Annotated in this window: 57 protein-coding genes (1 of these 57 cut by a window edge); 27 read left to right on the top strand and 30 right to left on the bottom strand. The window is 62.8% G+C overall.

Annotated elements, in window-relative coordinates:
- Both NKJ67_RS33300 and NKJ67_RS33295 read right to left on the bottom strand, forming a co-directional pair.
- Window positions 1-431, bottom strand: the 5' portion of a protein-coding gene (locus NKJ67_RS33300; protein ID WP_127381719.1) for an EAL domain-containing protein. 418 nt of this gene lie to the left of the window's left edge; the window shows 431 of its 849 coding nt (coding positions 1-431); its start codon is at window positions 429-431; its stop codon lies off the left edge, out of view.
- Window positions 428-1,321, bottom strand: a complete 894-nt coding sequence (locus tag NKJ67_RS33295; RefSeq protein ID WP_127321442.1) for an EAL domain-containing protein — start codon at window positions 1,319-1,321, stop codon at window positions 428-430. The genes NKJ67_RS33300 and NKJ67_RS33295 overlap by 4 nt, the downstream gene beginning before the upstream one ends.
- 208 nt (window positions 1,322-1,529) lie before the next feature.
- Here NKJ67_RS33295 and NKJ67_RS33290 point away from each other — a divergent pair, with 208 nt between their 5' ends.
- Entirely contained in the window at window positions 1,530-2,732 is a 1,203-nt protein-coding gene (locus NKJ67_RS33290; protein ID WP_352585573.1) for a pyridoxal phosphate-dependent aminotransferase, read from the top strand.
- 62 nt (window positions 2,733-2,794) lie between these two features.
- On the opposite strand, the gene NKJ67_RS33285 is transcribed toward NKJ67_RS33290, so the two are convergent.
- Window positions 2,795-4,312 carry an MFS transporter gene (locus NKJ67_RS33285; protein WP_352585571.1) on the bottom strand — a complete coding sequence of 506 codons (1,518 nt, stop codon included), beginning with the start codon at window positions 4,310-4,312 and terminating at the stop codon, window positions 2,795-2,797.
- 220 nt (window positions 4,313-4,532) lie between these two features.
- Here NKJ67_RS33285 and NKJ67_RS33280 point away from each other — a divergent pair, with 220 nt between their 5' ends.
- The gene (locus NKJ67_RS33280) at window positions 4,533-5,576 is read left to right on the top strand and encodes a hypothetical protein (protein WP_256747529.1); all 1,044 of its coding nucleotides are present in this window, start codon (window positions 4,533-4,535) and stop codon (window positions 5,574-5,576) included.
- Window positions 5,577-5,643: 67 nt separating this feature from the next.
- On the opposite strand, the gene NKJ67_RS33275 is transcribed toward NKJ67_RS33280, so the two are convergent.
- Window positions 5,644-6,048 carry a (R)-mandelonitrile lyase gene (locus tag NKJ67_RS33275; protein WP_352585569.1) on the bottom strand — a complete coding sequence of 135 codons (405 nt, stop codon included), beginning with the start codon at window positions 6,046-6,048 and terminating at the stop codon, window positions 5,644-5,646.
- A gap of 308 nt (window positions 6,049-6,356) precedes the next feature.
- On the opposite strand from NKJ67_RS33275, the gene NKJ67_RS33270 reads away from it, so the two are divergent.
- Window positions 6,357-8,408 (top strand): elongation factor G, encoded by a 2,052-nt coding sequence (locus tag NKJ67_RS33270; RefSeq protein ID WP_352585567.1) that lies wholly within the window; start codon window positions 6,357-6,359, stop codon window positions 8,406-8,408.
- Window positions 8,409-9,128: 720 nt separating this feature from the next.
- A complete protein-coding gene (locus NKJ67_RS33265) occupies window positions 9,129-9,626 on the top strand; it encodes a methyltransferase family protein (protein WP_352585565.1) in 498 nt (165 codons plus the stop codon).
- 24 nt (window positions 9,627-9,650) lie between these two features.
- Here NKJ67_RS33265 and NKJ67_RS33260 read toward each other — a convergent pair whose 3' ends face one another.
- On the bottom strand, window positions 9,651-10,547 hold the full coding sequence (locus NKJ67_RS33260; RefSeq protein ID WP_023809733.1) for a LysR family transcriptional regulator: 897 nt from the start codon (window positions 10,545-10,547) through the stop codon (window positions 9,651-9,653).
- Between the two features lie 79 nt (window positions 10,548-10,626).
- Window positions 10,627-11,601, bottom strand: coding sequence for a thioredoxin-disulfide reductase (gene trxB / locus NKJ67_RS33255; protein ID WP_127267436.1), 975 nt, complete (start codon window positions 11,599-11,601; stop codon window positions 10,627-10,629).
- Window positions 11,602-11,849: 248 nt separating this feature from the next.
- On the opposite strand from trxB, the gene NKJ67_RS33250 reads away from it, so the two are divergent.
- Window positions 11,850-12,329, top strand: a complete 480-nt coding sequence (locus NKJ67_RS33250; protein WP_013530077.1) for an Lrp/AsnC family transcriptional regulator — start codon at window positions 11,850-11,852, stop codon at window positions 12,327-12,329.
- A gap of 250 nt (window positions 12,330-12,579) precedes the next feature.
- Window positions 12,580-13,374 carry a glycosyltransferase family 2 protein gene (locus NKJ67_RS33245; protein ID WP_352585563.1) on the top strand — a complete coding sequence of 265 codons (795 nt, stop codon included), beginning with the start codon at window positions 12,580-12,582 and terminating at the stop codon, window positions 13,372-13,374.
- A gap of 4 nt (window positions 13,375-13,378) precedes the next feature.
- On the opposite strand, the gene NKJ67_RS33240 is transcribed toward NKJ67_RS33245, so the two are convergent.
- From NKJ67_RS33240 to NKJ67_RS33215, 6 genes are all read right to left on the bottom strand, one after another.
- Entirely contained in the window at window positions 13,379-14,038 is a 660-nt protein-coding gene (locus tag NKJ67_RS33240) for an HAD-IIIA family hydrolase (RefSeq protein WP_352585561.1), read from the bottom strand.
- Window positions 14,031-14,603 (bottom strand): D-sedoheptulose-7-phosphate isomerase, encoded by a 573-nt coding sequence (locus tag NKJ67_RS33235; RefSeq protein ID WP_352585559.1) that lies wholly within the window; start codon window positions 14,601-14,603, stop codon window positions 14,031-14,033. Before NKJ67_RS33235 ends, NKJ67_RS33240 begins: the two co-directional genes overlap by 8 nt.
- A gap of 7 nt (window positions 14,604-14,610) precedes the next feature.
- Window positions 14,611-16,104 (bottom strand): D-glycero-beta-D-manno-heptose-7-phosphate kinase, encoded by a 1,494-nt coding sequence (gene rfaE1 / locus NKJ67_RS33230; RefSeq protein ID WP_352585557.1) that lies wholly within the window; start codon window positions 16,102-16,104, stop codon window positions 14,611-14,613.
- 143 nt (window positions 16,105-16,247) lie between these two features.
- Window positions 16,248-16,880 (bottom strand): LysE family translocator, encoded by a 633-nt coding sequence (locus tag NKJ67_RS33225; RefSeq protein WP_127270423.1) that lies wholly within the window; start codon window positions 16,878-16,880, stop codon window positions 16,248-16,250.
- Window positions 16,881-16,916: 36 nt separating this feature from the next.
- Window positions 16,917-17,330, bottom strand: a complete 414-nt coding sequence (locus NKJ67_RS33220) for a hypothetical protein (RefSeq protein WP_306462371.1) — start codon at window positions 17,328-17,330, stop codon at window positions 16,917-16,919.
- The gene (locus NKJ67_RS33215) at window positions 17,323-17,559 is read right to left on the bottom strand and encodes a type II toxin-antitoxin system Phd/YefM family antitoxin (protein WP_023809741.1); all 237 of its coding nucleotides are present in this window, start codon (window positions 17,557-17,559) and stop codon (window positions 17,323-17,325) included. Before NKJ67_RS33215 ends, NKJ67_RS33220 begins: the two co-directional genes overlap by 8 nt.
- A 149-nt stretch (window positions 17,560-17,708) precedes the next feature.
- Here NKJ67_RS33215 and rfaD point away from each other — a divergent pair, with 149 nt between their 5' ends.
- The 3 genes from rfaD to waaC are packed head-to-tail and all read left to right on the top strand — an operon-like array spanning window position 17,709 to window position 20,643.
- Window positions 17,709-18,677, top strand: a complete 969-nt coding sequence (gene rfaD, locus NKJ67_RS33210) for an ADP-glyceromanno-heptose 6-epimerase (RefSeq protein WP_127381713.1) — start codon at window positions 17,709-17,711, stop codon at window positions 18,675-18,677.
- Window positions 18,650-19,657, top strand: coding sequence for a lipopolysaccharide heptosyltransferase II (gene waaF, locus NKJ67_RS33205; protein WP_352585554.1), 1,008 nt, complete (start codon window positions 18,650-18,652; stop codon window positions 19,655-19,657). The genes rfaD and waaF overlap by 28 nt, the downstream gene beginning before the upstream one ends.
- Window positions 19,654-20,643 carry a lipopolysaccharide heptosyltransferase I gene (gene waaC, locus NKJ67_RS33200; RefSeq protein ID WP_352585552.1) on the top strand — a complete coding sequence of 330 codons (990 nt, stop codon included), beginning with the start codon at window positions 19,654-19,656 and terminating at the stop codon, window positions 20,641-20,643. The genes waaF and waaC overlap by 4 nt, the downstream gene beginning before the upstream one ends.
- 242 nt (window positions 20,644-20,885) lie before the next feature.
- Here waaC and greA read toward each other — a convergent pair whose 3' ends face one another.
- Both greA and NKJ67_RS33190 read right to left on the bottom strand, forming a co-directional pair.
- Entirely contained in the window at window positions 20,886-21,359 is a 474-nt protein-coding gene (greA, locus tag NKJ67_RS33195; RefSeq protein ID WP_013530066.1) for a transcription elongation factor GreA, read from the bottom strand.
- A 270-nt stretch (window positions 21,360-21,629) separates the two neighbouring features.
- Window positions 21,630-22,169, bottom strand: coding sequence for a tetratricopeptide repeat protein (locus tag NKJ67_RS33190; RefSeq protein WP_127270421.1), 540 nt, complete (start codon window positions 22,167-22,169; stop codon window positions 21,630-21,632).
- A gap of 141 nt (window positions 22,170-22,310) precedes the next feature.
- On the opposite strand from NKJ67_RS33190, the gene NKJ67_RS33185 reads away from it, so the two are divergent.
- Complete coding sequence (locus NKJ67_RS33185; RefSeq protein ID WP_013530064.1) at window positions 22,311-22,736, top strand: DUF3775 domain-containing protein; 426 nt, start codon at window positions 22,311-22,313, stop codon at window positions 22,734-22,736.
- 186 nt (window positions 22,737-22,922) lie between these two features.
- Window positions 22,923-24,005 (top strand): extensin-like domain-containing protein, encoded by a 1,083-nt coding sequence (locus NKJ67_RS33180; protein ID WP_352585579.1) that lies wholly within the window; start codon window positions 22,923-22,925, stop codon window positions 24,003-24,005.
- A 30-nt stretch (window positions 24,006-24,035) separates the two neighbouring features.
- On the opposite strand, the gene NKJ67_RS33175 is transcribed toward NKJ67_RS33180, so the two are convergent.
- Entirely contained in the window at window positions 24,036-24,305 is a 270-nt protein-coding gene (locus NKJ67_RS33175) for a hypothetical protein (RefSeq protein WP_352585550.1), read from the bottom strand.
- 172 nt (window positions 24,306-24,477) lie between these two features.
- Between NKJ67_RS33175 and NKJ67_RS33170 the strand changes: the two genes are divergently transcribed.
- Window positions 24,478-25,284 carry an extensin-like domain-containing protein gene (locus NKJ67_RS33170; protein ID WP_352585548.1) on the top strand — a complete coding sequence of 269 codons (807 nt, stop codon included), beginning with the start codon at window positions 24,478-24,480 and terminating at the stop codon, window positions 25,282-25,284.
- A 12-nt stretch (window positions 25,285-25,296) separates the two neighbouring features.
- Here NKJ67_RS33170 and NKJ67_RS33165 read toward each other — a convergent pair whose 3' ends face one another.
- The gene (locus NKJ67_RS33165; protein ID WP_127270448.1) at window positions 25,297-26,010 is read right to left on the bottom strand and encodes a gamma-glutamylcyclotransferase; all 714 of its coding nucleotides are present in this window, start codon (window positions 26,008-26,010) and stop codon (window positions 25,297-25,299) included.
- A gap of 109 nt (window positions 26,011-26,119) precedes the next feature.
- On the opposite strand from NKJ67_RS33165, the gene NKJ67_RS33160 reads away from it, so the two are divergent.
- The 3 genes from NKJ67_RS33160 to NKJ67_RS33150 all read left to right on the top strand — a co-directional run bounded on the left by NKJ67_RS33160 (window position 26,120) and on the right by NKJ67_RS33150 (window position 28,666).
- Window positions 26,120-26,821 carry an LssY C-terminal domain-containing protein gene (locus tag NKJ67_RS33160; RefSeq protein WP_352585546.1) on the top strand — a complete coding sequence of 234 codons (702 nt, stop codon included), beginning with the start codon at window positions 26,120-26,122 and terminating at the stop codon, window positions 26,819-26,821.
- Window positions 26,822-26,875: 54 nt separating this feature from the next.
- The gene (locus NKJ67_RS33155) at window positions 26,876-27,250 is read left to right on the top strand and encodes a hypothetical protein (RefSeq protein ID WP_352585544.1); all 375 of its coding nucleotides are present in this window, start codon (window positions 26,876-26,878) and stop codon (window positions 27,248-27,250) included.
- A 105-nt stretch (window positions 27,251-27,355) separates the two neighbouring features.
- Complete coding sequence (locus NKJ67_RS33150; RefSeq protein WP_127272177.1) at window positions 27,356-28,666, top strand: hemolysin family protein; 1,311 nt, start codon at window positions 27,356-27,358, stop codon at window positions 28,664-28,666.
- A gap of 19 nt (window positions 28,667-28,685) precedes the next feature.
- Here the strand turns inward: NKJ67_RS33150 and NKJ67_RS33145 are convergent, their stop codons facing one another.
- Window positions 28,686-28,940: a DUF1127 domain-containing protein gene (locus tag NKJ67_RS33145; RefSeq protein ID WP_127270483.1), complete on the bottom strand. Its 255-nt coding sequence runs from the start codon at window positions 28,938-28,940 to the stop codon at window positions 28,686-28,688.
- Between the two features lie 230 nt (window positions 28,941-29,170).
- Here NKJ67_RS33145 and NKJ67_RS33140 point away from each other — a divergent pair, with 230 nt between their 5' ends.
- The gene (locus tag NKJ67_RS33140) at window positions 29,171-30,679 is read left to right on the top strand and encodes a winged helix-turn-helix domain-containing tetratricopeptide repeat protein (RefSeq protein ID WP_352585541.1); all 1,509 of its coding nucleotides are present in this window, start codon (window positions 29,171-29,173) and stop codon (window positions 30,677-30,679) included.
- A gap of 50 nt (window positions 30,680-30,729) precedes the next feature.
- Here the strand turns inward: NKJ67_RS33140 and NKJ67_RS33135 are convergent, their stop codons facing one another.
- A complete protein-coding gene (locus NKJ67_RS33135; protein ID WP_352585539.1) occupies window positions 30,730-31,302 on the bottom strand; it encodes a CGNR zinc finger domain-containing protein in 573 nt (190 codons plus the stop codon).
- Between the two features lie 142 nt (window positions 31,303-31,444).
- On the opposite strand from NKJ67_RS33135, the gene NKJ67_RS33130 reads away from it, so the two are divergent.
- Window positions 31,445-32,353: an alpha/beta fold hydrolase gene (locus NKJ67_RS33130; RefSeq protein ID WP_352585537.1), complete on the top strand. Its 909-nt coding sequence runs from the start codon at window positions 31,445-31,447 to the stop codon at window positions 32,351-32,353.
- Window positions 32,354-32,363: 10 nt separating this feature from the next.
- Here NKJ67_RS33130 and NKJ67_RS33125 read toward each other — a convergent pair whose 3' ends face one another.
- Window positions 32,364-33,290, bottom strand: a complete 927-nt coding sequence (locus NKJ67_RS33125; RefSeq protein ID WP_352585535.1) for a DMT family transporter — start codon at window positions 33,288-33,290, stop codon at window positions 32,364-32,366.
- A 285-nt stretch (window positions 33,291-33,575) separates the two neighbouring features.
- Here NKJ67_RS33125 and NKJ67_RS33120 point away from each other — a divergent pair, with 285 nt between their 5' ends.
- Window positions 33,576-34,385 (top strand): MBL fold metallo-hydrolase, encoded by an 810-nt coding sequence (locus NKJ67_RS33120; RefSeq protein ID WP_352585533.1) that lies wholly within the window; start codon window positions 33,576-33,578, stop codon window positions 34,383-34,385.
- A 60-nt stretch (window positions 34,386-34,445) separates the two neighbouring features.
- Here NKJ67_RS33120 and NKJ67_RS33115 read toward each other — a convergent pair whose 3' ends face one another.
- Window positions 34,446-35,051: an NADPH-dependent FMN reductase gene (locus NKJ67_RS33115; RefSeq protein ID WP_352585531.1), complete on the bottom strand. Its 606-nt coding sequence runs from the start codon at window positions 35,049-35,051 to the stop codon at window positions 34,446-34,448.
- Window positions 35,052-35,141: 90 nt separating this feature from the next.
- Here NKJ67_RS33115 and NKJ67_RS33110 point away from each other — a divergent pair, with 90 nt between their 5' ends.
- A complete protein-coding gene (locus tag NKJ67_RS33110) occupies window positions 35,142-35,510 on the top strand; it encodes a winged helix-turn-helix transcriptional regulator (RefSeq protein ID WP_164748987.1) in 369 nt (122 codons plus the stop codon).
- Window positions 35,511-35,659: 149 nt separating this feature from the next.
- Here the strand turns inward: NKJ67_RS33110 and NKJ67_RS33105 are convergent, their stop codons facing one another.
- The 3 genes from NKJ67_RS33105 to NKJ67_RS33095 all read right to left on the bottom strand — a co-directional run bounded on the left by NKJ67_RS33105 (window position 35,660) and on the right by NKJ67_RS33095 (window position 37,679).
- The gene (locus NKJ67_RS33105) at window positions 35,660-35,863 is read right to left on the bottom strand and encodes a hypothetical protein (protein WP_352585529.1); all 204 of its coding nucleotides are present in this window, start codon (window positions 35,861-35,863) and stop codon (window positions 35,660-35,662) included.
- Window positions 35,864-35,980: 117 nt separating this feature from the next.
- Window positions 35,981-36,376, bottom strand: coding sequence for an acyl-CoA thioesterase (locus NKJ67_RS33100; protein ID WP_013530049.1), 396 nt, complete (start codon window positions 36,374-36,376; stop codon window positions 35,981-35,983).
- Window positions 36,377-36,737: 361 nt separating this feature from the next.
- On the bottom strand, window positions 36,738-37,679 hold the full coding sequence (locus tag NKJ67_RS33095) for a phosphoribosylaminoimidazolesuccinocarboxamide synthase (protein WP_352585527.1): 942 nt from the start codon (window positions 37,677-37,679) through the stop codon (window positions 36,738-36,740).
- Between the two features lie 204 nt (window positions 37,680-37,883).
- Between NKJ67_RS33095 and NKJ67_RS33090 the strand changes: the two genes are divergently transcribed.
- Genes NKJ67_RS33090 through NKJ67_RS33080 form a run of 3 tightly spaced genes read left to right on the top strand, consistent with a single transcriptional unit; the run spans window position 37,884 to window position 41,621 of the window.
- Complete coding sequence (locus NKJ67_RS33090; protein ID WP_352585525.1) at window positions 37,884-39,500, top strand: GMC family oxidoreductase; 1,617 nt, start codon at window positions 37,884-37,886, stop codon at window positions 39,498-39,500.
- Entirely contained in the window at window positions 39,497-40,708 is a 1,212-nt protein-coding gene (locus tag NKJ67_RS33085) for a mandelate racemase/muconate lactonizing enzyme family protein (RefSeq protein WP_128288183.1), read from the top strand. Before NKJ67_RS33090 ends, NKJ67_RS33085 begins: the two co-directional genes overlap by 4 nt.
- Window positions 40,709-40,724: 16 nt before the next feature.
- Complete coding sequence (locus tag NKJ67_RS33080) at window positions 40,725-41,621, top strand: NAD(P)-dependent oxidoreductase (RefSeq protein ID WP_352585577.1); 897 nt, start codon at window positions 40,725-40,727, stop codon at window positions 41,619-41,621.
- A gap of 79 nt (window positions 41,622-41,700) precedes the next feature.
- On the opposite strand, the gene NKJ67_RS33075 is transcribed toward NKJ67_RS33080, so the two are convergent.
- The gene (locus tag NKJ67_RS33075) at window positions 41,701-42,639 is read right to left on the bottom strand and encodes a diacylglycerol/lipid kinase family protein (RefSeq protein WP_352585523.1); all 939 of its coding nucleotides are present in this window, start codon (window positions 42,637-42,639) and stop codon (window positions 41,701-41,703) included.
- 723 nt (window positions 42,640-43,362) lie between these two features.
- Between NKJ67_RS33075 and NKJ67_RS33070 the strand changes: the two genes are divergently transcribed.
- The 3 genes from NKJ67_RS33070 to NKJ67_RS33060 all read left to right on the top strand — a co-directional run bounded on the left by NKJ67_RS33070 (window position 43,363) and on the right by NKJ67_RS33060 (window position 45,607).
- Window positions 43,363-43,797, top strand: coding sequence for a hypothetical protein (locus NKJ67_RS33070; protein ID WP_027039352.1), 435 nt, complete (start codon window positions 43,363-43,365; stop codon window positions 43,795-43,797).
- A gap of 6 nt (window positions 43,798-43,803) precedes the next feature.
- The gene (locus NKJ67_RS33065) at window positions 43,804-44,934 is read left to right on the top strand and encodes a hypothetical protein (RefSeq protein WP_352585521.1); all 1,131 of its coding nucleotides are present in this window, start codon (window positions 43,804-43,806) and stop codon (window positions 44,932-44,934) included.
- Window positions 44,935-45,085: 151 nt separating this feature from the next.
- Window positions 45,086-45,607, top strand: a complete 522-nt coding sequence (locus tag NKJ67_RS33060) for a hypothetical protein (protein ID WP_352585519.1) — start codon at window positions 45,086-45,088, stop codon at window positions 45,605-45,607.
- 28 nt (window positions 45,608-45,635) lie between these two features.
- On the opposite strand, the gene NKJ67_RS33055 is transcribed toward NKJ67_RS33060, so the two are convergent.
- From NKJ67_RS33055 to NKJ67_RS33030, 6 genes are all read right to left on the bottom strand, one after another.
- Window positions 45,636-46,166: a dihydrofolate reductase family protein gene (locus NKJ67_RS33055; RefSeq protein WP_127809552.1), complete on the bottom strand. Its 531-nt coding sequence runs from the start codon at window positions 46,164-46,166 to the stop codon at window positions 45,636-45,638.
- A gap of 93 nt (window positions 46,167-46,259) precedes the next feature.
- Window positions 46,260-46,892, bottom strand: a complete 633-nt coding sequence (locus tag NKJ67_RS33050; RefSeq protein ID WP_352585517.1) for a hypothetical protein — start codon at window positions 46,890-46,892, stop codon at window positions 46,260-46,262.
- Window positions 46,893-46,907: 15 nt separating this feature from the next.
- Complete coding sequence (locus NKJ67_RS33045; RefSeq protein WP_352585515.1) at window positions 46,908-48,530, bottom strand: FAD-binding oxidoreductase; 1,623 nt, start codon at window positions 48,528-48,530, stop codon at window positions 46,908-46,910.
- 232 nt (window positions 48,531-48,762) lie between these two features.
- Window positions 48,763-49,005, bottom strand: a complete 243-nt coding sequence (locus tag NKJ67_RS33040) for a DUF1344 domain-containing protein (protein ID WP_013530037.1) — start codon at window positions 49,003-49,005, stop codon at window positions 48,763-48,765.
- A 387-nt stretch (window positions 49,006-49,392) separates the two neighbouring features.
- Entirely contained in the window at window positions 49,393-50,343 is a 951-nt protein-coding gene (locus NKJ67_RS33035; protein WP_352585513.1) for a hypothetical protein, read from the bottom strand.
- Between the two features lie 354 nt (window positions 50,344-50,697).
- Window positions 50,698-51,726 (bottom strand): CapA family protein, encoded by a 1,029-nt coding sequence (locus NKJ67_RS33030; protein ID WP_352585511.1) that lies wholly within the window; start codon window positions 51,724-51,726, stop codon window positions 50,698-50,700.
- Window positions 51,727-51,832: 106 nt separating this feature from the next.
- Between NKJ67_RS33030 and NKJ67_RS33025 the strand changes: the two genes are divergently transcribed.
- Window positions 51,833-53,098 carry a hypothetical protein gene (locus NKJ67_RS33025; protein WP_352585509.1) on the top strand — a complete coding sequence of 422 codons (1,266 nt, stop codon included), beginning with the start codon at window positions 51,833-51,835 and terminating at the stop codon, window positions 53,096-53,098.
- 436 nt (window positions 53,099-53,534) lie between these two features.
- Window positions 53,535-55,157: a DUF2778 domain-containing protein gene (locus tag NKJ67_RS33020; RefSeq protein WP_352585507.1), complete on the top strand. Its 1,623-nt coding sequence runs from the start codon at window positions 53,535-53,537 to the stop codon at window positions 55,155-55,157.
- Window positions 55,158-55,306: the final 149 nt, after the last annotated feature.

Raw genomic sequence — 55,306 nt, 5'->3', positions numbered from 1 at the left:
TCGGTGATTTCGCAGACCAGCATGGCCGGCGCCAGGCCGAACTCGCCGAGATGCCTGGTCATCAGGCGAATCTCGGCCAGTGCCCGCCCGGCATGGTCGTTGATCAACGGGTTGTAGTTGAAGAACAGGTCGAGCCCGTCGACGCCGATGTTGCGGAAATTCCTGAGATGCAGCGCCCGGCACATGGTTTCCACAAACAGCCGGTCCGAGACCGCAACGCTTTCAAAGAACACCTTCGGCGCGCCGGGGCGGCCGGCACGGTGCGGCTCGATCAGGGCTTCGGCCGCCACCGCGTGAAGCGACCGGCCGCGCGGCGCGAAAATCGGCTGATAGGCGCTACGCAGGCGGAACTCGCCATAGATGCCGTATTCGATGCCGACTTCGTCGACTTGGATCGCATCGCCGACATTGCGCCGCCGATCGTCTCTCATGTCGCCACCCGGCGCCCGAAGGCCTTGACCGGCCGCGCCGAAGGCATTGCCGCGGCAGGAGCAGCCGTGTCGACGGCAGCAGCGGCAGGCGCCTGCCTGGCCTTGTCGAAGACGCCAAAGCTGGTCGGCGCCAATTCGGGCCGCGCCAGCACGAAACCCTGCACCATCGACGCACCCGATTTCTCGGCGAGCTCCAGTTGCCAGCCCTCCTCGATGCCTTCGAACACCGTATGGATACCTTGCTCCTCGAAGTTCTTCACCATGGTGGTCAGCAACGCAAAGCCGGCGCCGGACTCCATCAGCTGCGTGATCCAGTAGGCATCGAACTTGACGATATCCGGCTTCAATTCCTTGACCCGATTGATGTCGGAATCGTCGGCGCCATAATCGTCGACGGCGATGCGAAAACCGTTGGCCCTCAGTGCCGCGACGAAGCCGTGCAAGGCTTCCTGCGACGCCGACCGCTGCTCGGTCACCTCGCAGACGACGCGACGCGGGTCGATGCCGGCCTCGTGCAGCACGAGCCGCATTTCGCGCAAGGCAGCGTCGGCAACGGCGCGTTCGGTGAACACTGACGGGTCGAAATTGACGAAGATCGATGCTTCCCGCGGCAGGCAGGCACCGGCGTTGAGAAGATGCAGCGTCCTGGTCAGCGCCTCGATATGCAGCCGGTCGGCGGCCGGGCAGGTCGAGAAGAAATTCATCGGCGATTGCGGCTCGCCGTCGCGGAACGGCCGGATCAGCCCTTCGAACGCGACCACCGACAGCTTGCCTTCCTTGAAAGCGAAGATCGGCTGGAAGGCGCTTTGCAGCGTGTAGATACCCCAGACACCGGTGGAGGTGCCGTCGTCCTGACGGATGATGTGGGCAAGCCCGACGCTGCGCGACACGGTTCCTCGCTCCGCAATTGGTCTGCCATCCTGCCACTCAAGCCTCTACCGCTCGTTAATGAATTTATTGTTGCCGACCCCGGGTCCCGATCACAGCTCCTTGAGACCTGGATCAGCCGACAATGCTTGCGTTGCGCGAAATCATGCGACATGAGAAGCGCCGCGGTCGCTCCTGGCCGCGCCGATCTTCCATGGAGACGTCAAGCTCATGGCCTTTCTTGCCGACACCCTTTCCCGCGTGAAGCCTTCCGCCACCATCGCGGTCACGCAGAAAGCGCGCGAGCTGAAAAATGCCGGCCGTGACATTATCGGGCTTGGCGCCGGCGAACCGGATTTCGACACGCCCGACAACATCAAGAATGCGGCAATCGAGGCGATCCGCCGTGGCGAAACCAAGTATCCGCCGGTTTCGGGCATCGTGCCGCTGCGCGAGGCGATCGCAAAAAAGTTCAAGCGCGAGAACAATCTCGACTACAAGCCCGAGCAGACCATAGTCGGCACCGGCGGCAAGCAGATCCTGTTCAACGCCTTCATGGCGACGCTGAACCCCGGCGACGAGGTCATCATTCCTCGCCCCTATTGGGTCAGCTACCCCGAGATGGTGGCCATCTGCGGCGGCACCTCCGTGTTTGCCGACACCTCGATCGACAATGGCTTCAAGCTGACCGCTTCCGTGCTGGAAAAGGCGATCACGCCGAAGACCAAATGGCTGCTGATGAACTCGCCGTCGAACCCGTCGGGTGCCGCCTATACCGAAGCCGAACTGCGCGCGCTGGCCGACGTGCTGTTGAGGCATCCGCATGTCTGGACGCTGACCGACGACATGTACGAGCACCTGACCTATGGCGATTTTGTCTTCAAGACCATCGCCGAGGTCGAGCCTAAGCTCTACGAGCGCACGCTGACCATGAACGGCGTGTCGAAAGCCTATGCAATGACCGGCTGGCGCATCGGTTATGCGGCGGGTCCGGTTCAACTGATCAAGGCGATGGACATGATCCAGGGTCAGCAGACATCGGGCGCCTGCACCATTGCGCAATGGGCATCCGTCGAGGCGCTGAATGGCCCGCAGGATTTCATCGCCAAAAACAAGGCGATCTTTCAAGGCAGGCGCGACCTTGTCGTGTCGATGCTCAACCAGGCACGCGGCATCACCTGTCCGTCGCCGGAAGGCGCCTTCTATGTCTATCCTTCCTGCGCCCAGCTGATCGGCAAGAAGACCAAGGCCGGCAGGCTGATCGACACCGACGAGACCTTCTGCTCGGAACTGCTCGAAGCCGAGGGCGTCGCGGTGGTGTTCGGCTCGGCCTTCGGCCTCGGGCCCAACTTCCGCATCTCCTACGCGACCTCGGAGACGCTTCTGGAAGAAGCCTGCACACGCATCCAGCGTTTTACGGCTTCGCTGACCTGACCGACGCACTATGAATGCAAAAACCCGGCTTCACCGCCGGGTTTTTTAATGGGCCGTCAGCCTCACGCCTCGTGCTTGGTCTCTTTGGCCGAGCGCGCCTCGGCCGGCGCCAGCACGGCAACCAGCAATGCGGCGGTGAGGAACGCGCCGATCGCTGCCGTCAGCATCGCGGCGTGGAAGCCGCCGGCATAGGCGGCAGCATAGAGTTCATGCACGCCGCTTTCGCCCATCGCCGCATCGGTTGCGAAATCATGCCGTGAAATCGCAGCACGAGCCACCGCTTCCGCGTTGGCGACACCGGCATCGCCGAGATACCCGGTCAAAAGGTTGGTTGCCCGCATGCTCATCAAGGCGCCGAGCAAGGCGATGCCGATGGCAAGGCCGCTCTGGCGGGTGGCATTGATGACCGCCGACACCATGCCCGAGCGTTCGCGCGGCGCATAGGACATGGCGGCAGCGCTGCCGGTCGGGATTGCAAGCGCATTGCCGAGGCCGCCAATGGCGAAAAGAAGGCACAGCATCGCGTAGGACGTCGAAGGGCCGGCCCAGCACATGCCGAGCATGGACAGGCCGATAGCAACATAGCCGATGGTCATCAACGCAGAGTGACCATAGCGGGCGCTCAGCCTGCCGATCCATGGCGACACCACGATCTGGACGATGAAGGCCGGCGCCATGCGCAGGCCGGTCTGCGTCGGCGACCAGCCCTGCACCTGCTGCAGGAACATCGAGAAGAAGAAGACGCTGGAATAGGAGGTGAAGCCGAGCGCGAACGAAGCGACATTGGCGACGGCAAAGCGGACATCGCGGAACAGGCCAAGCGGCAGCATCGGGCGTGCAGTGCGCGCCTCGAAGCCGAGGAAAGCAGCCAGGCCGACGACGCCGGCGACCAGCGCCGCGACCGTCCTTGGCTCGCCCCAGCCATTCTCGCCGGCCGAGATCAGGCCGAAGGTCAGCGCCCCCAGCCACAGGATGCTGAGAGCCAGGCCGACGAGGTCGAGATGGGCATGTTCGGGATGCGCCGTCTCGTTGATCGAAGCAGCACCGAGCGCGATCGTGATCAAGCCCAGCGGCAGGTTGATCAGGAAGATGCTTTGCCAGCCGACGGTCTCGACCAGGATGCCACCGAGGACGGGACCAACGAGCAGAGAGATGGCGGCGAACGACGCCCAGCCGCCAATGACGCCGGCGCGCTGGCGCGCATCGGGAAAGGCCTGCGTCAGGATCGACAGCGCGCCTGGAATGAGCAGCGAGCCGGCGATGCCCTGCACCACCCGGCCGGCCAGCAGCACCGGCAGATTGGGCGCGACGGCGCAGATCAGCGAACCGGCCACGAAGATGCCGACGCCGGCCAGCCACGAGCGCTTGCGGCCATAGCGATCGCCGATCAGGCCGGACGACAGCATGAAGGCGGACAGGCACAGCGTGTAGGAGTCGACCACCCATTGCAGGCCGCCGAAATCGGTTTGCAACGCCTGCTGGATGGTCGGCAGCGCGACATTGACGATGCTGACGTCGAGCAGAGCCACGAACGAACCAAGATAGATAGCGGCGACCAGGGGCAGACGGTGCTTTGACATGGCTATATCCAGACGTGAGTTAGAGGCCATGCAGGTGCTACAGTCAAAGCCGAAGTGGCTCCGAGGGACGTTGCCGGCCGGCATGGCGTGCGAGCCAGACGCGCGAAATCAGCTTGCAATCCGGGAAACGTGCGCAGCGAACCCGCGGACCATCGTCATATGACGACTAGGAAGCCGGCCGCATTCGATCAACCATGAAGCCTCAGAAGGGAGATGCATCATGGCCAAAGGCGGCAATCCATCAAACAATCACGACGGCGAATTCATAGTGTCCGGGCCGGGCACTGAAAATACCGAGCGGTTCAAGCAGGCGCTCAGTGTTTCATTTGCCGAGCAGACAGCCACATCAATGAACTATTTCAAGCAGTCGGACCCTAACGACGAGGGCCAGATCTCCGCTCTTGGCGAGGCAAAAATTGATTACCTGAAAGCACAGTCGGGCTGTTACTGGACCGAGGAAACTGAAAAATGGACCAGGGCAAAACTGAAACGCTTTGCCGATCGCAACGATCGAAAGCGAATTCTAGGCAACAGTTTCGATCGCTCCGAAATGGTTGTCTTGCCGCGCCGCAAAGATGGGGCGATGCCGATGGAAACGCGGCAACTGCAAGGCGATCCCTATGAGTATTTCCATTTTTGGCCTGGCACCTTCGGTAACTACAAATACAGCTGGTTCAACCGGACCGGGGACGGACGCATTCTGCGAGACGAATCTTACGAGTGGGATGGGGCGCCGGATTTGGGCGGCTTGGTATTTTTCGAAAACAACAGCGCCGGCGATAGAGATTACCTGCACGCCATGCTCGAAAGCGGCATCTGGTTTACCTACACTCCCAAGAAGACCGGCCGGCTCGACTTGTTTGCGGAATTCGTCTCCACCTACGACACAAGGTACAGGTGGATGCGTGACGAAATCGGCTACAGCCACACCAGGGTCCTTCAGGCGACCGATGTCGTTTTTGGCACCTTTTCAGGCGATCAAGCCGTGGGACGAGATTACCGAAGCAACAGCACCCTTGTCGATTTTCAGCGTTGGTTTGAAGGGGACGTAGGGGATTTCGCCAATTTCGGAGAAAATGGCTTTGCCGACGGAACAATACACAATTTTTTTGGGCGGCCGGGCGCAATGGTTTTTGCTGGACAACCGGTCGAGATCTTGGTCGGCTGCAGGGTCTTGATGGACTGCTATCTCAACGATGTCAGCATCAGGGCGTGGGAAGGCGCCCGGCGGAGGCTGAATTTTCTGGGCGTCCGAGTGGTTTAAATGCCAGCGGTCTTGCAGCTTGCGCGACGATCGTCATCGCTGCGGCAGAAGCCTGCCCTCCGCCGGCTTAGGTGTCTCGACCGCCAAACTGCTCGTCGGTGACCCCCTCCAGCCAATCGACATGGACATCGTCGAGCGCCTCCTGCATCGCGATATGCGTAATCGCCGATTTCGGCGCCGCGCCATGCCAGTGTTTTTCGCCAGGCGCGAACGAGATGACGTCGCCGGCCCTGATCTCCTGGATCGGGCCGCCCCACGTCTGGGCAAGCCCGGCGCCCTCCGTCACGTACAGCGTCTGGCCAAGCGGATGCGTATGCCAGTGGGTGCGCGCGCCCGGCTCGAAGCTGACCAGCGTGGCCCGCAGCCGCGCCGGCGCCTCTTTCTCGATGATCGGCGTCTGCAGCACCCGGCCGGTGAAGTATTTTTCCGGCGCGATGACGGTCGGCACGCTGCCGCAGGCAATGATCTTCATGGGTCGATGGTCCTTCAAACAGCGGGCGATGGGTCGCCTGTTTCAGTTTCGGCCGATATCGGGCGACGTGCAACAGCTTCCCGCTGCCAGCCCAGCATATGATCCGCACGGTCCACTGCCGAGCAAAGGGTTTCTATTTTTCTTGCCCTGCCGGCAAACAAGTGGGACGATGGCTTTGGGCAGGTGGCACTTGAAAAGAACCCGCCCGCGACGGTCGAACAGGCCGGCCGCCGCTCAGGACCGATTGACCAAGCCTGAACCATACATGCCAGTCGGTCCTACGGGAAACGCCTGAGTGGAGGTCAGTCATGGGTACTCGCGCCGGAGGACGACGCACGGGACCGAAATGCATTGCCATAGTCGGTCCCTTCGCAAGCGGTAAGACGACACTTCTCGAAGCCATATTGGCCCGTACGGGCTCAATTCCCCGACAAAATCCCGTTTCATCAGGTAACACCGTTTCAGATCATTCGCCCGAGGCGCGCGCCCACGCCATGAGCGTCGAGGCGACGGTCGCCACGACCGAATTCATGGGCGAGCAGATCACCTTCGTCGACTGTCCCGGTTCCATCGAATTCTCTTTCGAGGCCGAACCGGTGCTGGCCGCCTGCGACCTCGCGGTCGTCGTAGCCGAGGCCGATGAAAAGAAGATCCCTGCCCTGCAACTGATCATGCGCAAGCTCGACGATCTCGGAGTGCCGCGCATTCTGTTCCTCAACAAGGTCGACAAGGCAATCACCGGCGTGCGCGACACGCTGAAGATGCTGCAGCCGGCCAGTGCCGTGCCGTTGCTGCTGCGCCAGATTCCGCTGCGCAAGGACGGCGTCGTCATTGGTTCGATCGACCTGGCGCTGGAGCGCGCCTACATCTATCGCGAATATGCCGAAAGCGAGGTGGCGCAGATTCCCGGCGACGACAAGGCGCGCGAGCTCGAAGCGCGTTTCTCGATGCTGGAGACGCTGGCCGACCATGATGACCAGTTGATGGAACAACTGCTCGAGGAGATCGAGCCGCCCAAGGATGCGATCTTCGACGACCTCGCCGCCGACCTGCGTGACGGTGCGGTGATCCCGGTGCTGATCGGCACCGCCGAGAAAGGCAACGGCGTGCTGCGCCTCCTGAAGGCGATCCGCCACGACGCGCCCGACATCGAGGCGACCCGCAAACGGCTCGGTGCACCCGACGGCGCGGCTACCCTGGTCCAGGTGATGAAAACCATCCACACCTCGCATGGCGGCAAGCTGTCGGTGTCGCGCATCCTCTCCGGTCAGGTCGTCGACGGTTCCGAACTCTGGCTGCCCGGCGGCGACACCGCCAAGGTTTCCGGCATCTACCGGATGCTCGGCAAGGACCAGTCCAAGCTCTCCATCGCCAAGGCCGGCGACACGGTGGCACTGGGCAAGCTGGACGAGGTCAAGACCGGCCAGACGCTGAGCTCGGCCAAGGGCGGCATCAAGCCCCTCGTCCAGTTCGAGCCGCCGCAGCCGGTCTTCGCCTTCGCGCTCCGCCCCAAGGAGCGCAAGGACGAAGTGAAGATGTCGGCTGCCATCCAGCGGCTGGCCGAGGAGGACCCATCGCTCAGCCTGCGCCACAATCAGGACTCGGCCGAAACCGTGCTGTCGGGCCATGGCGAGATGCATCTGCGCGTGGTGCGCGAGCGGCTGGAAGGCAAGAACCAGATACCGGTCGAAGGTCATCCGCCGGCGGTGCCCTATCGCGAGACGATCCGCAAATCGGCGCAGCAGCGCGGCCGTCACAAGAAACAGTCCGGCGGCCATGGCCAGTTCGGCGACGTGGTGATCGAGATCAAGCCGCTGCCGCGCGGTTCCGGCTTCCAGTTCACCGACACCATCACCGGCGGCGTCGTGCCGAAGACCTACATCCAGTCGGTCGAGACCGGGGTCCGCGACTATCTGAAATCCGGGCCGCTGGGCTTTCCGGTCGTGGATGTCGCAGTCAACCTGTCGGACGGCTCCTATCATGCGGTCGATTCCTCCGACATGGCCTTCCAGATGGCGGCCAGGCTGGCGATGAAGGAAGGCATGGCCGCGTGCTTGCCGGTGCTCCTGGAGCCCGTGATGAAGCTCGAGATCGTCACCCCCTCCGACGCCACCTCGAAGATCATCGCTCTCATCCCGCAGCGGCGCGGCCAGATCCTCGGCTACGACGCGCGACCCGACTGGCCGGGATGGGATGTCGTCGAGGCAACCATGCCGCAAGCCGAAATCGGCGACCTGATCATCGAGTTGCGCTCGGCGACCGCGGGCGTTGCCAGCTATCGTGCCGTCTTCGACCACATGGCCGAACTCACCGGCCGTCTGGCCGACGACGCCATGAACACCAACGGCAAGGCCGCCTGATGGCGTGGCGTTCCTCTCGAACCTGATTCGGGGGAACAAAAGAAAACGACGTCCGGCGGGGACCGGACGTCGTTTTGTTCGCGGACCGTTTCCTTGGGAGGTAAAACGTCAGGTCCGCCGCATTTGGTACCGCCGAGTTCGGCGGAAAAACGGTTCGGACGCGGTAGCCGCCTGAGCCCGGGCCGTACGAGTGATGCCCCCATCTCCCGTCCGAACCACACCGCGTCCTATGATCTACATAGCAGGTCGCGGGCGTCCGGGATATGTTACCAGAGGTTACATGTCACCGTTACGTGGCAATTGTGATGGAATTTTTGGCCGGCCCAGCAGGGTACAGGCAACAAAAAAGCCGGATCAATGAAGATCCGGCTGAGTTTGATTGGAGTGCCTGTTAAGGCTAACCTCCAGAGGGGAACACTCGAGGGCGCTAATGGGAGGAGAACGCGCCCAGGAGATGATCTATATATGTGCTCATCATGCCCAAGAAACAAGCATCTATTTTGCAACACACACATGCAAAAAGACGCAGGCTGTGGTCTAACCCATTCCAGAAGCCAATAGGACCAGCAAAATCGTCGAAATGGAGCGCTGAATCGGGCAATTGCAACTACAGAATCGCTAATCTCGGCTGGCTTTCGGCTCGAAATGCCAAAACTGGGCAATGATGTGGAAGCGGGCAGCAGGCGTGCATTTCTAAGGCAATCGCGGAGCAAGCAGCCAATGCGGAGGTTTTCGGCGATCGCCGGCAGTGCGGCCTTCTTCATCGCGGCGCCGTGCGTGGTTGCCGGGCTGGTGCCCTGGTTGTTGACCGATCGCTGGGGCTTGCCCTGGTCGGGCCTGCCGGGCTTTGCCCCTGTTGGCGGGCTTCTGATCGTTGCCGCGGGCGCGGCACTCCTGCATGCCTTCGGCCGTTTTTCGCTTGAGGGCCTGGGCACACCCGCACCGGTCGCCCCGACCGAGAGGCTGGTGATAGGCGGCATCTACCGCCATGTCCGCAACCCGATGTATGTCGCCGTGCTGTCGATCATCCTCGGCCAGGCGCTGCTGTTTTCGAGCTGGGCGCTGGTCGCCTATGCCGCCGTCAGCGCTGTCTCCATGGGCGCCTTCGTCAGGCTCTATGAAGAGCCGACACTTAGCCGCCGCTATGGCGCCGAATACGAGACCTACCGCCGCAACGTGCCCGGCTGGCTGCCTCGGCTGATGCCCTGGCGGGGATAATCCCGTAGGGCGTGAAAACGAAAATCAGAAGGACCAGCTTCGGGCCTTGGCGATGATGAAGTCCCGGAACACATGCAGCTTGGCCTGGTTCTTCATCGCGTCGGGATAGGCGAAATAGGTGTCGAAAGACGGCACCTCGGTCTCCGGCAGCAGCTGCACCAGATCGGAGTCCTTGCTGATCACGTAGTCGGGCAGCATGGCGATGCCGGCACCGCCCTGCACCGCACGCTTGATCGACAATATGTCGTTGATCTGCAGCGTCGGCACCCTTTGTCCGCCTTCGAAATCACCGACCGTTTCCAGCCAGTTCAGCTCCGACAGATGCGACGGCACCGGCACGCCGAAGGTGACGATGCGATGGGCCTTCAGCTCGGCGACGGAAGACGGCTTGCCGTGCTTGGCGACATAGGATGGGGCCGCGTAGAGGTGGAAATGCACGGTGAACAGGCGGCGCTGGATCAGGTCCGGCTGCTGCGGCTGGCGCAGCCGGATGGCGCAATCGGCCTGGCGCATGGTGAGATCCAGCTCCTCGTTGGCGAGGATCAACTGCAGGCTGATTTCGGGATAGAGTTCGATGAATTCCTGCACCCGCTCGGTCAGCCAGCCGGCGCCCAGCCCCACCGTCGTCGTCACCCGCAGCACGCCCGACGGGCGATCCTTGGTCTCGGTCAGCCGGGACTTGATGGTCTCCAGCTTCATCAGCACGTCATGCGCCGTGCGAAACAGCATCTCACCTTGCTCGGTCAGCACCAGCCCGCGGGCGTGGCGGTTGAACAGCGGCACGCCGACATCATGCTCGAGCGCGCTGACCTGCCGCGAGATCGCCGATTGCGACAGATGCAATGTCTCGGCCGCATGGGTAAACGACCCCGCCTCCGCCGCAGCGTGAAACACGCGTAGCTTGTCCCAGTCCAACGCCATGATTCCCCTCGTTCTGTTTTGGCGTCTGAATGAAAAATCAGGCTTTTACACGGCGTTTCTAAGCCGCTCTCTGAACTCTCTACTCGGCCGCTTCGCGATGCACTTCGATGCCGGCCAGATACTTCTCCGCCTCGAGCGCGGCCATGCAGCCGAGCCCCGCTGCCGTCACCGCCTGGCGGTAGATATCGTCGGTCACATCGCCGGCCGCGAACACGCCCGGCACATCGGTGCGGGTCGAATCCGGCGCTGTCCACAGATAGCCGTTCGGCTTCTGCTTGAGCTTGCCGGCGAACAGTTCAACCGCCGGCGCATGGCCGATGGCCACGAACACGCCGTCGATCTTGAGGTGCGACACCTCGCCGGTCACCGCATGCTTGAGCTTCAGCCCCTCGACCGAGGGCGGCAGCGGCGTCTTGCCGGGCCGGCCGGTGATCTCATCGACGATCGTGTCCCAGATGACGCGGACATTGTCCTTCTTCAGAAGCCGCTCGCGCAGAATACGTTCAGCGCGAAAATCGCTGCGCCTGTGGATGACCGTCACGCTCCTGGCGAGATTGGACAGATAGAGCGCCTCTTCCACCGCGGAATTGCCGCCACCGACCACCGCGACATCCTTGCCCCTGTAGAAGAAACCGTCGCAGGTGGCGCAGGCCGAGACTCCAAAACCCATGAAGTCCTGCTCAGTCGGGATGCCCAGCCATTTCGCTTGCGCGCCGGTGGCGATGATCAGCGCGTCGGCGGTATAGGTCGTGCCGGAATCGCCCTTGGCGCGGAACGGTCGCACGTTGAGGTCGACCTCGGTGATGATGTCGTTGATGATGTCGGTGCCGACATGCTCGGCCTGTTTCAGCATCTGCTCCATCAGCCACGGACCTTGGATCGGGTCGGCGAAGCCGGGATAATTCTCGACATCGGTGGTGATCATCAACTGCCCGCCCTGCTGCAGGCCGGCGACCAGCATCGGCTTCAGCATGGCGCGGGCGGCATAGACCGCCGCCGTATAGCCGGCCGGGCCGGAACCGATGATGAGAACGGGCGCGTGCTTGGTGGTCATCTAAAGCCTCTGCGGAGGGCTGCCGGCAATTGCGGCATGGAAAACTCGATCATTGTCGCGCGTAATGTAAGTGTTGCCCACGACGCCAGCAAGGCAAGTTGGTGTTCGTCCCCGGAAAGCTTTGTCGCACCTGTCGGCCGCTGATCCCGCGAAATATTCCGGGCGAAGGATGGAATGGACAGCGAAGTCGTTTAATTACAAAATCACGCAAGATTCTTGCGTATTGCCCCTCATGATCGAGAGCCCCCATGCCGCTCAAGGCCGACCTCGACGCCATCGACTGGAAGATCCTGCGCGAATTGCAGGGCGACGGCCGCATGACCAATGTCGAGCTGTCGAACCGCGTCGGCATTTCGGCGCCGCCATGCCTGCGCCGCGTCAAGCGCCTGGAGGAAGCCGGCATCATCCGTGGCTACCGTGCCTTGCTCAATGCACCAGCGCTCGGCCTCGATGTCGTTGCCTTCTGCCTGGTCGGCCTGCATCATCAGGCCGATGCCGAACTGCGCATCTTTGCCGAGCGCACCCGCGGCTGGCCGATCGTACGCGACGCCTGGATGGTGTCGGGCGAATCCGATTTCCTGCTGCATTGCGTGGCGAGCGACCTTGGCGCCTTCCAGAGCTTCGTCATCGAGGAACTGACCTCGACCCCGAATGTCGACACGGTGCGCACAGCGCTCACCATCCGCCGGGTCAAGGACGAAGGGCTGGTCTCGTTCGCACAGCCTTGAGCCGGCTGAACCGCAACGAGCTTTCGCCGATGTCGCTTGAAGGCCTCGCCATATCAGCGCCGCTTTGGCGTTCGATAGCTCTCCTGTGAAGCCGGAATTTCTGCCGTAGCCGTCTTGTTGGTTTCCTAGAGCAATTCCAGAAAAAGTATGTAACGGTTTTCCCGGGTAAAGCGCATAGCGCTTTCGGGATTGCGTAAACAGGGGCGCAGGGCAGCCCAATTCCGAGAACAGTGTGCCGTGGGGTGGGACGATGACTCGATTTTCTAGCCCGGTTTCGGCGCTGGTCATCTGCATGAACGAGGCCGACATGATCAGCGAGTGCCTGGAAAGCGTCGATTTCTGCGCCGAGATCATCGTCGTCGATTCGGGCTCGACGGACAGCACTCTGGACGTCGTCAACGGGTACATCGCCAAAGGCTACCCGATAAGGCTTTTTCACAACGATTGGCCGGGCTTTCCTCGTCAGCGGCAATTCGCGCTCGATCAGGCCACGCAACCATGGTGCCTTTCGATTGAAGCCGACGAGGCCATCGACGACGTGCTCAGGCAGTCAATCATGAATGTGACCCAGCTTGGGAATGACGCCTTCGACGGATGGTACATCAGACGCCGCGACAAGCTGAAGGGCTATGGCTATGCGCACCGCTGGGTGCTTCACAACAGGCTGCTGCGTCTTTTCCGCCGCGACAAGGCCACGATGGACCTCAATCTGCGGGTGCATGAGTCGTTCGAGGTGCCAGGCGAAACCGGCACGATAGAAAATGGCGTGCTGCTGCATCGCCGCGAAATGACCATTGCCGAGGATCTGGCAAGGGCCAACACCTACTCCAGCCTCAAGGTTGCCACGCTTGTCGAACGAGCCAAGAAGCCCGGCCTGATAAGACTGGTGCTGTCGCCGCTCGGCAACTTTCTGAAGTTCTACCTGGCCAAGCGCTACTTCCTGTGCGGCCGGCACGGGTTCGTCTATTCGATGCTGGTGATGCTGTATTCGTTCGCGACAGAGGCCAAGCTTTATGAAGCCTGGCGAGACAAAGATCGGATGTAAACCGTCACGGCGCGCCCGAGGCGGTGCCAAGCGCAGCTATTGCGGCGAGCAGGCCGTCGAAATCCGCGGGCTCGCACCAAGGCCGAATTGTGAAGCCCGATCGGACAGCCGCTTGTCCATCTACCAGCCAGCCCTGCGCGAGGCCGGCGCGTTGTCCCGCCTCCATGTCGGCCTCCTTGTCGCCGACGATCAGCGAACGCCGCAGATCGAGCCGTAGACGCCTGGCCGCCTCAAGCAGCATGCCCGGATTGGGCTTGCGCATCGGATGATCTGCGACCGCGAGCACACCGGAGCCAGCTTGGTGATAGGCGCAGGCGACGACCATATCGACGAACGCATTGTCGACGCGCAGCAGCTCGAGCACGCGGCCATTGACGGCGGCGAAATCGCCCCAGCCGAAATAGCCACGCGCGATGCCCGACTGGTTGGTGACGATGATGACCGGAATGCCAGCCCGGTTGGCGGCGGCTATCACCGCGGCTATGTCCGCGCGCAGCACCATTTCGGCAGGATCATCCGGATAGCCGGTATCGACATTGACGGTGCCGTCGCGATCGAGGAACAGCGCCGGCGAGCCGGCGGCGAACACCCTTGAGCCGACCCGCTCGACCCATAGGCCCGGCTCCGCCAGCGGAAAGCGGCCAGAGGTCGTGGGATCAGCCATTGCTGAGGCGCGCTTCGACCACCTCGCACAGATGATGGTAAAGGCACAGATGCCCCTGCTGGATGATCGGCGTCGAGGTCGACGGCACGTTGAGCAGGATATCGGACAGAGACTTCAGCTTGCCGCCGGTGTCGCCGGTCATGCCGATCACCGTCATGTCCATCCTCCGCGCCTGTTCGGCGGCGGCAAGGATGCTCGGCGAATTGCCGCTGGTCGAGATCGCCAGGAGCACGCCGCCGGCAGCGCCATGCGCCTCGACCTGGCGCGAAAACACCGTGTCGAATCCATAGTCGTTGCCCCAGGCGGTCAGCACCGCTGCATTGGCCGGCAGCGCGATGACATTGTAGGCCTTGCGCTCCTTGAGAAAGCGGCCGACCAGTTCGCCGGCAATGTGGATGGCGTCGCTGGCCGAGCCGCCATTGCCGGCGATGAGCAAAGCTTTCCCCGACGAAAGCGCAGTCACCACGGCGCTCGCTGCCCGCTCCATCTCACCGGTCAGGTCCCGTTCGACCATGGCTGATATGGCAGCCACGGAGCGGACAAGGTAATCGTTCAACTCGGACATGAAACCCTCAGTTTGTGGTGCCGCCGGCGCGCAATTTGCCAATGGTGTTGGTGGTGCTTTTTCCGGCGACCAGATCGACCAGCACGACGCGTCCGCCGGCCTTCTGCACCGCATCGGCGCCGACCACGGTGTCGACCGTGTAATCGGCCCCCTTGACCAGTATGTCGGGCAGCAGCGCTTCGATCAGCGCCAGCGGCGTATCTTCCTCGAACACCACGACCGCATCGACCGAGGCAAGTGCTGCCAGCACGCAGGCGCGGTCGTGCTGATCGTTGACTGGGCGCCCGGCGCCCTTCAGTCGCCGCACCGAAGCATCGCTGTTGAGGCCGAGCACCAGCCGGTCGCATTGGCTGCGCGCCGCGTGCAGCAAGCTGACATGGCCGGCATGCAGGATGTCGAAGCAGCCATTGGTGAAGCCGACGCTCAGGCCCTCTTCCTTCCACGCCGCCACCATGCGCGCGGCCGACGTGGCGTCGAGGATGGCGTCCTTGTGGGCCGTCGGCCCATGCGAACGGAACAGCGCGCCGGTGAGTTCCTCGACCGTCAGCCGCGCGGTGCCGCGTTTTCCCACCACGACGCCACCAGCGGCATTGGCGATCGAAGCGGCCATGACCGTATCGGCGCCCACGGCCAGCGCCAGCGCGAAGCTCGCGATCACCGTGTCGCCGGCGCCCGAAACGTCGAACACTTCGCGCGCCTGGGTGGCGATGTGGCGCGCCTCGTCGGGGCCGACCACGCTCATGCCCTTTTCGCTGCGCGTCGCGACCACGAAATCGAAACCATGTGCCGAAATCAGCTCGCGTGCGGCACCTACGATCTCGTCATCGGCGAACACCGCATGGCCGACGGCCTCGCCGAGTTCCTTGCGGTTGGGGGTAATGGCGGTCGCCCCGGCATAGCGCGCGTAATCGCGGCCTTTCGGGTCGACCAGCACCGGCTTTCCAGCCTCGCGGCAGATGGCGATCAAGTCGCCGGCGACACCGTCGAGCAGGATGCCCTTGCCGTAATCGGACAGGATGACGATGTCGGCATACGCCAGCGCGGCGCGGAAATGCCGGATCAGGCCGGCTCGCTCCGCAGCGCCGAGCGGCTTGATCTCCTCTTCGTCGAAACGCAGCACCTGCTGGTTGAGCGCGCTGAAGCGGCTTTTGGACGAGGTCATGCGACCACGCTCCTGCGCGAGGCCCGCCGTATCGGCGCCAAGCTCGCCGAGCATCCGCAACAGGCTATCGCCTGCCACATCGGTGCCTATGACCGAGACGGGAATAGCGGCAGCGCCGAGCGAAACGATGTTGGCCACGACATTGCCGGCGCCGCCCATGGTCGAGGTCTCGCCGCGCCCGTGCAGCACCGGGATCGGTGCCTCCGGCGAGATCCGCTCGATGACGCCGTTGACGAAACGATCGAGGATGAAGTCGCCGACCACCAGCACAGTGGCCTGGCCGAACCGCGCAATGGCGCGGTGCAACGGTTCGGGAGAAGGCGGATTGTGCTTGATCATGTCACTGGCAACACAGGGAAAAGGCCGATTTCAAACTCATAAGTGCTCATCAATCGACTGGTCGGATCGTTCATGGCCAAAGCCGATATACCGCAAATTCACGCAGCGCAACGGCAGGGCATGATCCCGGCAGGCTCGGGCGGTCAGCTCTTCTGCAGGGCGACATGGACGCCCAGCCCGACCAGCACAGCCCCTCCCGCCCGTTGCATCAGCCGCTGTGCGCGGCTCGAACGCCGCAAACGGCCGATCACGGCGCCCGCCAGGAACACACAGACGATATCGGCCGAGGAGAACATCAGATTGACGATCGTGCCGAGCACGACGAACTGCAGCCAGACCGGAAACGCCGCCGAGGCGTCGATGAATTGCGGCAGGAACGCCATGAAGAAGATCGCTGTCTTCGGATTGAGCACCTCGACGGTGATGCTCTCGAAAAAGGCGCGCCGCGCCGATTTGCGCTCGATCGCAGGCAGCGCCGCATCGCCCTCCACGCGCTTGCGAAACAGCGAGACGCCAAGCCAGATCAGATAGAGCGCGCCGACCAGCTTGACCGCCAGGTAGAGCGTCGGCACGGCATGAAACAGCACCGACAGCCCGGCAGCCGCTGCGAAAACATGCACGTAGCCGCCCAGATGAATGCCAAGTGCCGCCGTCAGGCCAGACCAGCGGCCGCGCGCCATCGTCTGCGCGGCCGCATAGAGCATGGCCGGGCCTGGAATGTAGGCGAAAATCGCCGTGGTGGCGAAAAACGCGATGAGCAGTTCGGTCGATGGCATTTTTGGTCCCTCACGATCGTGCTCTGTTCTGTCGATTCAGTCCGCGCGCGGGATGGCTTTGGACTGACCCGTGCGGACAACCGCAGTAAAAGCGAACATAATTTTCTTGTGAAATGACGGGCTGAACGCGCCGATTCGCGCACCCGGCTCGAAATAGGCCGACGCTTCCAGGATATCATGATTGTACTCATCGACCATGACCCAAAGGGGCATAGGGTCGAGGCCCGCACGGTGGCGTTCAATTTCCGGGATGCTAACGGCAACGCGATCACGGCCCGGCTGCGTGGAAGTGATTGCAAGGATGAAGAGGTTCGTACCGCCGGCTTTCCCAGGAACGACAGCCACAAAGGCCACAGGCCGTGACTTCCGGCCTTCGGTCTCGCCGTCTCCGTGTTGGCGATGCCAAAGATATGGATATCGCCAGACGTCCGCAGCGGCGGGTTTAATCACGGTCCAATTCCGCGGCGTACTCCTCGAGCATCTCGACATGTTCGGTCGGGGCATCCTCCGCAGCGTAGACGCGGCGGCTGTCGTTGCCGAAGCGCGCTTCGTAGGCCTCGATGCTCATCAGGACGTATCTCGGCTTGTTGTGGCGAGTGATGGAGACCGGCTGCTGGCTGGCAGCTGCAAGCACATCTCCAAGATTCTGTTTCAGATCGGTCGATGGATAGTTTTTCATGGGATACCCTGTTTTGTCCATAATAGACAAAACAGACAAAACAGACAAGCGCATAAAAGTGGGAGGACAGGCGCATGCACCTGGCTTTGTCGACAGCCCGCCTAGCCTCCCCTATAAGGACCGGAATCGCAAGCAACCAGAGGCCCTTCATGATCATCGTCACGGGCGGCGCCGGCATGATCGGCTCCAACATCGTCGCCGCGCTGAATGCCGAAGGGCATGACGACATCCTCGTCGTCGACGACCTTACCGACGGTCACAAGATCGCCAATCTTGCCGATCTCAAGATCGCCGACTATCTCGACAAGAACGATTTCCTGGACCGCATGGAGGCCGGCTCGCTCGGCCGCATCGAGGCGGTGTTCCACCAGGGCGCCTGCTCGACCACCACCGAATGGAACGGCAAATTCATGATGGAGGTGAATTACGCCTTCTCGAAACGGCTGCTGCATGCAAGCCAGGCGTTGCGCGTGCCTTTCCTTTATGCCTCCTCGGCTTCCGTCTATGGCAGCGGCTCGGAGTTTCGCGAGGATCCCGCGCTCGAGCGGCCGCTCAACGTGTACGCCTATTCCAAGAAGCTGTTCGACGACTACGTCAGGCGAACCGTGTTCGCCGGGCGCACCGCCTTCGATACCGACCATTCACAGGTCGTGGGCTTGCGCTACTTCAACGTCTATGGCCCGCGCGAGGCGCACAAGGGCGCCATGGCCTCCGTCGCCTTCCATCTGTTCAACCAGGTCGAACAAGGCCAGAACCCGAAACTGTTCGGCGCCTATGACGGGTTCGGACCCGGCGAACAAAGCCGTGACTTCATCCATGTCGGCGATGTCGCCGACGTCAATCTGTGGCTGTGGAAACGGGGCTCAAGCGGCATCTTCAATTGCGGCACCGGCCGTGCCCAGCCCTTCCGCGCCATAGCCGAAACGGTGATCGACACGTTGGGTAAAGGCGAGATTGAATTCATCCCCTTTCCCGACCATCTCAAGGGCAGCTACCAGAGCTTTACGCAAGCTGATATGTCCCGTTTGCGCGCGGCCGGTTATAACGGCCAATTCCGGACAGTGGAAACCGGTGTCAGAGACTATGTCGAATGGCTGAAAGCCCAACGATCCTCGTGATCGGCCCACGCTGGGTGGGCGACATGGTGATGGCGCAGTGCCTGTTTTCGGCGCTGAAGGAGTTGCGTCCCAACGCCGCTATCGATGTGCTGGCGCCGGCCTGGGCCGCGCCGCTGGTCAAGCGCATGCCCGAGATCCGCCAGCAGATCGACTTTCCGCTCAAACCCGGCGCGCTCGAATTCACCCATCGCCGCCGCTTCGGCCGCCTGCTGCGCGGCCGCTACGACATGGCCTATATCCTGCCGGGCAGCTGGAAGTCGGCGCTGATCCCGTTCTTTGCCCGTATTCCGCGCCGTGTCGGCAATTTGCGCGAGATGCGCTATGGCCTGTTGACCGACATCGTGCCATTGCCCGACAGCATCAAACGACGCACAGCGCAGGCCTATTTCGGTCTCGCCCAGGGCGGCACTTTCCGGGCGCCGCGACTGACCGTGGACACGAAAAACCAGGTCGACCTGCTCGGCCGTTTCGGCTTGGCGCCGCAGAAATTCGTGGCCCTGATGCCCGGCGCCGAATTCGGCCCGGCCAAGCGCTGGCCCAGCGAAAGCTATGCCGGGCTTGCCCGCGATTTCATGGGCAAAGGCTTGAAGGTTGCTCTGTTTGGCTCGAAGAACGACCGCGACGTGACGGCGGAGATCGCGGCCCTGGCCCCCGGCGTCGTCGATCTCGCCGGACAGACGCGGCTGGAGGACGCTATCGATCTGATATCAGCCGCAAGGCTGGCCGTGTCCAACGACAGCGGGCTGATGCATGTCGCGGCCGCCGTCGGCACGCCGATCGTCGCCGTCTATGGCTCGACCTCGCCCGAGAACACGCCGCCGCTGGGGGAATGCCGCGAGTTGGTCTGGCTTGGCCTGTCGTGCTCGCCATGCCACCAGAAGGTCTGCCCGCTCGGCCACCTCAACTGCCTGAAGACGCTGGAAGTCGGCCAAGTCGCGGCAGCGGCGGACCGGCTGCTGGACATCCCGGCAGCGGCATGAAGGTGCTGATCGTCAAGACGTCGTCGATGGGCGATGTCATTCACACCTTTCCGGCCGTCGAGGATGCCCGTTGCCACCGCCCGGACCTGACCTTCGACTGGTGCGTCGAAGAGGCATTTGCCGGTATCGCCGCGCTTCACCCGGCGATCGACAGTATCCACACGGTGGCGATCCGGCGCTGGCGCAAGGCGCTGCTCGATAGCGGCACCTGGCGCGAGGCGGCCGCCCTGCGCCGCACCTTGCGAGATTGCCGCTACGACCTCGTCATCGATGCGCAAGGCCTCCTGAAATCGGCTCTGGTGGCAAGGCAGGCCGGCGCCCCCATTGCCGGCTTCGACCGTTCGAGCGCGCGCGAACCTTCTGCGACGCTGTTCTACGATGCCAATTATCCCGTGCCGCGCGACCTGCACGCCATCGAACGGATACGGCGGCTGTTCGGGCTGGCACTCGGCTATCAGCCCGATCTTTCGACCCTGGACTCCGGCATCGTGCCGCCCGCCGGCACTCTGGCGGGCATCGCCGGAAAAACCGCCTTCCTGCTGCACGGCACCAGCCGCGAAGACAAGAAATGGCCGGCCGAAGACTGGATTGAAACCGCGCGCCTCCTGATTGAGCGGGGGATAACGCCGGTCACGACCTGGTCGAACGAGCGCGAGAAGGCCGTGGCCGAAGCCATTGCCAAGGCAGTGCCATCGACAGTTGTGGTGCCAAAGTCACCGCTGGCCGACATCGCTGCGTTCATCGGCCGCTCGGAACTGGTCATCGGCGCCGACACCGGGCTGACCCATCTCGCCAGCGCCTTCGGCCTGCCAACGGTTGCGGTGTTCCTGGCGACCGAGCCCGGGTTGACGGGTCCGCGCGGGCAATATGCGTCGACGCTTTTGGCAGTGCCCGGGAAGCGTGTGATGCCGGCGGAGGTGGTGGCGGAGGCAGAGAGGCTGGCGGGACTCCAGGTCCTTGGCAAGGCCAACGCTGGCAAGAATTGACGTCAATCGGAAAGGCTGGCGCTGCCCCTCATCCGCCTGCCGGCACCTTCTCCCCGTATAACGACGGGGAGAAGAGAGCTGAACGCAAGGCCAGCGTCTATTCTGCTACGTTGAAAATCGGCGAAATCGTCGATGAGAGCATCTTTCTCCCCGTCACTATACGAGGAGAAATGCCCGGCAGGGCGATGAGGGGCGGCGCAAACCTCAGCTTAAAAATCGCAGCCGCGCCCCCCTCAAATCCCCTAGATGAACTGCACCTGGACGATCTCATATCCCCTGGCACCGCCAGGCGCATTGACTTCGATGGCGTCGCCGACTTCCTTGCCGATGAGCGCACGCGCGATCGGCGAGGAGATCGAGATGCGGCCGGACTTCACGTCCGCCTCCTGGTCGCCGACGATCCGGTAAGTCTTCTTTTCCTCGGTGTCCTCGTCGACCAGCACCACGGTGGCGCCGAACTTGATCTTGTCGCCGCTGAGCTTGCTGACGTCGATCACTTCGGCCCGCGCGATATAATCTTCAAGCTCGTTGACGCGGCCCTCGTTGAGGCTCTGCGCCTCTTTGGCGGCATGATATTCGGCATTTTCGGACAGGTCGCCATGCGAGCGCGCTTCGGAGATCGCCTCGATGATGCGCGGCCGCTCTTCCTGCTGGCGCCAGCGCAGTTCTTCCTTCAATGACGCGAACCCCTCGCCTGTCATCGGGACCTTGTTCATGATGCCTGACCTTTCCTGCTGCCACCCCCGCGTTTCGGGGAAAGCCTTGTCGATGGGTACAAAAAGAAAACGGGTCCGGCAGCCTCGGGCTAACGGAACCGTTTCACCGCAATTTCCCTGAATATAGCAATGTCAGCGGGTTTTTCACGCCCAAAAATCGGTTTTGCTAAAATCATCCCCGTTTTCATCAGCCAGGGCGGAGAATGAGGCTGGGGGCAACAAAAAGCGGCCGCGATCGCTCGCGGCCGCTTGGTAGAGCCTGGGATCTTTTCAGCTTCTCATGAAATGATCGATCTGCTCGGCCAGCATGCCATATTCACGCGAACCCTTGCCGGTCCGCTTCTCGATTTCCATCAGCTGCTGCCGGGCGCCGGCCAGATCGCCGATCTGCAGATGCGCTTCGCCGAGATATTCGCGCACCAGCGTGTAGTTCGGATCGATGCGCAGCGCTTCCTCGTAATAGCCGAGGCCGACGGTGACGCGGCCGGAATGGCGGTGCGAATAGCCGAGATAGTTGAGGATGCGCGGATCCTGCTTGTTGGCGGCAAGGCTGAGCACGGCGATCGCCTCGTCATAGCGCCCGGCCATCGCCAACGCGTGGCCAGCATCATAGATGCTGTCGTCGTCGAGCATGCCCTCCTGGGGTGCGACGCACTTTTTCTTCTTCTTGTCCCAGACTTCGCCCTTCTTGCATTGGGTGACCGTCTGATCGCTGCCGCCACTGTCACCGCCGGCGGCGAACACCGGAACGGCAAGGAACTGCAGCGCGACAAGGGCAGTCGCCACCTGGATCAGCACTCTTTTATGCATCGAAGCCTCCTGGAGGGTGAGAATGCAACACTAACGCCGGTCGGCTTGCGTTTCATCCCGGAAAATTGCGTGCGGAGAACATCAGGTGACGGATGCCGCAAATCCGCTATCATCCGGCAAACGACCTGAGGGAGACGGCCCTTGCAGCGGCGGCTTGAAAAGGACTGGGAGCTTTCGATCGGCCCCGACACTGTGCGCCTGTTCATCCTCAAGGCCAAGGCGCTGAGTGCGGCCGTCAATGAAGACTATGCCGATGGCGCCGAGCATGAGGTCGAGCTCGACGGCGAGTCCCATGTCAACCATCACCATGACGGCCTTGCCGAGGAAAGCTCCGAGAATCTGACCGAGGAAGAGCTGCGTGAGCTGATCAACGACCTCAATGTCGATGAAGCAGCCGAACTGATCGCGCTGGCCTGGGTCGGTCGCGGCGACTACGACGCCACCGAATGGGCGGACGCACTGGCGGCCGCGCGCGAACGCGCCAACAAGCGCACCGCAAAATACCTGCTTGGCATGCCACTGCTCGCCGACTGGCTGGAGGAAGGGCTGGAAGCGATAGGTGCGTAACGGAGCGGTTACCGTTCGTGATGCGGCCGAGGCAACCACCTTGCGTCGGCGCCGTTGACGGCGATGGGGTCGCTTATCTTTTCCCGAACGTTCAGGATCTTGTTCGTCATGGCCGTCACGGCCTTGCTGATGATGCCGGCCGAGGCGAGACATCGCCATCGGCATCACGAGCCGTTGACGCCGAGGATAGAGCAGCCGTTGACACCAAGAGCCGAACAGCCTCTTAAACCGCGAGGCGGAAAGCGCCTGAAACCACGAAGACATCGGTCGGTTACGCCGAAGCAGACACAGCAGAAAACGCAGTCTCCGCTGCCCTTGCCTGCCGATGCTCCGGTGCCTGGACCATCTGTTCCGGCACCAGCGCCCGGCATTCCGGTGCCGGAACCGCGCCCGGCGGACGCTCGGAAGGCTGACACTGCAAAGCCGCAGGAGCAGAAGACGGAAGCTCCGAAGACCACCGGCGCGCCCGAAGGTTCCAACGAAGAAAAATCCCGCCAGGAAAAGCAGGCACTCCCCGAGTCGTCAGTTCCCGAACCCTCAACCGATACCGAAAGCGAACCGGAGCCGCCCGCGGTCGCGCCAACGCCGACACCAAAACCCGACATCGCGGAGCCCGAGGCTCAGCCGCCCAACGTTGGCCCGCAGCCGCCGCAAAAGCCGGCGGACGCGGACGAGAAGAAGATGCTGCCCGATCCGCGCTCGGCCGATCTGCCCGACGAGAAAATGCCAGCCGAGGAAGTCGCCTGCCGCGAACGACTGAAGACGCTCGGCGTCGAATTCGAAGAACACAAGGCGGAAAGCCAGCCCGAAATCGGCTGTTCGATCCCATACCCCATCGTGCTGAAGAACCTTGGAAAGTCCGTCGCCATCGGCCCCGGCACCGAGCTCAATTGCAAGATGGCCGAGGCGACGGCGCGTTTTGCCGCCGATGTCATCCAGCCGGCGGCGAAAGCCGAATTCGGTGAGGACCTGAAATCGATCGGCCAGGCATCGGCCTTTGTCTGCCGGCCACGCAACGGCACCCGAAAACTGTCGGAACACGCGTTCGGCAACGCGCTCGACATCGCCAGCTTCACGCTATCAGACGGCAAGAAGATCGAGGTCGGCCCGGCGCCGCCCGAGAAGGACGCCAAATTCCTCGACGCCGTGCGCAAGGCGGCCTGTGGTCCCTTCAAGACAGTGCTCGGTCCGGGCGCCGATGCCGATCACTCCCTGCATTTCCATCTCGATCTCGAACCGAGACGGCATGGCGGGACGTTCTGCCAATAGCCGAAAGCGCACTCAGGAATTGGGCTAAATCTATTGCACAGCGCTCGGCGGGAGCGGCTTGTCGATCTCGGCCCTCATGATCAAAACACCACGTGTAAAATCATCAAAATCTTCAATACTCATGCTGCAAGTCTCTTGGACGAAACTTTTATGCCGGAATTGAACCACAACATATTTCTGCTGATCCCTGTCCAGCTTCAGAAGAAAGGCAGACGAATAGGGACTCCTGCGTAAAGTTACATACACTTCACGCAGATCCCGGGCGGTGAAGAACCGTTTTATCGTACGCCAGATCGACATTTACCCCTCCAACCGCAATTATTATAAAACTAGTAGGCGCCTTGTCGAAGATGAATTGCCCTCGCCGATGATCCGCGTGCCGCAATTCGGCCGCAGGCATGAACGCGGGCGCTGAGTTTTCCTTTACCCTTGATCGTTAAAATGCCGGATATCCATCAACGGGATTCCGCCAATGGCCGGCAAATTTCGGGCCGTCTTTTTCGCCACCGCGCGCCAGACAAAATATGCAGCAATGCTGACCGCCGGCCTGGCGCTGGCGGCGCTTTCCGCCTGCAACACCGGCAATGTGCTGTCGCTGCAGCCAGCCGTCGACGTCGGCGCGCAGACGGCTGCCGTGCCGCAATATGCCGGCATGCAGAAGCTTGTCCCTTCCAATCCATACATGACGCAGGCCGCCTATCCGCGCATGGACGAGCCGATGTCGCCCGTCGAGCAGATGCCGGCCAGCGAAACCGACTGCCGGCAGCAATTGAAGCGTCTCGATGTCGCCTACACCGACCTGGCGCCGATCCATGAAGGCCAGTGCGGCATCGATTATCCGGTCAAGGTTTCGGCCATCGGCAACATCCAGATGAAACCCGCGGCAACCCTGACCTGCGACATGGCCGCCACCTTTGCCGGCTGGACGAAGAACGAGCTCGTCCCCTCCGCCCGCTGGCGCTATTTCTCCGGCGTCAAGACCATCCACCAGGGCTCCAGCTATTCCTGCCGCAGGATTGCCGGCGAAGGTGTCCTGTCCGAGCATGGCAAGGGAAATGCGCTCGACGTCATGAGCATCGAACTCAACAATGGCGACGACATTGACGTGCGTAAGCCCGGCCTGTTCGCTTTCCGCACCCGCGGCTTCCTCAACAATGTGCGCGCCGACGGCTGCCAGTACTTCACCACCGTGCTCGGCCCCGGCTACAATTACGACCACCGCAACCATTTCCATTTCGACATCAAGAACCGCAAAAACGGTTATCGCGCCTGCCGTTAGGAAGAGATCAGCCTAATCGGCGCCACCGGTTGAAGCGGCGATCTGCCGTGCAACCAAGTCCTGGATGCGCCAGAGATTCCGGTCGCGGATGCCGCTCTCTTCAAGCTTGCTCACGGTCCTGAACAAATACTGCGCCGAAGAGCCCCAATGACCGGCAGCCCGCGCCAGCGTGTCGGCAACCTGCTCCAACGGCAACCGGCCGGCATAGGCGCTGCCGTCCGGCGCGGCGACGAAAGCCAAGGCACGCAGCGGCCCGTCCCTGGTCTTGACCTTGATCCAGCATGGCACGTTGGTTGGCGGGTTGGCATCGATCTCGCGGCGCATCAACTGGCCGAGTTGCCCGAAATGATCTTCCGCGGGCAGCCGATAGACGATGCCGCTGCAGCTGCCGCCTCGATCGAGCGCCAGCATCAGGGCCGGCAAATCGCGGGTTCCGCGCCAGCGGGTCAGCTTCAGGCAGAACGAGCGGTGCCATCCCGGCGCCGTGGCCGGGCGCTGCTCGACATAGGCGAATTCGGGGTTCCAGATCAACGACCCGTAGGCAAAGACCCAAAGCGTCTCGGGACGATGCTGCAAAAGCAGCTTTTCGACCAGGCCATCGAACTCCACATCGGTGTGCTCGCTGGTTCCGGGCTCTGGCCCGGGATCAGGCTCGACACGCTCAACTTGCGCGACAAGCTCGGCGGTCAACGCCATTGGCTTGCGGCCTGCCGGCTTCCGCTCCATTGCTGCCCCCGCGAGGAAACGATGCCCACGATAGACCGGCGGCGCGCTGCTGGCCATTGATTTCCAGGGTCCGTCAGGCAACAGATACCGCACGGATCGGGCGGCGTTCATGAGCCAGCGAAGTTTTCGGCGACGCGTTGCAATCTGGGTGGCGACCTTGCTGGCCGCCTATCTGGCGCTCGCCTATTTCGCCGCACCGGAATTCTGGACGTTTCACGATCGCGGCTTTCGCAAGCACAGCTTCGAGATGGTGACGCACACGCCACAAGGCATTCCGGGCGATCCCATCAATGTCGGTCTTGTCGGTACGCGAAAGGAAGTAGTGCACGCCTTCGCCGTCGCCGGCTGGGACACCGCCGACGCCGTGACCCTGAAGACCGCGATCGAGATCGGTGAAAGCGTGCTGTTCGACCACCCCTACCCCGATGCGCCGGTCAGCAGGCTGCTGTTCGATGGCCGCGCCCAGGATCTCGCCTTCGAAAAGCCGGAGGGCCTCAGCGCCGACCGCCGGCATCATGTCCGCTTCTGGCAGACCGATGCAAGCGGCGACGATGGCCGGCCGCTGTGGCTGGGCTCGGCCAGCTTCGATCGCGGCGTCGGCCTCAGCCACGACACCGGCGCCGTCACCCACCATATCGGCCCCGACATCGACGCCGAGCGCGATTTCCTGATGCGCGACCTGGCCACCGCCGGCACGCTGATCTCGACCAGCGATATATCGGGCGTCGGCGCCACCAGTACGGGACGCAATGGCGGCGGCGATCCCTATTTCACGGATGGCGAGGCAATTGTCGGCGTACTCAAACAGTAGGTCGCACGGGCCTTGCAGGCTGAAACAGTCCGGCGGTTTCAAAAGGAGGTTTTGATGTTCGACGCGGAAAGTGTGGTGACTAGCTACTGCAGGGCCTGGTTCGACCCGGAAGCTGAGGAGCGTCGCCGGCTGTTGTTCACCTCATTCGAACCGCAAGGCACATACATTGATCCGACGGTGCATATCTCCGGAGCCGAGGCGTTGCTCCAACACATTGATCAGGTGCTGAAAGCCCGTCCGGGCTTCTGGCTGGAACGGACGACCTTGGTCGATGTTCATCATGACTTCCTGCGTTTTGGCTGGGTGCAGAGGGGCGAAAACGGATTTCGGGGCACCGACAGCATGGATATGTGCCGCGTTTCCAAGGAGGGAAAACTGTCGCTGGTCGTCGGCTTTTTCGGACCCTTCAGAGCAATGCCAAATGCCTGACGGTTCCTCACCGCTGCGGATGCCGCGTGACCGAAATGCCGGTCATTTCTCAAAAATCACGTCGGACTATTTTCGAAGACCGCGCCGCAATGCTATTGACCGCTCATGTTATACGTAGAAATCGCTATCGTGGTCGTCCTCATCTGTGTGAACGGCCTTCTGTCGATGTCCGAACTTGCCATCGTCTCGTCGCGACCGGCTCGCCTGAAAGCGATGATCGACCGCGGCATCAATGGCGCCGGCCGCGCGCTCGAGCTGGGATCCAATCCCGGCAAGTTCCTGTCCTCGGTGCAGATCGGCATCACCCTGGTCGGCGTCCTCTCCGGCGCCTTTTCCGGCGCCACGCTCGGCGAACGGCTGGCGCAGTTCCTGGCCTCGACCGGCATCCGCGAGACCGTCGCCGATCCGCTCGGCGTCGGCATCGTCGTCGCCATCATCACCTATTTCTCGCTGATCGTCGGCGAGCTGGTGCCCAAGCAGATCGCCTTGCGTGACCCCGAGCGGGTCGCCGCCAGGGTCGCTCCTGCAATGACCATCCTCGCCACCGTCTCGGCGCCGCTGGTCTTCCTGCTCGACTTCTCCGGCCGCACCATCCTGTGGCTTCTCGGCCAGCGCGGCGAAAGCGAGGAGAAGGTCACCGATGAGGAGATCAAGATGCTGGTGGCTGAGGCCGAGCATCACGGCACCATCGAATCCGACGAGCGGCGCATGATCGCAGGCGTCATGCGGCTTGGCGACCGCGCCGTGCGCGCGGTGATGACGCCGCGCACCGAAGTCGACTGGATCAATCTGCAATCCGACGAGGCGGCCATCCGCAAGCTGCTCATGGAAACCCAGCATTCGCGCCTGCCAGCAGGCGACGGCGGCGTCGACGTCATGGTCGGCGTCGTCCAGACGCGTGACGTGCTGGCCGCACTGCTTGCCGGCCGCGTGCTCGACCCGCGCAGGCATGTGCGCGCAGCCCCCATCGTCTACGACCAGGCTGACGCGCTGGATGTGCTGCAGAAGCTGAAGGAATCCGACGTGCCGATGGCGCTGGTGCATGACGAATACGGCCATTTCGAAGGCATCGTCACCCCGGCCGACATTCTGGAAGCCATCACCGGCGTGTTCCGCGCGGACACAGACGCCGGCGACGAGGAGAACGCGGTCAAGCGCGAGGACGGCTCGTGGCTGCTCGCCGGCTACATGCAGGCCGACGAGATGGCCGACATTCTCGGCATCGACCTGCCGGAAAACCGCGATTACGAAACCGTCGCCGGTTATGTGCTGTCGCACATGCATCATCTGCCGGCGACTGGCGAATGCGTCGACGCGCAGGGCTGGCGCTTCGAGGTGGTCGATCTCGACGGCCGCCGCATCGACAAGCTGATCGCCACCCGCCTGCCCGGCGCCCAACGCGAGGCGGTGCGCTGACGCAATTGCGGCATTCGCTCTATCGTTCCCAGAAGGGCTTGGCGATCTCTCCCTCGACCTGCTGTATCGTCAGGCCGATATCGTCGATCAGATGCGGATTGTCCTTCGACATCTGCCTGAGTTGCCAGCGAAAGCGTATCCGTTCGCGCCAGGTCCGATCGTGCCAACTCGCTATGATGCTTCGCAGGGTCTTCAGGAGCCGGCGCGATGCCGGCCGCACGGGCGTTCCCGCTCGCGCTGCACAACGCTGGGCTGATGCAAGTGTATTGGTCATGGCAACCTCCATATGGTTTGAGGGCCTGGGGCTCTCGATGAGGTTGAATTCTGCGCGATACGGACGGCGCCGTAATTAAGCCCTCCCAAATAGTTCTCAAAACTTCCAAACGAGCTAGAGCAGTTCACCGGCTCACGAAACCGGCAAACTACTCTAACCCTTTGTTTTGACGCAATTCCGAACAGAAAACCGCTTCACACTTTTCCTGGAATTGCTCTATAGATGCGCCTATGCAGGGATCGCGTTTTGCCTTTGGTCCGTTCGTGCTTGATCCGGGTGCGGGAACGCTGCTTCGGAACGACGTCCCCGTTGCCGTTGGCTATCGCGGGCTGAGCCTGCTTGCAGCACTCGTCGGGCGGCCCGGTGAAATCTTGGGGAAGGCCGAGTTGATGGACGCTGCATGGCCGGGCACGGCCGTGGAGGAAGGCAACCTCACCGTCCAGATCGCGCAGTTGCGCAAGCTGCTTGGTCCTGTCGGCGAGAACGGCGAATGGATATCCACCGTTCCGCGCGTCGGCTACCGTTTCACGGGGGCCGTCGAACAGCTCGGCGAGGCCAAGCGAAAACCCTTGCCGCTGCCCGACAAACCATCGATAGCCGTGCTGACCTTCGTCAATTTCAGCAACGATCCCGAGCAGGATTCCTTTGTGGACGGGTTGACCGAAGACCTCATCACCGACCTGTCCAGGATCTCCGGCCTGTTCGTCATCGCCCGCAACTCGACCTTTGCCTACAAGGGAAAAGCGATGGACGTGCGCGAGATCGCCGGGGATCTTGGCGTGCGCTACCTGCTGGAAGGCAGCGCACGACGCGCCGCGGGGCGCGTGCGCATCAACGCACAGCTGGTCGACGCGGTGAGCGGCGACCATCTCTGGGCGGAACGCTTCGATCGCGGCCTGGAGGATATCTTTGCCGTTCAGGACGAGGTGACGGCCAAGATCGTGGAAGCGCTGCTTGGCCGGCTGCGCGCGCCGCCGCCGCGCAATCGGCCGCGAAATCTGGAGGCCTATGACCTCTGCGTGCGGGCGCGCAAGCTGATCGACGACTCGCCGCAGATGGCGCAGGAAGCGCATCTGATGCTGACGCGCGCGGTGTCGCTCGATCCTGATTACGCCGAGCCCTATCGCTGGCTTGCCATGAACCACTGGATGGGACAGGTGCATTGGGGCGGACCAACCGAGGCTGCCCGCAGCGTTGCCCTGGAGCTGGCGCGCAAGGCCGTGGCGATCGATCCCAACGATGCCGGCTGTCGCTGGATCCTGGCTTATCTGCTTGCCTATGAGCGCAGCTTCACTGAAGCGGATGCCGAATTCGCCAAGGCGATCGAGCTCGACCCGAACGAGGCCGACACCTGGGCGGCATTGTCCGACATCTCGGTCCTGGCCGGCCGGGTCGAAGAGGGCCTCGAGCACATCGGCAAGGCGTTCCGGCTGAACCCGTTTCCGGCGAGCTGGTACTATCTGACGCTCGGCCAGGCGCAATATGCGGCGCGCGACTACCAAGCCGCTATCGAGACGTTGCGCCGTGACGAGACCTATCGCACAAGCTCACGCCGTTTCCTGGCCGCAAGCCTGGCCCAACTCGGCCGGCTCGACGAGGCGCGCGCGGAGGCCGAGCTGTTTCTCGTCGGCAACCCGCATTTCACAACCCATCACTGGGCGACGACCGAGCCATTCCGCGACGCCGCTACGCTCGAGCATTTCGTCGATGGTTTTCGCAAGGCCGGTCTTCCGGAGTGACGCGCCGGTATTCGGCCTGCCCGCAGCAAAACGACGTGGCTAACCCGGGTCTAGGCATGGGCATGACCTCGGTGGCGCGACACCTTCTCGCGGTTGCCGCAGGTGCGCATGCTGCACCAGCGCCGCTTGCCGCCTCGCGACGTATCGAGGAAAAGCCAGCCACAGCGAGGGCAGGAATGCAGCCTGTCGCGCGGCAGGGTGAAGAACGCTTGGATGGACAGCATAGCCAGCAACGCGGTGATGGCGTCCGGGTCCCTCCACCGGGCAAGGGCAAGCTCCGGCCTGGTGCGATCCAGCTCGATGGAGCCGGCGGCAAGCGAGCTTGCCGTGCGCGAGAACAACAGGCCAAGCGGTTCGGCCGCAGACGGTTTGCCCGCGGCGATTGGCTCGAAAACCTGAAATGACGCCTCCCGCATTTCGCGGACCCCTTCCACGAACCGCCCATCCGCTATCCCGGCAACGGCCTGCGCCTGGCGATCGTCAGCAAGCCCTGAGGCGTTGAACCAGTTCGCAACATCCCGGACGGACTTGAACAGTTCATTATCAGCTGCCGGCGCCCGCCGGTCGAACACGGCATTCGACAGGTCCAAAGCGGGATGCCCGCCGATGAAGTGATCCGGCACCCATTCGGTATATGCATCGCCCATGGAACATAACCTCATTAGCCGCATTACACGGTTACATTATGTAACCACTATCATAGGGATATGTGGTGTAAAAGTCATAGCGTCGCCAGGTCGGCGCGAAACCCCTGGGAGAGAGAGGATGTGCAGCAATCGTTACAAGACGCGCCACGAGACCATCAATGTCGACGGCCTCGACATCTTCTACCGTCATGCCGGCGACCCCGGCAGACCGGCAATCCTGCTGCTGCACGGATATCCGACCTCGTCGCACGTCTATCGCAATGTCATCGAACCGCTGGCGGAGACAGCCTATGTGGTGGCGCCGGATCTGCCCGGTTTCGGCTTTTCGTCCGCCCCTTCCATCGATGCCTATGACTACACGTTCGAGAACCTGGCCAACACGATTGAAGCCTTCATCGAGGCCCTCGGCCTCAAGCAATTCTTCCTCTACATCACTGACTTCGGGACGCCCGTCGGCTACCATCTCGCCACACGGCGGCCGGATCGCATCCTCGGCCTGATCGCGCAGGACAGCAATGCTCATGACGAGGGGCTGGGACCGGAATGGGACGCGCCGAAGGCGTTCTTCGCCGAACCGACTGAAGAAAACCGCGCCAAACTGCCGGACTGGATGAATTTCGAGGGGACCCGAAACCAATATATCGGCGGTCTCCCCGAGCGTCTGAAGGTGTTGTTTCCGCCCGAGGGTTGGTATCTCGATACGGAGCGCCTGGCGAGGCCCGGCAACACCGACATTCAGTTCGAACTCTTCACCGATTATGGCTCGCACATCGCGCGCTTCCCGGCCATCCAAGCCTATCTCCGCGACCAACAGCCAGCATGCCTCGTGCTGTGGGGACGGCACGACGCCTTCTTCGCGCTGGACGAGATCATGGCCTACAGCCGCGACCTCGACGCAGTCGAAATCCATGTCTTTGAGAGCGGACACATGCTTCTCGAAACGCATCATCGCCAATGCGCGGCTCTCATCGCTCACTTCATCCACGAGGTGGAGACTGGGGTATTTCGCGAACCTGCAGGGCGCTGAACGTCGACGCTCAAACCGCCATTTCGATGGGCTCGGCAAGCCTTGGATTGGCCCGCGCGGCGATCAGGCAGCCGGCGACGATCAGGCATGCTCCGGTCAAGGTGGTCCAGGTCGCCTCCTCGCCGAAGAAGAACCAGCCGAGCGCGACCGCCCAGATGAAGGCCGAGTATTCCGTCGGGATCAGATATTGCGCTTCGGCGCGGGCGTAGGACCAACTCATCAGGAACTGCCCGGCGAGCGACAGCACCGTCACCCCGGCCAAAGGAAGCCAAAGATTGCTCGGCAGGGCGACGGCGAGCCAGGGTGCTGCGAGGCCGAGGAGGATGGCAACGCAAAGGTTCTGGAACAGCATGATCTCGATCGGCTTGGCCAACTGCGCCTGTTGCCGGGCTAGGATCAGATTGTAGCCGTAGAACACCGTCGACACGAGCACCGCCGCCGTGCCGAGCATGGCATCTTGCGAATAGTCTGCCTGCCCGAACTGGCCGGCCATGATGATGGCGACGCCGGCGATGCCGGCCAACGATGCCCAGACAGCCTGGCGCCGAATCCGTTCGCCCAGCAGTAGCGCGGCGAGAAACAGGGCAAACAAGGGCGCCACGAAACTGAGCCCGATCGCCTCCGCGAGCGGCAGCCTGGCCAAGCCCCAGAAGAAGGATATCAGGACGACGCCGACAACCGCGGCACGCAGCGCATGCAGCCTCAGCACCGGAACGGTTGGCTTTAGGCGCGGTCCCGCCAGCCAGGCCGCGCCCGCGACCACGGTCGCGACCATGCTGCGCCACAGCAAAGTGTTGTAGACGCCGACCGCGATGACCAGGATCTTCATCGCCGCATCCATCCCGGACAGCAGGAAGATCGCAAGCGCGCATACGAGCACCGGGATCATCGGGGAAACGGCGCCGGTCAGGCTGGATGTCTTCACGGTTTCACTCATGTAACGGAATGCAGCCGGATATATCAGGGCAAAGGGCGCGACCAGATGGCAGTCCCGTCGATGTAGCAGTCCAACCCCGATTGGCGTCGTGTTCGCGGCTATCGCGACATCCGGATATCAGCATCATACCGACGAGTTGGACGAGGCGGACCGCCTCGCCGACTGCATCATCCGGTCACGGCAGGCGACGCACGCACACATGGCACAGATCGAATTGACGGGGCGGGTTGCCGACGCGGCTGGCCCGTCGCATGTTGTCGATTGTTTACAGACGGATCGGAAAAAATGCGCCGCATAGCTTCAGGCGACCTTTATCAGACCTACGATCTTGGTGACTTGCGCATCACCTCCTTGCGCGATGGCTATGTCGACATGCCGATCGGACGGCTTCGGCAACGCGGCGACAAGCCATTTGGCGATGAATTGCCGCAACAAGTCGCGTTGGTTGCTGGTCAACTCAGGCTTTCCGTCAATGCCTTCGCGATTGACGATGGAAACGGGATCATCCTGATCGATACCGGCGCCTCGAACGCCTGGCATCCCACCATGGGCCGACTTCCCGAGGCGCTGGACGAAGCTGGCATCGGTGCCGGACGAGTCCGTACCGTCTGCTTCACCCACACGCATCTCGACCACATCCATGGTCTTGTGCTTGCCGACGGCCGCGACGCTTTCCCGCGCCTGGCGCGCTTGCTCGTTCCCGCGGAAGAACTCGGCTTTTTTCGCGCCGAAGCGCGGCTCGAACGATTTCACGGCATGGCGGAACCCTTCGAAGCCGGAGACCGTATCGGGACACATGTCGACATTGTCGACGCTCATGGCCATGAAGCGGGACACAGCTGCTTTCGCGTTTCTGGCGGCGGCGAACGCGTTCTGATTTGGGGCGACACCGTTCACGTCCCATCGCTTCAGTTCGATCGACCTGAGGTGACGTGGGAATTCGACGCCGATCAGGACCAGGCGCGCGAAAGCCGGTTGCGGTTGCTGGCGCTTGCAGCCGACGAACATTGTTTCGTTGCCGGCGCGCATCTGGATTCGCCCGGCATCGGCCGCGTCGTCCGATCCGGCGCCAGCTTTCAATTCGAGCCGCTATAATCGAAAAAGGGCGACGCAAGCGCCGCCCCGGATCCTTGGGAGGATAATTCGAATTGGCGGTCAGGCCGCCTTGACTTCGTCGGCAACGGCATCGGCCTGACGCGCTGCCTTGAGCACCTTGGCCCACCACGCAACATCGTTGACCAGCGCGGTGGCGGCCTGGTTCAGATGCTCGAGGTCTTCCAGCTTCTTCTCGCCCTGGCGGACGGCGAGGAAATCGCCCCAGGCGATATGGACGGCCGACTTGACCGGCGCCATCTGCAATTCGACGGCATACAGTCTAAGCTGTTCGACGGCACGCGAGCCGCCAACGCTGCCATAACCGACGAAGCCGGCCGACTTCTTGTTCCATTCATTGGCGGCGTAGTCGATGGCGTTCTTCAGCACGGCCGTCGGGCCATGATTGTATTCGGCGGCGGTGAAGATGAAGCCGTCGAATTCGGCGACCTTCTTCTGCCAGCGCTGTGCCACTTCGTTCTGCGACGGCGCCCAGGCGGACGATGCGACCTCGTCGAAGAACGGCAGCGGGAAGTCGCGCAGGTCGACGATCTCGACATCGATGTCGGCATGCGACTTGGCGATCTTGGCGATCCACTGGGTTGGCACATCGGCGAAACGAGCGGCGCGCGTCGATCCGACGACGATGGCAATTTTGGGTTTGGACATAAGGGGCTCTCCTTGCACGAAGTACTGGTATCATTTGGATACCTGCGCTATATGAGATACTGGAAACGCGATGCACAAGAAGGCACTTTTTTGTTACCGAGGCACCCACACCGCTCCGAAGACTGCCGCGCCATCTCGGAAATCCTGCAGCGCGTCGGCGACAAATGGACCGTTCTGGTCGTCGGCAAGCTGGGCGACGGACCGCTGCGTTTCAACGAATTGCGCGCCGCCGTCGGCGGCATCTCGCAGAAGATGCTGACCACCACCTTGCGCGGGCTGGAGCGTGACGGCTTCGTCACCCGCACCGTGTTTCCAACCATTCCGCCGCGCGTCGATTATGAGCTGACCGAGCTCGGCCACGAGCTGCTGATCCCCGTCAGCGCATTGAGCGAATGGGCGCGCGCGAACACCATGCGCGTCAAGGCGGCGCGCGAAAAATTCGACGACGCCCGCGTCTGAAACCCTTGCGCTGCAAGGGATTCAGACCCGCACGCAACTCCGGCTTGCCTGATCGGAAAATTCTATCTCGGCTGCGCGGATCGTTGCCCGGATGCACGCGCCGTTTGGCTGGTGGATTGCCGCTCATGCCGTCCCCTGACGGCTGCCGCTCAGGCTCCTGATGCGCGGACATCGCATCGCGCCGCGGCGCTGATATCAGGTTCCGCGCTCCGCCCGCCGGGAGCCTTGTCCTCATGCGTGCAGGCAATGCGCGAGATGTCTTCCTTCACCTCCGCATAAGCGGTCACGCCGAGCAGGCAGGTCGTCGCGACCAAGGCTGCCACGAGCCAACCGTTCAGCAGATGTTGACGCATTGTCTCTCCTCCAATTGCAGCAGGATCGGGCATGGAGGCAACCGTTGGATGTCGCGAAACGGGTCCGCTACACGGCTCCAGTTACAAACGGCCATGCGTGGGAGAAGACGGCTTTCGTCAGCCTTCGGCGGGAACCGCTTTCGGCTTGCCTTCGCCATCCAGCGCCACCATGACGAAATCGGCATGGGTGACCTTTTCCATCAGGTCGGAGAGGTAGCGCTGCGCCCAGGCTTCGACCTTGAGCGTCATCGAGGTGCGGCCGACGCGCTCGACATGGGTGTAGATGCACAGCGTGTCGCCGATCTTCATCGGCTTGGCGAAGGACATTTCCTTGACCGCCGCCGTCACCACGCGGCCCTTGGCGCGCTCGGCGGCGCGGATGCCGCAGGCCAGGTCCATCTGCGCCATCACCCAGCCGCCGAAAATGTCGCCCGCCGCATTGGCATCCGAAGGCATGGCCAGGGTGCGCAGCGTCAGATCGCCAAGCGGCCGTCCTTCAGCGTAGTGCACCATGCGAGAAATCCTTCGAGACCGGCTGCCCTCGATCCCGTATCGTCACGGCGCCCGAAGGTCAACGCGCCACGCCATGGCCACAGGCACCAACTGGCAAAAGACATGACGACAGCCAGGGCGCGGTGTCGGCAGCCTTTTTGCCGGGCAGCTTTTTCACGATAGGAATTTTTTCTTGACTGGGTGCCCTCAGCTATGGTACATTTTTGCCTATGGTGCTGATTTGCGCCAGTGACCCGCCCGCACAGGCGGGTTTTTCGTTTGATGCACCCGTCAGCCGACGCGCCGGCGAAAGGCTCCGTTAACCCGAGTTCGTAGACCCCTGGGCATGGCATGGGGAAGACGGCAGTTCGCATCACCCCGGCTAGAAATAGCGCCTGAGGTTCGAGCGAATGCGATCGAGCACGCTATCCCCGGAAAGGTCCGGAGAAAATTCCTTGCCGGTGATCGCCTCATAGGCCTGCGCGTAGACCCCGGAAGCCTGTTCGACGATCTCGTCGGGTATCTCTGGAATCGGGTCGCTATAGGGATCGCACCGCGCCGAGACCCACGAGCGGATGAAATCCTTGTCGAAACTCTCCGGCCGGCTGCCGCTGGCGAGCGCCTGTTCGTAACTCGATGCGATCCAATACCGGCTGCTGTCCGGGGTGTGGATTTCATCGGCAAGAATGATGGTCCCATCCTTGTCGGTGCCGAATTCGTACTTCGTGTCGGCCAGGATCAGGCCGCGTTCCGCGGCGCGCTGCTGGCCGCGGCCGAACAGCCGCAAGGCGTAGTCCGACACGGTGTCCCACTGCGCTGGCGTAAGCAGGCCCTGCTCGAGAATCTCCGCTTTGGACAGCGGTTCGTCATGGCCGCCATGCGCGGCCTTGCTGGTCGGCGTGATGATCGGCTCCGCCAGTCTTTCATTGTCGCGCAGGCCATCCGGCAGGCGGATGCCGTACATGTCGCGGTCACCGCGCTTGTAGCGGGTCAGAATCGAGGTGCTGGTGGTGCCCGCCAGATAGCCGCGCACGACAATCTCGACCGGCAGGATGTCGAGCCTTGTGCCGACGACGACGTTCGGGTCGGGATATTCGAGAACATGGTTCGGGCAGATGTCGGCGGTTTCCTCGAACCAGTAGCGCGCCGTCTGGGTCAGGATCTCGCCCTTGTAGGGGATCGACGTCAGGATGGTGTCGAAGGCACTGAGCCGGTCGGTGGCGATGATAATGCGCCTGCCATCCGCCAAGTCGTAGTTCTCGCGGACCTTGCCGCTGTAGTGGCCCGGCAGTTCGGGGATGAACGCGTCAGGGAGGGTCCGCATATGATTTCCTGCCTTCCGCAAGGTGGCCGATCCCATCGCATAAGCTGTCGCCCCGGTGCATATCAAGCGCGATTGTCGGGTATCCCCGCAAACCCGGCCAGTTCGGCGGTCGCTTTTTTCACAACTGATGCCGGATGGCGCGGCGACTTGGGAGCGCCGCCGCGTCTAGGCTGCAGCCAATTCTCCGGAGCCGCCCGCATCATCATGCAGACCTATGATTTCATCATCGTCGGCTCCGGCTCGGCCGGCTCGGTCCTGGCCGAAAAACTCTCGGCCTCGGGACGCTTCTCGGTGCTGGTGCTGGAGGCCGGCGGCACCGACCGCCGCTTCTACGTGCAGATGCCGCTCGGCTACGGCAAGACCTTCTTCGATCCCGACGTCAACTGGAACTACAAGGCCGAGCCGGACCCGGGCCTCGCCGGCAATGCCGATCACTGGCCGCGCGGCAAGCTGCTCGGCGGTTCGAGCTCGATCAACGCCATGGTCTGGATCAGGGGCGCGCGCGAGGATTTCGATGCCTGGGCAGCCGCCGGCAATCCCGGCTGGGGCTATGACGATCTGCTGCCCACCTTCAAGGCGCTCGAGGACAACCAGGCCGGCGCCGACCGATGGCGCGGTGTCGGCGGCCCGCTGCATGTCACAGACTGTTCTAACGCCGTCCACCCGCTGACCAGGCGCTATCTCGCCGCCGGCCAGCAGGCCGGCCTGCCGCTCAACCCGGATTTCAACGGCGCCGCCCAGGAGGGCGTCGGCATTTACCAGATCTCGACCCGCAATGGCCGCCGCATGTCGGCGGCGCGCGCTTTCCTGCGCCCGGCGATGAAGCGCGGGAATGTCCGCGTCGAGATGAAGGCGCTGGCGACAAAAATCCTGTTCGAGGGCAAGCGTGCCGTCGGCGTCGAATACCAGCAGAACGGCGAGATGAAGACGGCGCGTGCGGGCCGCGAAATCATCCTGTCGGGCGGTTCGGTCAACTCGCCGCAATTGCTGCAGCTGTCCGGCGTCGGCCCTTCCGCGCTACTGAAGGGCCTGGGCATCCCGATCGTCCACGGCAACGGGAATGTCGGCGCGCATCTGCAGGACCATGTCGGCATCAACTACACCTTCAAGGGCAAGCTGCCGACGCTCAACCAGACGCTGCGTCCCTGGTGGGGCAAGCTGCTGGTCGGCATGCAGTACATCCTGACCCGCTCCGGCCCGCTGTCGCTGTCGATGAACAATGCCGGCGGCTTCTTTCGCACCGACCCTGCGGCGACGCGGCCCAACATGCAGCTCTATTTCCAGGCCTTCTCGACCGTCATTCCCAAGAGCGGCGAGCGCCCCATCCTGACGCCCGACCCATGGCCGGGCTTTTCCATCGGCCTGTCCAATTGCCGCCCGTCGAGCCGTGGCGAGATCATGATCCGCTCGGCCAATCCGCGCGACTACCCCAGGATAACGGCCAATGCCTACTCCACCAATGCCGATGTCGAGGAGATGCTGGCAGCGGTGAAATTCGTGCGCAAGATCGCCTCGATGCCCGCCATGGCCGAGATCATCGAGGAAGAGGTCCTGCCCGGTCCCTCGATCACCTCCGATGCCGATCTGGTCCAGGATTTCCGGAAGCGCTCGGGCACCGTCTATCATCCGGTCTCGACCTGCCGCATGGGGCCGGATCCCGCGCGCGCCGTCGTCGACCCGCGCCTCAAGGTGCATGGTCTGGAAGGTTTGCGCGTCATCGATGCCTCGATCTTTCCCGACAACATCACCGGCAACACCAACGCCGCCTCGATCATGACCGGTTGGAAGGGCGCCGAACTGGTTCTGGAGGACCAAGAATGAAGATCACCGACGTCAAGACCTGGGTTGTCGGCAATCCGCCGCCCGGCATCGGCGGCAAGTATTTCATTTTCGTCAAGCTGACCACCGACGGCGGCGTCGTCGGCTATGGCGAGGCCTACAACGCCACCTTCTCGGCCCATGTTACCGCCCGCATGGTCGAGGACATGGCCGAGCGCTATCTCATCGGCCGCGACCCGCACGACATCGAGAATTTCTTCCGCCGCGCCTATTCCTCCGGCTTCACCCAGCGCCCCGATGTGTCCGGCATGGGCTGCTTCTCGGCGCTGGAAATGGCCTGCTGGGACATCATCGGCAAGGAAGCCGACAAGCCGGTCTATAAACTGCTCGGCGGCCAGGTGCACGAAACGCTGCGTTCCTACACCTATCTCTATCCGCACAGCGGCAGCGTCCATTCCGAGGATGCGCACGGCAAGAACGTCTACAACGATCCAGATCTCGCCGCTGCCTGTGCGCTCGAATATGTCGAGCAGGGTTTCAATGCCGTCAAGCTCGACCCCGCCGGCCCCTACACCGCCTTCGACGGTCATCAGCCGCGCCTCGTCGATATCGACCTGTCCACCCGCATGATCAAGGCGATCCGCGAGGCGGTCGGCACCCGCGCCGACATCCTGTTCGGCACGCACGGCCAGTTCACAGCGTCCGGCGCGCTGCGCATGGCGCGCGCCATCGAACCCTACGATCCCTTGTGGTTCGAGGAGCCGGTGCCACCTGATATGCCTGAGGTCATGGCCCAAGTGGCCCGCGCGACCTCGATCCCGATCGCCACCGGCGAGCGGCTGACGACCAAGTTCGAGTTCGCCCGCGTCATCGAGAACCGCGCCGCGACCATCCTGCAGCCGGACCTCGGCCGCTCCGGCGGCATCCTCGAGACCAAGAAGATCGCGGCGATGGCCGAGGCCTACCACATCCAGATCGCACCGCATTGCTATTGCGGACCGATCGTCGGTGCGGCCAACATCCAACTGGCGGTGACGCTGCCCAACTTCCTCATCCTCGAATCGCTGAAGCAGTGGGACGGTTTCCACGCCACGCTGCTGAAGAAAAAGATCGAGTGGCAGGACGGCAAAATCATCCCCTCAAAGGAGCCCGGCCTCGGCGTCGAGCTCAACGAGGCGGTCTGCGAAGCACACCCTTACACGGGCAAGGACCTGCATCTGCAGATGATGCAGACGCCGCTGATGCCGTGAGCGAAGCTACGCCTTCATCGGCCTTGGCCATCTCGGCGGCAACCTTGCCGCCAGCCTGGTCCGCAACGGCTTTGCCGTCACGGTCTTCGACCGTGATCCCGCCGCCGTCGAGCGCCTGGTGGCGCTCGGCAGCACCGCAGCGAGCAGCCCGGCCGAGGCCGCCGCACGGGCCGGCAACGCAATCTCCTGCCTGCCCTCTCCGAAGGTGAGCGAAGCCGTGCTGGCGGGCGCCGATGGTCTGCTGGAGGGCCTGCCCGCAGGCGGCACCTGGATCGAGATGTCGACCAACGGCCGCGACGAAATTACCCGCCTCGCTGCCCTCGCCTCGGCCAGGGGCGTCGAGACGCTGGAATGCCCGGTCACCGGTGGCGTGCATCTGGCGGCGGCCGGAAAGATCACGGCGCTGGTCGGCGGCGATCCTGCGCTCTACGAGCGTCATCGACCGGCCATCGAGGCGATGTGCGCGAAGTCGTTCCTGATGGGTCCGGTCGGCTCGGCGGCGGTGATCAAGGTGATCACCAACATGCTCGCCTTCATCCATCTCGTTGCCGCCGGCGAAGCGCTGATGCTGGCCAAAAAGGGCGGGCTTGACCTCGCCCAATCCTACCACGCCATATCAGCCTCCTCAGGCAACAGCTTCGTCCATGAGACCGAAAGCCAGCTCATCCTCAACGGCTCCTACGACATCGGCTTCACCATGGACCTGGCGCTGAAGGACCTCGGCTTCGCGCTCGCCATGGGCGAGCAGTCCGGCGTGCCGCTTGAGCTGGCATCGCGCGTCAACGCCATTTTTCAGCAAGGCAAGGCCGCCTATGGCGGCGGCGCCTGGTCGACGCAGATCGTCAAACTGTTGGAAGATGCCGTCGGCACCGACCTGCGCGCACCTGGTTTCCCGGCCAAGCTCGAACTCTGACGCCGGCTGGATATCAAACGATTTCAGAGCGTTGGCTGGATCGGCGGATCCATCTGAATCAATCTGTCAACGGCTTGATTCAGTATCTGAGCGTCAATGCACCGGGCAGGATCTCGAAGGTCGCGGGTATGCGTCCCGGCGACTCGCCGTCTATGTCGACCAGCGCGCCATTCTCTGACGCATCGCCGAGCGGTTCGACCACGACTTTCCTGCCGCGCAGGATGGTGATCGCAGGATGATTGCGATGCCGGCCGCCATAGAGCAGCCGGATGTCCCAGATCAGCTTCAGCTTGCCGGCCGCGCGCAGGATGACGATGTCGAACTGCCCGTCGGTCAGTTCCGCATCCGGCGCGACCATCATGCCGCCGCCGAAGAACTTTCCATTTGCCACCGCCACCAGCGCCATGCGCGCTTCGACGGGGACGCCGTCGTCGACCGTGATGCTGACCTCCTGGAAGCGGTAGCGGATGAACTCGACCACGGTGCGCCACAGGAACAGCGCCTTGGCCGACATCCTGCCCTTGCGCTTGTCGGCATTGACGGCGCGGTCAGTGGCGCCGGAAAGCCCCAGGCTGGCGATGTTGATGAAATGCCGGCTGGCCAGCGCGCCGTGATCGTCGACGTAGCAGATGCGTCCGGCATCGACCTTGCGGGGCGTGGCTTCGGCGATCCGCTTCAGCACGGCATCGACCTTTTTCGGCAGCCCTAGCCCACGCGCGAAATCGATGCCGGTGCCGCATGGCAAGAGCCCAAGCTCGGTGGTCCGGCCGCTTTCCCTGGCCGCTTGCAGCAGCCCGTCGGCCACTTCGCTGGCGGTGCCGTCGCCGCCGGCCGCGATCACCAGGTCGAAGCCAATCATCGCGAGATCGATTGCCAGCCTTTCGGCGTCACCTTCCGCCTGCGTTTCGCGCAGCTCGAATTCGCCAAAATGCTTTCTCAGCGACACGGCGACATCAGGCCAATGCCGTTTCAGCCGGCCCCCACCGGCAATCGGGTTGAGAACCACTCCAACTTTCAAGCAACCCTCCCGCAAGGATTCGAGGCGCTCGGCGCCTCGAATCCTTTGCCGGCATTGAAGACCGCACCCGCCCGCAGAGCAAGGCCGAATGTCCGCCGATGACGCCCATCGTGGCGGACAGGAAAATCTCGCTGTCCCAGGTTGATCCCCGATAATCCCGCTATCCACAGGCCAGCGGCCATTCCCCAGGTCCCTTACCCGGCGTACATTAAACCCATCTCAGGCGGCTACCGATCATCAAGCCGAAAGGCGAAGTGAAAGGCGGATTTCCTGAGGCCCGTACGGCCCGAAGCGAGAGCAGGCTTGCCTGTTTCGAGGGACGGAGCCGAGACCTACGGGGCCGCGGAAAGCGTGCCAACGCCTACGGCGGACCGATGCTGCCATGAAGGACGGCAAAAACCTTCGATGGTGCGCAGGGCAAAGCCCGCAAGGGTGGAGACCGGCGTGGTCCCGAACGGACGCTGCTCTCGGGCGGCGGACTGGCAGGACCGTCAAAATCAAGGCCGGCAAGGCGCGACGACTTTACGGAAGTTGCTGCCGCGACCGCGTCCTGATCTGACAGGGAGGCGCTGGGAGAAATCCCGGCGCCGACTGTCTTTTTGGCCCCCCGATGCCCTTTGGCGGCGATCTTGCGAGCGCCGCTTCTCCACGCGCTAAAATCGGTTAGTATCGCTGCGTCGTCAGAGTCTGTTGCAAAGCGGACTCGTAGAAGGGGGATACTTCATGACGCTGATCCAGAAGCTTGCCGTCGCCTATGCTTTCCTGTTCTTCGGCGTCGTCGCCATAGGCTACATACCGGCGTTCAACGATGCCAACGGCAATCTGTTCGGCCTGTTCTCGCTGCAATGGTATGACGACCTGCTGCACGCCTTCTCCGGCGTCTGGGCACTGGCCGCCGCCTTCATCTCGCACCGCCAGGCGGTGTTCTATTTCAAGCTGTTCGGTTCGGTCTACCTGTTCGACGGCGTGCTCGGTCTGGTCACCGGTTCCGGCTGCCTCGATGCCGGTATCTTCATCAACGGCTTCCGCTCCCTCAACGATATCGAATTCCCGGCCCGCTTCTTCGCCAACCTGCCGCACCTCGTCATTGGCGGCTTCGCCGTCTATGTCGGCTTCCGGCTGGCCAGGCGCATACACGAACACTTCGCCACGGCCTGATCGGCCATGTTCCTGTTCCGCTGGCTGAAGCGCATCATCAAGACGATCCTGTGGGTGATCGTCATCGTCATCCTCATCCCGATCGCCGGGCTGAGCTACGGCTTTCTGACGACGTCCTCGCTCGACAAGACGCCGCTGCCCGGAATTGCCGATGGCGCACCGCCCAAGGCGCTGGCCGACAAGGTCCGCGCCGAGATCTTCGGCTACCAGCGGCCGGAGGAATCGACCTTCCTCACCTATCCGGAATGGGCGATCGTCTACGCCGCGCGCGAATATGCCGGCTTCGTCGACAAGGATCAGCCGAGCGGCTTCCCCTACTGGTCCTATGTCGGCCGCTTCTGGCAGGACTACGCCATGGTGATCCGCGCCAGCGCTCCCTACAAGTTCAATTACGCCAACCATCAGATGCTGGTCATCATCGGCACCAGCCACTCGATCGAGCATATCCTGCAGTGGGCCTATGAGAACACGGTCGGCCGCATCACCGAGGCGACGACGGCCAAGCGCACCGCCGCCGACATCTATCAAGCCAAGGTGGCGGCGGACTATGCCGCTTTCCTCGACCAGGTGCCGTGGTATCAGTTCCCCTATGCCGACAAGCGCGCCGGCCTGTTTGCCGTGCAGCCGGCGCCGGGCGACAGCTCAATCCGCACCAGCGAACGCAAGCTGGCCTTCGGCCTCGCCGACACCATCAAGCAGGGCTATGCCGACCTGATCAAGCAGGCGCTCGCCGCCACGATGGACCCTGCCTTGCTCGACATCCATGTCTGGGCCAAGGGACCCGTCGGCGAAGCCACGCGCAACGAGCCCGACACCTTGCTCGAACGCGACATGGGCGCTGACGGCACCATCTTCGTCACCAGGCGCTATCAGGTCTTCACCGAAATGATCCCGCGCCTGATCGACAAGGGCGTCTCCTTCGTCGAGATCGGCGGCAATGACGAGATCATGGTCACCGTGCTCTCCACCGATACGATCGCCATCCCCGAAGGCATGCGCATCCTGTTCAGCTATCCGCTGCCGGCCGACCCGGCGATGCGCCGCACCGGTATGATCGTCGCCGTGCGCAAGCTGCATCTCGTGCTGCCGGCGCTGATCAAGGCCGGCGTCAGGCTTGAACACGTCTACGACTACTGAGGCCTTTCGGCCACGCCCGGCCAGGATCATGCATTTCCTGCGCTCCGCCATGCCCATTCCACAATCGCGGCCAAATCCCGCCTTGTTCGCGCGCGAAGGAATGGGAAGAAATGGAAGGGCTGCCCGGGGGGCATCTCGAAGGGACAAGACCGTGATCAAGACCGCCCTTGTCGCCATGACCATTGTCGGCTGCGACTGCGACGCCAAGCTTTGCGAATATATCGGCGAGACGCCGGCCAAATGGTCGACCGTCGCCGAGTGCGAAGCGGCGATGAAAAGCCAGATGCTGCACGAGCGCAATTTCAATTATCCGCTCGTCTCCGGCATCTGCCGCACGAAGGGTTCGTCGTCCTCCTCGCAACTGGCCGCGACCGCATCGCGCCCGGAACTGAAGCCCGCCAGCCGGGTTGCCAGGACCGAAAGCCCATTGCCGCCTGAATTGAGCCACCGGCCGAGCGTCTCGGTCGGTTCGCCGACGACGGCCATGGAAGCCGATGCCGCCCGGCCCGTCGCCTATGAACAGGTGGTCGATGGCGGAACCGGTGTGCTCTATCGCACCAAGAACGGCTACGCCGTGGTCAAGACCGATCTCGGCCGCGCCGCCTCGGCAACCGCCGACGCCGCGAAACGCTCCGTGAACTGGCTGGCCGGATTGATGCCGAAAGGGCTTTAGGCCCGCCGGCGTTTTGACGACCGCGTGATCAGGCAGGCACATAGGTCAACCTGATCACGTCGTCGCCTATCAGATCGCTGGCCACGAAGCGAAGCGGTGGCCGGGGGCCGGCGAAGAATGGCTTGCCCTGACCAAGCACGAACGGGTGGAAATAGAGTTGGTACGCATCGATAAGACCAAGGTCGGTCAGGCTTCGTGCCAGGTCCGGTCCGGAAACTGAAATCTCCCCGACGAGCTCAGCCTTAAGCCCACCTATCACCGCCTCGACGTCGTCCGCGACAAGTGTGGCGTTGGGGCCGACCGACTTCAGCGAGCGCGACACAACCCATTTCGGTTGGTTCCGCCACGCCGCCGCGAATTCGTGCGCCTCCGCGCTCCACTCAGGATGGTCTTCGTCCCAATAGCGCATGACCTCGTACATGCCGCGACCGTAAACACTGCCGCTCAAATTGCGCACTTGCTCCATCCAGTGACGAAAGATTGTCGGGCCTGACGGCATCTTCTGGTGGTCGACGTAACCGTCGAGGGACTGGTTCATTCTGAAAATGAGCTTCGCCATGCTGCAGGATCTCCACATCCGGATCGTTAGAATAACTTGAGCCGCCGTTACGCAAAAGTGGATCCCAACCGAAATTCAAACCGGGACACGACCCTAGTCCCGCTGCAACTTGACTTTCAGGCTCTGCCAGAACTTGTCGACCAGCGGCTTTTCGGTCGCTGCATCCTCACCGGCAATGCGGGTGATGAACAGCAGCCCCCGATCGGCAAGACCGACTCCGACGATCTCGAAATCGGCGGTGTCGGTGCGTGTCTTCACCTCGGCGTGGATGCCGGTCAATTCCTTGCCGTCGGCGAGTTTGCGCGTGGTCGGCTCCTGCGTCAGCGTGGCGCCGGCCTGCACCGATTCCTTGGTCATCTCCTGCAGCATCAGCTGGTTGAGCGACACCGGATTCATCGCGCCATATTCCTGCACCACGACGATCGTGCCGAGAGCCGACGCCATCAGATACTGCGTGATATCATCGCCGAGGTCGGTCTTGGTCACCGAAATGTTGCTGGGATGAACGAAGGAGAAAACACTGCCGGAAAAGGTGACGAAGTCGTTGCGTTCGAGCGTCACCTTGCTCCGCTTGCCGCCAGGCAGGGTCACGTCTGCGCTCTCGCCGGGATCGATATCGACCGTCACACCGTCGATAGTCAGCTTGAAGGCCTTGAGATCCTCGGCTCCGGCAGGGCCAGCGCACAGCGCGATGAGGACGAGTGCCGCGGCTGATACCTTGCGCATGAAGTCTCCTAAAGTCTACGCCACCCCGCTCAGCGCCTTGATGGCACGGTAGAAGGTCGAGGAAAACAGTTCCGTCGGGTCATACTGCCGCTTCGCCGCCAGGAAGGCCGGCAGTTCGGGATAGGAGGCCAGCAATTCCCTGGCCGTGTAATGCAGCTGGTAAGGCAGGAAGAAGCGCCCGCCATGCTTGATCGTCACGTCGATCAGCGCCCGCGTCAGCGCCCGCATCCTGGCATTGCCGTCGGCATCGGTCGGCTGGTTGATGTAGAGCACCAGCGAATAGGCCGGCTCCGGCGCGTAGGTCAGCGCCACATCCTCCTTGTGGACGATGCGCACCGAAGCATTGAGCACCGGCAGCGTCTGGTTGCGCAGGATCTCGCGCGCTTCCGCGATGAATTCGACATAGGCGGCACGTGGAATAAAATATTCGTGCAGGATGTCGGTTTCTTCCATCTGATCGTTGAAGAGATAGGGGACCGAATCGTGCATCGGGTTGTTGCGGGTGACGAGACAAGCCTCGCCCTCGGCCATGGCTGAGGTGCGCGCCACCGTGCAGCTTTCGAATTTCGGCTCCAGGGTCTTTTCGGTGAACCACTTCAACTCCTGGAACAGGCTGCCCCATTTCGCCAGGTTGATGATCACCCGCTTCAACCCGACTGAACCCGGCTCGCCGATCTCAGGCTGATCCGCCGGCGGCTGCTCCGCCACCTTGTCGTAACGGTAGACGATCATGTCCTCCAGGAAATTGCCGGGCGCCGTCGACAGATGGCCGTAGAACAGGCCGATATCCTTGTTCGGCTCCAGCACCTCGGCGAAGAATTTCGGAAAATCGTCCGATCTGATGATTTCGCGCGAGGTCCGGTAGACGGCGTTGTCGACGACATCGAGCGTCGCCTCCAGCACCACGCCGAACAGGCCGTAGCCGCCCACGACGTGCCGGAACAGATCGGTGTTCTCGGTCGGCGAGCAGGTGGTCACCGAGCCGTCAGCCAGCATCACTCGCATCGAGCGGATCGAGCCCGCCACCGAGCCTGCCTGGTGGTCCATTCCGTGCGCATTGACCGACAGTGAGCCGCCGACCGAGAAGATGTCGGTCGACTGCATCGCCTTCACCGCTAAGCGCGGATGCAGAAGGTTCTGGATGTCGTGCCAGCGCGCGCCCGGCTGCAAGGTCATGGTTTTGGCCGCCGCATCGACGGTGACTTTGTTGAACCTTCTGAGGTCGAGCACCAGCGCGTTGTCGTCGAAGGCATGCCCGCCCATCGAATGGCGGATGGCGGCCAGTGAGACTTTCAGGCCATTGGCACGCGCGAAGGCCAGCGCATTGCCGATGTGCTCGTCCTCGCTGATCTCGACGACGCCGTAGACCGGCGTCATCGACAGGCCGCTGGCATCGTTGATGTCGCCGCCTTTTGCCGACCAGGGCAGCGACGCGTCGAAGGCCGGCGCATTGTCCAGCGGCTTCAGAGGCAGCGCGAAGTCGTCTATATCGGCTATCCGTCCTGCGTTCTTCGGCCCCGAAGGCGCGCGCGCCAGCCGCGCCACCGTGTTGCCGCCCCACAGCACCGCGCCGCCGACGACAGCCGCACCCAGCAGCAATCGCCGCGACAGGCGAAACCCTTTTTGTTCGTCGGCCATGATATCCCCCGTTGGCCAAGGGATAGCGCGGCTTTTTGGCAAAAACCATAGCGATGCCGCCGGACAGCATTCCGCCGGCCGGCCCTGGGGTCCAGCCGGAAGACCTTATCCAGGTCGCCCGGCATCGAGAGCCGACGGATGAAAATGGCCGATCCCCGGAGGGACCGGCCATGAGTGGAACAGGGTTTGTAAAATCCGGTCAGCAGGTCTGCCGACGCACGATGTTCTCGCCTTACGAGGCCTTCTTGATCGACGTCACGATGCCGGTCTTGTCATCGACAGTCACAGCCACCTTGGCGCCGACCTTCAGTTTCCCGATCGTCGCCTCCGGCGACAGCTGGTAGATCTTGCCGTCGTCGAGGGTGATCGACTTGGTCGTCGGGTCGACGGCCTGGATGGTGCCCTGAACAGTCGCGGCATAGGCGGTGCCTAGGAAGGCGAGCAGAGCGGCGGTGGTTGCGAGGGTCTTCTTCATTGGTAAGCACTCCGTGCTGTTTCACTTTTCCGGACCGCCGCCTTGGGAAACGACAGCACCGGACGGCCTGAAACTGGAACGGAAAGCGCTCCCTCCGCAAATCACGTTGGGTGAATTTTCGCAAACAATATCATAGGCTTAATTCCGACATATTGCTTTCTGCCGACAGCATTTCAGGCCGCTTCGGCTCCCCATGAGCGCACTTCTGTCCACGAAAAGAGTCGCTTAGGCGATTGTGACGGCGGCTTTGGATCGCCACGCGGCCGCTGCAATCCACCCCGGGCGGCATCACGAAACAGCCTGCGGACCGACCATCGACACAAATTTTGTTTCATGGGTCAGAGGTGGACTATAGGCGTGACAAATACGGCTTCGACGGCTGATGGCTCAGCCCGCCTCGTCCTTCGCGCCGATCTTGCGCACAAGTGCCGCCGTCGCCAGCATCGCGCCCATGTCTGATATCATCGGCGCGACATGCGTGCTGTAATCGAGCGGCACCGAAATATCCGGCAGTTCGAAGAAGTTCTTCGTCTGCGGCAGCAGCAGGAAACCATCGCTGCCGTTGAGCGCGACCCGGGCTGGGTCGTCCGGCCAGGTTTCGCCAAGCCATTTCAGTGCCTGCGCCAGCCGGCCGCTCACCAGTGGCTGTGCCGCTCCGAGATTGTCGGTGCGGAACTCGTAGGCGGCATCGAGCGCCACGTCGCCACTGGACAACTCTTGCAGCTTGCTGGCGAAAATGCCGCGAAAGAAACTGATGACGGCATTCGTCCGCCGCGTCGCCACCAATATGCCAGGGAACGGCGCGATGGTCTCGAAAGCCACGATGACGCCCTGGAAGGCGGTCGACGAGCCCTTGCCCGACCCTTCCCGCAGATGCGCCTCGTACAGCTCGAACGGAAACCCTTCGTAGCGGCCCGCGACGATGTCGTCGAACGCCTGCCGGTTGAACGGACCAACCGCCGTGCGTGGCAACCGGTCGAAGGAATTCGGCGTCACGCCATGCTGGTAGCGCATGTCGGCGATGAAGCCGAATATGATCGGCAGCAGCGTCTCGCGGAACGATTGCTGCAGCCGCATCGCCGGTTTCCTGGCCTGGAAATAGAGCAGGATCGAAGCCGCGAAGCCGATGACATACAGGAACACATGCGGCGTCGAGACCCATTGCTCGTTGGGGTCGGCGACCTTGTTGAACAGCCACGCGACCAGCACCACGGCCACCAGCACCAGCCCCACGAACACCGGCACCCGCCAGCGCACTTGCCGGACCGCCGAGGCCCTCGCCGCTTCATAGGCCTCTATGTCTTTCCGGATGCCGGCGATGACCGTTTCGCTCGGCATGAAATCCGCTGTTTCCACCGCTACCCCCGCAAGCCTCGACAAATTCATGATAGCTGGTTTTGTTCGATGTATCGACTGCAGTGCCTCTTCAACAAATGTCCACGCCTGATTACCACGTGGTTCCCCCAATCCGTCGCTGCTTCGCAGCGCCACCTTTCCCCCCTCCGGAGGGAAAGGAAAGGAGCGTTGCTGGACGAGCGCTGACGGCAAAAGCTTGGCGCCTTTCCTCTACCCCGTCGATCGGGGGAGAGGTGGATCGGCGAAGCCGAGACGGAGTGGGGGTCGACCAGCACCGCAAAAGACAATGCATGCGCCAGCCATGGACCCATAGGCAACGTCTCGTCGCTTGCAGCACTAAGGAAAGACCGCTTTCAGTCGCCCCTCGACCTTGTCACGCACTCGGCCCTCCAATGCCTCCACCACCACCAGCCGCTCACGGTCGCCGGCGCGCAGGCGCATGAAGGGATGCAGACGGTAAGACGCGATCGTCCCGCGCGTACCGGCATCGGCACTGACTTCGACAATGAGGATAGAACCGATGCGACCGGGCCATGGCTGGCGGGCGAAGGCGGTGCCGAGGAAATCGCCGAGCCCATAAGCGACCACCGTCTTGTGGATCCTTTCCACCGGCTGCACGACATGGGCGTGATGGCCGGCGATCAGTCCGACGCCCTGCCTGGCCAGCCGCCTGGCCAGAGCTCGCGTCTCGGCACGCGGAAAATGCCGGAACTCCCAGTCCCAATGCGGCACGGCGCAGAGTAGGTCGGAACCATCGCGCGGCCAGCCAGCCGGATCGCTGTCCATCGAAACGCGCCCCGCAAACAGTTTTTCATCGGCGTTGCGCCACAGCGTGAAGGCGGCAAAGCCTACATTGAGCGATCCAACCTGGACCGGCACAACCGGACCGTCGGCGGCCAGGCCGATCGTGCGGATGCCGAGCCGCAGCAGCGCCGCGATTGTCTCGTCGAAACCGGCGATGCCCTGATCCAGCACATGGTTGTTGGCCAGCGACAGCACGAGCTTTTCTCGCGCAATACCAACCGCCGCCAGCGCCTCGGCCAGAAACAACTCGCTCATCGCATGATGCGTGCCGAGCCTTGTGCCCAGCGCCGCGCTTGGTCTGTCCACCACAGGGCTTTCGCAATTGCCGATCACCAGATCGGCCGCGCCGAGCAGCGCCTTGATCGCCGGATCGCAGTCCGGCGCACCGCGATTGGCCACCGCCGAGATGTCGCCGACGAACGCCAGCCGCATTGTCTGCCTTGGCGCTGAATCGATCAGCGTTTCCGCCATGGGCGAAAAGTCTTGCGCGTCGCCGGCCAGCGATGGCTTGAGGAAACGCGGCAGCCAGGACAGCTTGTAGGAAAGCGGATAGTTCGACACGCGATGCCCAATTGTTTGCCCTGTGTAAACCGTCCTCGCGGCGGGTTGAAGCGCAGCGTTGCAAATGGTGTATATTTGCGCGGAGCGACAAATATTGGGGGAAAAGATGACACGACTGGCAGGCCTGCTGACATCCGCTTTCATTTTGCTCCTGCCGCTGTCTTCCGCGTCGGCGGCAATGCCCGAAGCGGCCACCCGACTGTTCGAGGCGAAGAGCGTGGCCGCGCGCGACGCTGCCCTGTCTATGCTGGAGACCGCCGCGCCAAAAGACCCGGCATCCGCCTATGCGGCCGGGGCGGGCGAGTTCTTCACCGCACTGGAGATCCTGGCTACCGGCCTGCACCGTCATGGTTTCGAAAGCCCGCAATCCTTCATGCTGCCGCTGATGCGGTTGCCGGTGCCCGATAATCCCAATCCCGAGCCGCTGACTTACGAGCAGTTCCGCGCCATCCTGGTCGGCTTCCGCGACCGGCTGGAGAAATCCGCGGCAACGTTTGCGTCGGTGCCGCCCGATGCCGATATCGGCATGGTGATCGATCTCTCCCGTGCGGGCATCGACCTCAACGAGGACGGCACCATCGCGCCGGACGAGAGCATGGCGGCGATCATTGCCGGGTTGTCACGCGGCGGCATTACATCGGACGACGCCGTTCCCACGCTCACCTTCCGTTTCGACCGCGCCGATGGATACTGGCTCCAGGGCTATGCCGAGTTCCTGATGGCGCAGGCCGATTTCTGGCTTGCGCATGATTTCAGGAGCACCTTCGACGGCTCGTTCCACATGCTGTTCCCGCGCGCCAAGCTGCCGTTGCAGGATATTCTGGTGCCGCCGGCCGGCGACATGGGCTCGAGCATCTTCTCCTCGGAATGGCGCATCGCCGATTTCATCTCGATGGTGCATCTCATCAACTGGCCGGTGATCGAGCCGGAGCGCCGTCAAGCAGCGCGCCGCCATTTGCTGGAAATGATCCGGCTGTCGCGCGAGGACTGGAAGGCGATCCGCGCCGAGACCGACAATGACCGCGAATGGCTGCCTGGCCCGCAGCAGAAGGGCGAGAACCCGCTCACCGGCCTCGAAGTCGGCGAGGAGCAGGTTCAGGCCTGGCTCGCCGCCCTGACCATGGCCGAGGATCTCCTGGAAGGCCGCAAGCTGCTGCCGCATTTCCGCGTCACCGCCGGCACAGGCCTAGGAATCAACATGAAGCGCTTCTTCGATGACCCGAAAAACTTCGATCTGGTGCTGTCGATCACCGGCCCGGCCATCGCGCCCTACCTCGAAAGCGGCGAACTCGTGACCAGCGACGATTTCGACCAGATCCAGCGCCAGTTCGGCGGCGGCGGGTTTTTGACCTTTGCGCTCTGGTTCAACTGAGGACGGGCTGCTTCAGGCCCTTCCGCAGGGGAAATCTTGGCAAGACCGGCAACATTTTTACTGGAAGCAGGCGCCTTTCCCAGGCGATGTCTGCTGGCAGTCACCTCACTGCAGATGCCGCGCGAAGGCGCTTCGCAAAAATTAGCAGCGGCTGTTTTGCTTGACTCGGCCGCCAAAAACAGGCAGCAAAACCAGGTCGGAAGGGCGACAACACCACTTTCCTGGCCGTGGACGAAGCCAAATTTGGCCCAAATCCACATCTCGTCGTTGGTTTTGAGAGGAATTGATTAACCAACTTTGTCCATATTTTGAAGCAATCGGCAACCAACTACAGACGCGGCAAACGCGTCGGGGACCACCTGGGATCACTCACAGAATGGTCGTCGCGGCTCTCAAGGCCACGTACGGGGAAACCGGTTGAAGCGAGATTGGTTGCATGGCGTTGTTGAATACACATAAAAAAAACCGGGGACAGCGTGAGGGCGGCGAGTTCGTCGATGCTCCGCGTTCCTCTTCCTTCAACGCTGGTCGGGTGGCCCGCTGGGTCGCGCTGCCTTGCGTCAGCACTGCCATCGGCCTTTGGTTGATCGGCACCATGGCCGGCCTCAGTTCCGTCGGCGCCTCGCTGTCGGCGACTTCGGTTGGCCTGCCCCAGACGCTGTCCGTGCCGGGATCGCTCGCACTTACCGATCCGCTGAAACAGCACTTCTTGAAAGCACCCTTCGTGCTGGCCAATGCCAATGGCGGCACTCAGGCCCTGCATGATCATTCGGTGCAGTGCGGTGCCAGCTGTTTCAAGCTGGCCAGGGTAAGCTCGCAGGCGGAAAAATCCGAACGCCTTGTAGCGCAGGCAAAGTCGATGCCTGCCCCTGCAAAGTCGAAGGCGCAGGAGCGCTTCGAACGCATGGAAGCGTCGCTTTCGCCGATGAAGCTGGCCGCTGCCTTTGCCGACGCCGGAAAGCCTGCCGCCACGGCCAACACGCGCCCGGTGATCTCCACCGTCGCACCGCGAATTGCCGAGGCGTCGCTAGTGCCGTCCGTCCAGGTGACGGCCAGCCTGTCCGATAACATGCCAGTTCCGGCAGCCGAACGTTTCGCCCGGCTGGATACCGGTTCGGTGGTCGTGCAGACCGCACCGCAGCCGATGGCCTTTGCCCAATCCGATACGCCGGACAATTCGCAGTTGGCACTTGCCCTCGTGCAGTCGCTGCCGGCCGACGACGAGGCGTTCGCCTCACCGCTGCCGATCGAGGAATCGTCAGCCGATGTCGCGGCGTCACCCGTCGAAACCCAGCAGGACCAACCCGGCGATGCCGCCTCGCTGCCGGACGCGCTGACCGACGACGTGCCGTTGCCGACCCGCCGCCCGCAATTTGACGCGCCGCAGCCCAAAATCGTCCAGCAGGAGCCTAAGTCCGTCCAGCAGCCCAAATCTGTTCAGCAGCCCAAGCCCGCCCAGCAATCGAAGCCGGCGCGTGAGACGGTCCAGCAGGCCCAGCCGGCAAAACCGGCGCGGCAAGGCCGGCCGGCCGATGGCGGCGATGTGCTGGCCTACGCCAAGCCGGACACGCCTTCGGGCGGCCTTGGCAAGGCGTTCAGAAATCTGTTCAACTCGCCGGGATCCAGAAGCGGCGCCGGCAATGGCGTCGCCGTCTACGATATCAGCGCCGCCACCGTCTACATGCCTGACGGCTCAAGGCTCGAGGCGCATTCTGGCATCGGCGCGATGACGGACCAGCCGCGCTATGCCGACCAGAAGAACCGCGGACCGACACCGCCCAACACCTACAATCTGTCGCTGCGCGAGTCGCGCTTTCATGGTGTGGAGGCCTTGCGCCTGACGCCGGTCGATGGCCGCAACAAGTACAATCGCGACGGGTTTCTGGCCCATACGTATCTGCTTCGGGGCCGCTACGCCCAGTCGAGCGGCTGCGTCGCCTTCAAGGATTATGCGCGTTTCCTCGCCGCCTTCAAGAAGGGCAAGATCAAACGCCTCGTCGTGGTGCCGCGCCTGAACGGGTCGGCTACGCAGGTCGCATCAGCCGCCAGGGGCGTGTAGCGACAAGAGGCTTTCGGGCGTACCTTCCCGCCGGGGCCGGGCAGCCGGGGGTGCGGGGCCGGGGCGGGCCCGCCCCGCGCTCCCCCCCCCGCGGGTTTAAATTTTGCCCGGAAAAACCCAATTGGGGGGGGGGGTTTTGAAACAATCGG

Origin of the sequence: Mesorhizobium sp. M0088 (assembly GCF_040322895.1) — a bacterium.
Taxonomy (GTDB): Bacteria; Pseudomonadota; Alphaproteobacteria; order Rhizobiales; family Rhizobiaceae; genus Mesorhizobium.
Note: the sequence above shows the minus strand (reverse complement) of the source record. Positions and strands in the feature narration are given on the sequence as shown.

Bases quoted from the DNA above. Each gene is read 5' to 3' on its own strand.
- NKJ67_RS33290 (WP_352585573.1), top strand. From the start codon at position 1,530: ATGGCCTTTCTTGCCGACACCCTTTCCCGCGTGAAGCCTTCCGCCACC.
- NKJ67_RS33285 (WP_352585571.1), bottom strand. From the start codon at position 4,312: ATGTCAAAGCACCGTCTGCCCCTGGTCGCCGCTATCTATCTTGGTTCG.
- NKJ67_RS33280 (WP_256747529.1), top strand. From the start codon at position 4,533: ATGGCCAAAGGCGGCAATCCATCAAACAATCACGACGGCGAATTCATA.
- NKJ67_RS33275 (WP_352585569.1), bottom strand. From the start codon at position 6,048: ATGAAGATCATTGCCTGCGGCAGCGTGCCGACCGTCATCGCGCCGGAA.
- NKJ67_RS33270 (WP_352585567.1), top strand. From the start codon at position 6,357: ATGGGTACTCGCGCCGGAGGACGACGCACGGGACCGAAATGCATTGCC.
- NKJ67_RS33265 (WP_352585565.1), top strand. From the start codon at position 9,129: ATGCGGAGGTTTTCGGCGATCGCCGGCAGTGCGGCCTTCTTCATCGCG.
- NKJ67_RS33260 (WP_023809733.1), bottom strand. From the start codon at position 10,547: ATGGCGTTGGACTGGGACAAGCTACGCGTGTTTCACGCTGCGGCGGAG.
- trxB (WP_127267436.1), bottom strand. From the start codon at position 11,601: ATGACCACCAAGCACGCGCCCGTTCTCATCATCGGTTCCGGCCCGGCC.
- NKJ67_RS33250 (WP_013530077.1), top strand. From the start codon at position 11,850: ATGCCGCTCAAGGCCGACCTCGACGCCATCGACTGGAAGATCCTGCGC.
- NKJ67_RS33245 (WP_352585563.1), top strand. From the start codon at position 12,580: ATGACTCGATTTTCTAGCCCGGTTTCGGCGCTGGTCATCTGCATGAAC.
- NKJ67_RS33240 (WP_352585561.1), bottom strand. From the start codon at position 14,038: ATGGCTGATCCCACGACCTCTGGCCGCTTTCCGCTGGCGGAGCCGGGC.
- NKJ67_RS33235 (WP_352585559.1), bottom strand. From the start codon at position 14,603: ATGTCCGAGTTGAACGATTACCTTGTCCGCTCCGTGGCTGCCATATCA.
- rfaE1 (WP_352585557.1), bottom strand. From the start codon at position 16,104: ATGATCAAGCACAATCCGCCTTCTCCCGAACCGTTGCACCGCGCCATT.
- NKJ67_RS33225 (WP_127270423.1), bottom strand. From the start codon at position 16,880: ATGCCATCGACCGAACTGCTCATCGCGTTTTTCGCCACCACGGCGATT.
- NKJ67_RS33215 (WP_023809741.1), bottom strand. From the start codon at position 17,559: ATGAAAAACTATCCATCGACCGATCTGAAACAGAATCTTGGAGATGTG.
- rfaD (WP_127381713.1), top strand. From the start codon at position 17,709: ATGATCATCGTCACGGGCGGCGCCGGCATGATCGGCTCCAACATCGTC.
- waaF (WP_352585554.1), top strand. From the start codon at position 18,650: ATGGCTGAAAGCCCAACGATCCTCGTGATCGGCCCACGCTGGGTGGGC.
- waaC (WP_352585552.1), top strand. From the start codon at position 19,654: ATGAAGGTGCTGATCGTCAAGACGTCGTCGATGGGCGATGTCATTCAC.
- greA (WP_013530066.1), bottom strand. From the start codon at position 21,359: ATGAACAAGGTCCCGATGACAGGCGAGGGGTTCGCGTCATTGAAGGAA.
- NKJ67_RS33190 (WP_127270421.1), bottom strand. From the start codon at position 22,169: ATGCATAAAAGAGTGCTGATCCAGGTGGCGACTGCCCTTGTCGCGCTG.
- NKJ67_RS33175 (WP_352585550.1), bottom strand. From the start codon at position 24,305: ATGTCGATCTGGCGTACGATAAAACGGTTCTTCACCGCCCGGGATCTG.
- NKJ67_RS33170 (WP_352585548.1), top strand. From the start codon at position 24,478: ATGGCCGGCAAATTTCGGGCCGTCTTTTTCGCCACCGCGCGCCAGACA.
- NKJ67_RS33165 (WP_127270448.1), bottom strand. From the start codon at position 26,010: ATGGAGCGGAAGCCGGCAGGCCGCAAGCCAATGGCGTTGACCGCCGAG.
- NKJ67_RS33160 (WP_352585546.1), top strand. From the start codon at position 26,120: ATGAGCCAGCGAAGTTTTCGGCGACGCGTTGCAATCTGGGTGGCGACC.
- NKJ67_RS33155 (WP_352585544.1), top strand. From the start codon at position 26,876: ATGTTCGACGCGGAAAGTGTGGTGACTAGCTACTGCAGGGCCTGGTTC.
- NKJ67_RS33150 (WP_127272177.1), top strand. From the start codon at position 27,356: ATGTTATACGTAGAAATCGCTATCGTGGTCGTCCTCATCTGTGTGAAC.
- NKJ67_RS33145 (WP_127270483.1), bottom strand. From the start codon at position 28,940: ATGACCAATACACTTGCATCAGCCCAGCGTTGTGCAGCGCGAGCGGGA.
- NKJ67_RS33140 (WP_352585541.1), top strand. From the start codon at position 29,171: ATGCAGGGATCGCGTTTTGCCTTTGGTCCGTTCGTGCTTGATCCGGGT.
- NKJ67_RS33130 (WP_352585537.1), top strand. From the start codon at position 31,445: ATGTGCAGCAATCGTTACAAGACGCGCCACGAGACCATCAATGTCGAC.
- NKJ67_RS33125 (WP_352585535.1), bottom strand. From the start codon at position 33,290: ATGAGTGAAACCGTGAAGACATCCAGCCTGACCGGCGCCGTTTCCCCG.
- NKJ67_RS33120 (WP_352585533.1), top strand. From the start codon at position 33,576: ATGCGCCGCATAGCTTCAGGCGACCTTTATCAGACCTACGATCTTGGT.
- NKJ67_RS33115 (WP_352585531.1), bottom strand. From the start codon at position 35,051: ATGTCCAAACCCAAAATTGCCATCGTCGTCGGATCGACGCGCGCCGCT.
- NKJ67_RS33105 (WP_352585529.1), bottom strand. From the start codon at position 35,863: ATGCGTCAACATCTGCTGAACGGTTGGCTCGTGGCAGCCTTGGTCGCG.
- NKJ67_RS33100 (WP_013530049.1), bottom strand. From the start codon at position 36,376: ATGGTGCACTACGCTGAAGGACGGCCGCTTGGCGATCTGACGCTGCGC.
- NKJ67_RS33095 (WP_352585527.1), bottom strand. From the start codon at position 37,679: ATGCGGACCCTCCCTGACGCGTTCATCCCCGAACTGCCGGGCCACTAC.
- NKJ67_RS33090 (WP_352585525.1), top strand. From the start codon at position 37,884: ATGCAGACCTATGATTTCATCATCGTCGGCTCCGGCTCGGCCGGCTCG.
- NKJ67_RS33085 (WP_128288183.1), top strand. From the start codon at position 39,497: ATGAAGATCACCGACGTCAAGACCTGGGTTGTCGGCAATCCGCCGCCC.
- NKJ67_RS33070 (WP_027039352.1), top strand. From the start codon at position 43,363: ATGACGCTGATCCAGAAGCTTGCCGTCGCCTATGCTTTCCTGTTCTTC.
- NKJ67_RS33065 (WP_352585521.1), top strand. From the start codon at position 43,804: ATGTTCCTGTTCCGCTGGCTGAAGCGCATCATCAAGACGATCCTGTGG.
- NKJ67_RS33055 (WP_127809552.1), bottom strand. From the start codon at position 46,166: ATGGCGAAGCTCATTTTCAGAATGAACCAGTCCCTCGACGGTTACGTC.
- NKJ67_RS33050 (WP_352585517.1), bottom strand. From the start codon at position 46,892: ATGCGCAAGGTATCAGCCGCGGCACTCGTCCTCATCGCGCTGTGCGCT.
- NKJ67_RS33045 (WP_352585515.1), bottom strand. From the start codon at position 48,530: ATGGCCGACGAACAAAAAGGGTTTCGCCTGTCGCGGCGATTGCTGCTG.
- NKJ67_RS33040 (WP_013530037.1), bottom strand. From the start codon at position 49,005: ATGAAGAAGACCCTCGCAACCACCGCCGCTCTGCTCGCCTTCCTAGGC.
- NKJ67_RS33035 (WP_352585513.1), bottom strand. From the start codon at position 50,343: ATGCCGAGCGAAACGGTCATCGCCGGCATCCGGAAAGACATAGAGGCC.
- NKJ67_RS33025 (WP_352585509.1), top strand. From the start codon at position 51,833: ATGACACGACTGGCAGGCCTGCTGACATCCGCTTTCATTTTGCTCCTG.
- NKJ67_RS33020 (WP_352585507.1), top strand. From the start codon at position 53,535: ATGGCGTTGTTGAATACACATAAAAAAAACCGGGGACAGCGTGAGGGC.